The following is a 57,671-nucleotide window of genomic DNA, read 5'->3' as shown; positions in this document are numbered from 1 at the left end:
TGATTGTATTAGATACATAATCACAATTTGAATTTTTTGCTGTCTCGACAACTAAATCAATTATCTCAGCATCAATAAAGGGACAGTCTGCAGTTATTCTTACAACATAATCCTCTTCTTTAGCCCCCGCCCACATAACTGCTTTATAAAACCTATCAAGTACATCATCTTCACTGCCTCTAAAACATTTTATATTATTCTTAATACAACACTGTTCAAGAGAATCATCACTAGAAGTATTACTAGTTGCCAGTATAACCTCATCAACTCTTTTAGCTAGCTGAACACGTTTTACCACATGTACAAGAACTGGCAATCCGCATATATCTAATAACACTTTTCCAGGCAGTCTGCTTGAATTCATTCTAGCCTGTATAATAGCATAAACCAAATATTATCACACCTTTCATATGCTATTTACTCACATCTTAAGCAAAGTTAAAGCTACGTCATTATATTCTCTATTTTATATTGCGTTTAAATACAGGATTAACTTTTCCACCCTTTAAAATTCCTGCAGTTGAATCCTTCTCAATGGCTCTTTGTATATCATCTAATGCTAATTCTGCTGCATTAAGGTATAACTCTATTTCCTTTTCAGAATGAGATAAATTTAAGTTATTTATACCAATCGACATAATCCCTTCTTGAATCATTCTTTGCTGGAAAATAGAATTGATGTCTAAATAGTCCAGACTTCCTTTACCTTCAAATTGAACTCCAGCATGAGGAGCTAGTCCCGAAGTAAACACTACATCAGAAACTTTCTTATCAGAAATAATATTATTTAAGCCATTAAGCATCTTATTTCCAAGCTTCCAAATTCCTTCATATACATTTGGTTTTTCTAATATCTTAATTGTCTCTAAAGCAGCTACAATTGACAACGTTTCTCCACCAAAAGTAGTCGATACAAAAACTCCCTCTTCAATTAATTCCATGATTTCTCTTTTTCCAGCAACTACAGAAATAGGCATTCCATTTCCCATTCCTTTACCCATTGCCACCATATCAGGAACCACATTGTATAACTCAGCTGCTCCCCCCAATGCATATCTAAATCCTGAAACCACCTCATCAAAAATAAGTACTGCACCATTTTTACTAGTTATTTCACGTATAGCTTGGAGATATCCTTCCTCTGGCCCATTGCCTTGAATTGGTTCAAGTATAACTGCAGCTATTTTATCTTTATATTCATCAAACAATTTTTTTAGTGAAGTAATATCATTATAATTAAAAGTCTTGGTTAAATCACAAATAGGTTTAGGTACACCTCTATTATTAGCAGTAGATCCTATTGACCAGTCATGCATACCATGATATCCAGATAAAGCTACTATATCACGTCCAGTATATGCTCGTGCAAGTCTGATTGCAGATGTAGTTGCATCTGAGCCGTTTTTTACAAATCTCACCATCTCAGCACAAGGAATTATTTGATTTAATTTTTCTGCAAGTTCTACTTCTACCTTTGTTGATTGAGAAAATGAAATACCTTTATTTAATTGATTAATAATTGCTTCATTTATTTGCTTATTATTGTAACCAACTGTTACTGGCCCTAATGCACAAATAAAATCTATAAATTCATTTCCATCAACGTCCCAAACCCTACAGCCTTCGCCTTTTTCTATAAATGAAGGAGAAATACCTTCACAAAAATATCGAAAAGATTTACTGTAAGTTTGAGCTCCTAAAGGTGTTACTTTTCTTGCACGTTTTAATAATTCTTCACTTTTAAAATATTTTAAAGTCAATATTATCACCCCATTATTTTAATAATAATTTACCACTTCACTTATTCCATAAAAAAGGCATTACTATTTCATCACTAATCTGCGTAAATTCCTTTGATATTTGTTTTATTGCAGATTTAGCTGCATCCTTAGAGAAAATCTCAATAAACTCCTTTAATTGATTTAAATTATCTATTCCAAAGACTAGATAATCAATTTTATCATTATTTTTAACAAAACTTACTGCGGCCTGTTTACGTGTCATATTATATGATTCACATAACTCCTCAAATCTTTTTACTTTTGGAATGGCTTCGGATAAATATGACGGTATCTCATTAACAGGCATAAGCAACAAGCCTTGTAAAAATGCACTTCTTGCATAGATTTTCTTATTATCTATTATTTCTGATTTAAAAAATCCCTCTTTATCTAGTCTCTGATCAAAAATATTATAGGGAATCTGTATTATATCCATTTCACGATATGAGAAAGTTTTTTTTGCTTCATTAGGCTTATATACTGATGCACCTATTTTTTTAACATAACCTTCTTTTTTTAACCTGTCTAAAACTGCTATAGCCTCTTCATTATCTAAAGCATTTGCATTGTGAAGCATGTAACCATCTAAGCAATCAATATTGAGTTTTCTTAAGCTATTAATAACACACTCTTTAGCTCTAATATACCAATTATTATTGGTTCCTTCTTTAAAAATATCTGGAGATATTTTTGAATTTATCTCAATTTTATATTGATTTATTTTTTTTTGTTTAATGAATTCACCTAAAACATCCTCTGCATCTCCATAAGCGGCTGCAGTATCAAAAGAAGAGATATTATTTTGATATGCATAGTCGAGTATCTCGATACAACTTGCTAAATTGGGCTTATCGTTTCCAGCTATACCGTATCTTAAACCAAACTGTACTGTCCCTAAACATAATTTCATATTAATACTACCCTCTGTCGTTGATTTTTTCCATGTGGATACAATCTATATATTTACCTTCAAAAAAGTACCTTTCTTTATCTACATAAACACTTTCATATCCATTCTTTTTAAAAGCATTTATTGACCCTAAATTATATTCATATGCCCCTGCAATTAACTTGTGCAAATTTAAATGGTTAAAAGCGTAATCGGTAACAAGCCTTATCGCTGATGTACCAATTCCCTTTCCCCAATAATTTTTATTGCCAATTATTATACCTACATCGGCATATCTGTGTATCCAATTAATTGAACCCAGCTTAATATTACCAATATGAATTTTTTCATCATTAGTAAATATACCAAATAAAATGTTATTTGCATTTGTCGAATTTTTAACAAACTGTTTTATAGATTCGGTAGTATGTTGAAAAAAACGGCTTTCCGTGTATTTTACAATTTCGTAGTCATTCATCCATGATACATAGGAGTCACTAACATCTTCTTCAGTTAAAATTTTTAGATATATTTTATCACTACATAAAATACTCATGCTTACACCTCTATTTGTGATAAAAGCCCAATTGTCAAAATTAATACTCTATATTTAATTGTGACAAGCGTTCTCTAATTTCATTTACATCAAGCCACTGACAATTATCTCCAGAACTATACTCAAATCCTTCCTCTATACGTTTCCCACCTTCAGCGAAACATCTGCTTGCACTCCACCAATCAAACTGCGGATAAATAATATAGTGCTTATCATATTCATAAGTTGACCTAGAATCATCCTTAGTTATCATTACCTCATGAAGCTTTTCACCTTCACGAATACCAATTTCCTTAATAGTACAATCCTTACACATGGCTTTAGCTAAATCAGATATTTTAAACGATGGTATTTTTGAAATGTAAGTTTCTCCACCCTTTGATTCTTTTAAAGCTTTTAATACAAGGTTAACACCTTCTTCTAGTGTTATCCAAAATCTTGTCATTCGCATATCTGTAATTGGCAATTCCTTTGAGCCCTGTTCTAAAATATTTTTGAAATATGGTATTACAGAACCTCTGCTGCCTGCAACATTACCATATCTTACTATTGAAAAAACAGTACCATTTTCACCTGAATATGCTCCCGCCGAAATAAATAATTTATCAGAAACAAGCTTTGTTCCCCCATAAAGATTAATAGGATTAACCGCTTTATCAGTTGATAGTGCAACAACCTTTTTTATTCCCCTATCTAGAGCAGCATCAACTATATTCTGGGCACCATGAATGTTTGTTTTTATGGCCTCAAATGGATTGTATTCGCATGCAGGAACCTGCTTCATAGCAGCTGCATGAACTACATAGTCTACACCTTTAAATGCTCTATACAAACGCTCCTTGTCTCTGACATCTCCAATAAAAAATCTTAACTTATCCTGCTGCTCTGGACTAAGTATTTTAGCAAATTTATTTTTCATTTTAAATTGCTTGTACTCATCCCTAGAATAGACTATTACTTTTTTAGGGGAGTATTCTTTAAATATGTTTTCAATAAAACACTTTCCAAAAGAACCTGTTCCCCCAGTAACTAAAATAACTGAATTGTCAAGCATACTGATTGTGTCCTTTCAAATATTGTCATAAAATTCACTAAAATTTATAAACTTTTAGTTATTTAACTTTTCTCTTTCTATAAATAGAAGAGCATCTTCAATAATTGGTTTTATATCGTAATTGAGCGCATCTGCCATTTTTATATAATCTCCTGTTTTCATAACATCAAACAAAAATTGAATAATATCTCTTCCCTGTTGTATTATTTCTTCATAATTCAAGAAATTTTTCTCGAAAAAACTTGAAATCTGCTCACAGATATCTATATACTCATTGTTGAGTTCACTTGGCATTTTAAAATATATATCTGCCATAAAATTTTCAATTTTATTTATTGTCTCCATTAGTTAACACCCTATTCATTATTAAATTTAATCAAATAGCTGTCAAGTATTCTCTTGTATATTTTTAAGGTTTCATTAATCTTTTTACTTACTTTAACTAAAGTATCGTAATACTGCATACTCCTTTGTCGCATCCTTTCTTCATCATCTTTATTTAAATACATTGGAAAGGAATGAATATCACGATTAAAACCTATTACTATTGATTGAATAAAAAATCTACCTGCTAAATTCTTATCTAACTCAGCTTGCATAGAAAATCTTTTTTGTTCCATAAATGGAACCAATCCTACTCCTGTATATGATGAAATCTCGTTATACCTATTTTTTGCTTCTTTTGCAATTTTATTAAAGTATTTTTCCATACTGGTGAAATACTCTTTGCCTTTTTTTGTTATACCTACTTTATCAACATGATATTGGGCAATTAAATCATCATATTTATCATTAATTGCTGCCAATTCTTCTACACAGTATTTTGAAATAACCTCTTTCAGTTTTTTATTTTCTGCACCTTCAATATTAGCTCCACCTTCTGTTGCATTAATAAACTTTATTTCTTCATTAATAGAAATTAAAATTTCAATCCAATTCTTTGCATACATAAAGAATTCAAATGTCTCAAGCATCTCACCATTTTGTCCTTTGACATATACGGTGCTTTCTTTATAGACATTGCTGAGAGAATCCTCAAGATTATCTGCTACTTGAGCTGTATGTGTTCTTCCATTTGTATATGCTAAGTCAAGACCTACAAATATTATTGGGCTACAACCCAGATATTGTGCAAAAGCTATTAGAATATTAGAAACATTCCCTCCAATTTCTAAATTATTAAACCCTATATAGCTATTAAGATCCCTAACAACTGCATCTCCCTTTCTTCCTGTAAAAATAATTCTATTAAATCTTTCCAATACACTTCCAGGAATTATGTTAGGCCCCAAATAGACTATACTATCTGGAATAATATCTCTCTTATAGAACTTAGTTATTAAAGTAGTCCTTTCTATTGAAGCTACAATATCCGGAACTATCCCTTTATCAAGAAGTGAATCCAATGCAGCATCAACACATAATATTAATGCCTTTCCCTTTGCTTCTCTAAGGTATTCAATATTTTTATCTAGCGAAGGTCCTGCTCCCACTACTATCGCAGGCCTATTCTTATACATTCCTTCAAAATAGCTAAAATCTAATCCTCTAAATACATGCTTCCAATTATTTAAATAGTTATCCGTTCCAACTAAAATATCCTCTACTGAATTCCCAAAACTAGTTATTATTGTGTGTAGCCTTTCGAATATAGTAGTTTTAATGCTACTTATTTCATTTGTAAATGTTGACTTTAAATATGGCATTGAAATTATTTCTAAATTTCTTAAATTATATAATTTAAGAGAATCTCCAAGCACACTATCTAACTGACTCACTAACTCAGTTTGCGTACCTATTGTCAAATTAACAGTATTCCTATCAAATAAAAAAGCTAATTTATCTTTATCACAGCTTATATATATATCCTCATTGGGACTACTGCAAATTTCTATTATTATAATTGTGCTAAATGGTGTTTTGCGCTTATATATTTCAGCTAACAAATCAATATTTTTTAACCCAAATATAATAAAGTTCTTATGATAATTAAAATCAATCCTATTTATTACCATTTCAATTTCTTTTTCTTTATCAATTTGACTGTTAAATAGATATCTTGAATTTTTAAAATCTATATTTTCTGTTTCTTCTATCTCCCATACCAAATTACTAACTTTCTTTAATTTGAAGTGCCCCATATATCATTCCGCCTTATCCTTAGTTTTTCTAATAAAAAGAGGCATCGGCTTGAGCCAGTGCCTCTTTTTGTTAGACTAGTTGATTATTGTAATAATTGAAGTACACTCTGTGGCTGTTGATTTGCCTGAGCAAGCATTGCCTGAGCTGCTTGAGTTAAGATGTTATTCTTTGTAAACTCAGTCATTTCTTTAGCCATATCTACATCGCGGATACGTGATTCAGAAGCCTGTAAGTTCTCAGAAGATGTATCCAAGTTGTTGATTGTGTGCTCAAGTCTGTTTTGTACAGCACCAAGTGAAGATCTTTGATGTGATACCTGTGAAATAGCATTGTTTACTGTTTCAATAGCAGTAGCTGCTCCCCACTTAGTTGATATATCAATTGTATCAACACCAATAGCTGTAGCTCTCATATCATCAATTGAGATAAACATTGTTTGTCCAGAGTTTGCACCTATCTGAGCCATGATTGAATCATCCAACTCAGAAGAAGCTGATTTAGCTTCACCAAATACAAGTGTAATACTTTCTCCAACTGCCATAGCAGTAATATTTGCAGCAGAAAGCGTCCTTGCAGCAGTAAATACAGCATTAGCTGTAGTTGTAGCAAAATTAATGCGACCACCAGTAGCAATTGCAACAGATGATATTGCTCTACCATCTTTTCCGATTACTCTGTAATCTGCAGCTGACCAAGCAGTACCTTCTGAAACTCTCACTATTGCAATAGCTCCATTGTAAAGTGAGCCTGTTCTTATAGCAGATAATGTAGCTGCATTTGATCCTGAAACAGCCATATCAATTGAAACCCTTGAAGTATTGTTGTTGATACTTAAAGTTCCATCAACAGCTTCTTTAACTCCCCTTGCACTTCCATCTAACAATTTCTTTGTATTGAACTCAGTAGTGTTACCGATTCTGTCGATTTCAGAAATTAATTGCTTAACCTCAGCTTGAAGTTCTTTTCTATCAGAATCTGTATTAGTATCATTTGCAGACTGAACAGCTAGTTCTCTCATTCTTTGTAGAATTGAGTGAGTCTCTGTTAATGCGCCTTCTGCAGTCTGTACTAAAGAGATTGCATCCTGAGCGTTGCTGGAAGCTTTATTTAAGCCTCTGATCTGGCCTCTCATTTTTTCTGATATTGCCAAACCTGCTGCATCATCTCCAGCTCTGTTGATTCTAAGACCTGATGATAGCTTTTCAAGTGACTTCTGAGTGTTACCTCTGTTTACTCCTAACGCTCTGTTAGTGTTCAAACTTGCGATGTTGTGATTAATTCTCATAATATAATCCTCCTTGATTTTTTTATTTTCCGGGATTCCTTTCCCGAATGGTATGTAGGAATGACATTTACTATATCCGGCCGGTCTAAAGTAATTTACTCTCCTACTTGATAAGTATATCGTAAATTATTTTTAAAAACTTTAGAGTAATTTAAAGGAAAAAAATAAAAAACTTTATAAATTGTATTTAAATATATATTTATTATAATTATAATCTGAATTCTACTTATTTTTTAAAATAGTGTCAAATTTAACAATTCCACTATTTGCAGCCTTCTTATTTTCTTCCTGAATTTCTAAAAACAACTCCTTGCGATATATAGATACATTCTTAGGCGCATTTATGCCAATTCTTACTTGTTCACCCTGAATTTCAACGATAGTAATTTCAATATTATCCGCGAGCATAATAGCCTGATATTTTTTTCTTGAAAGAACTAACATATCTGCACCTCCTAATTGTTAAACCTGTATTGCTTTTTTATCTTAACACAAGTCTTCATATATACCTATAACATTGCAGCCTAAAGTGCATCTAAAATTGCGTCTCTCAATATTTCAGACCTTTACTGCATACTCACTAATTTGAAGATTTTCTAACTAATATTAATCTTTCAAATAAACTCTTGTGTTTTAGTTATTGTGTCCAAATTTAATATTTTTATAATAAAATTACATCCATTAGTCTTTCCAGTAAAAATCAAAATTATCGTTACATAAAAAAAGAGGCATAAACCATGCCTCTTTTTTTAACTAATTATTGTAATAATTGAAGTACACTCTGTGGCTGTTGATTTGCCTGAGCAAGCATTGCCTGAGCTGCCTGAGTTAAGATGTTATTCTTTGTGAACTCAGTCATTTCTTTAGCCATATCTACATCGCGGATACGTGATTCAGAAGCCTGTAAGTTTTCAGAAGATGTATCCAAGTTGTTGATTGTGTGCTCAAGTCTGTTTTGTACAGCACCAAGTGATGATCTCTGATGTGATACCTGTGAAATAGCATTGTTTATTGTTTCAATAGCAGTAGCTGCTCCCCACTTAGTTGATATATCAATTGTATCAACACCAATAGCTGTAGCTCTCATGTCATCAATTGAGATAAACATTGTCTGACCAGAGTTTGCACCTATTTGAGCCATGATTGAATCATCCAACTCAGAAGAAGCTGATTTAGCTTGACCAAATACTAAAGTAATACTTTCACCTACTGCCATAGCACTAATATCTTCAGCAACTAAATCGTCTGCTGTACCTATCATATTTGCTCCTAAAGAAATTTTACCAGCAGTAACTGTAACATCAGCAAGATCTTTACCATCTTTACCTATTATTTTAAAGTCACCAGCATTAATATCATCTTTTGTTCCTGAAACTCTTACTATTGCAACAGCCCCATTGTAAGCACCATCTGTTCTTATAGCAGATAATATATCTGCATTTGTTCCTGTAGTACTCATGTCTATTTTAACTTTAGAAGTATTGTTATTGATGTTTAAAGATCCATCAATAGCTTCCTTAACTCCCTTTGCACTACCATCCAACAATTTCTTTGTATTGAACTCAGTAGTATTACCGATTCTGTCGATTTCAGAAGTTAATTGCTTAACTTCAGCTTGAAGTTCTTTTCTATCAGAATCTGTATTAGTATCATTTGCAGACTGAACAGCTAGTTCTCTCATTCTTTGTAGAATTGAGTGTGTCTCTGTTAATGCACCTTCTGCAGTCTGTACTAATGAAATTGCATCCTGAGCATTGCTGGAAGCTTTATTTAAGCCTCTGATCTGACCTCTCATTTTTTCTGATATTGCCAAACCTGCTGCATCATCTCCAGCTCTATTAATTCTTAGACCTGATGATAACTTTTCAAGTGACTTCTGAGTGTTACCTCTGTTTACTCCTAACGCTCTGTTAGTGTTCAAACTTGCGATGTTGTGATTAATTCTCATAATTAAAATCCTCCTTGATAATTGATTCGTCGGATTTCCATCTCCGAATGGTTTGTGGGTATGTCATTTACTATATACGCAAGTATAAAGTATTTATAATTACCTACTTGATATATATATCGTGATTAATCACGAAAACTTTAGTCTTTTCTGTCGAATTATTAAATTAATTATCGAATTTTGGTTTATGATAACAAAGATTCTATAACAATACATACGTTATTCATTATCTTCAAAATTGTTTCTACCCTTTAGCCAATCTGTTTTCAAAGATATTGAAATCACTAACACTAACATCATATATTCATTTATTTTTCTATTATTAGTGAATGTTACAATTCATACATATCTCAAATTTCTAATCACTGATTTTTAAGAGAAATTTTTATTGAATAAATTAATCATTTTTATTTATGACTTGTGGTCATGGCAAGTGCCTCGATCAGAATAATTTATAACTTCGCTCCCGAAATTGACGCAAAAATAATTAAGGTGAAGAACAAGCACTTTCAGACCGTATAATCAAGGTATAATGTCTTGATTAATACTCACAGCTACTTATTTTCGCTGTGTCTGCAAAATACTTGCTCTTCACCCTCTATTTTTTCGCATAAATTCTAGCCGATATTCACAATTAGATTATATTGATGATACTTACTATTTCTCTCAATAAGACATCGCTATATAGAAAAAGCTGTTTTTACAACCCTTTCAAATACTCAAAATCAAAATTTATTTATTTTTAATAATATTGTCAAATTTAACAATTCCAATGCTTGCAGCCTTCTTGTTTTCTTCCTGAATTTCTATAAATAACTCCTTACGATATATAGGCACATTTTTAGGAGCATTTATGCCAATCCTTACTTGATCACCTTGAATTTCAATTATAGTGATTTCAATATTATCTCCAAGCATAATAGTCTGATCTTTTTTTCTTGAAAGAACTAACACAGCTACACCCCCTGACTATGAAGCTCATCCATAATGAAATGCCTCACAGTGTATTTTTCAGAATTTAGAATTATCTGTGCAGCTTTTTTATTATTTGTATTCACAATAATGGGAGCTTTCAGGTTCATGCTAATCTTACTTATGTCCTCTGGTACAACAACAATGGCGTATACCGCAACTTGTGAAGGCTCTTCTATTCCAAGGGCACTCACATTTTCATCACTTAATTCAAAATCGTAATCTTTTTTTATTGCAAAGGGATCTACAAGCGCAAATGCAAGTTCTGGCTTATCAATTGCTTGAATCCAACAAAATGGTGATTCAGGGTCTTCGTTACTAATTATTCCGTAACGATGAATATCCTCGAATCCAGGAATTCCCTTTTCAAAAATAATTATATTTTCTTCTTGCATTTCTATCTTTCCAAAGTGTTTTGTTTCGACAATCATGTTAACCTCCACATCTTATTTAGACACAAAAATAGTCTCTCCTACATTAATTATTTTTATAAAACTAACGTAGCAAGAGCTATGAATATTTAATATCCTAGATATTAAGTCTCGTTAATTTTATATTTTTGTTTATATCTGAAATAGAAAAACATTATAATATAAATCCTACTCAAATATAAGTATCTACATCGTTTGGTGAATACTTTATATCTATCGAGCCATAAGATACCACCCTAATATCCACCTTAGGAGGTGAATAGTCATGTCTAATTTTACCAGGAATATACCTACCAGATACACCGTTTATCTCACCGACATTATTTATAAACTCTGCTTTTAATTCCAATGTACCACCTGTTGAGCTTATTCTAGGCCTTGACTTAGGTACATAACCTAACCCAAACTCATGTTTTGTAATTGCTTCATTTTTTGCAATATTAATCATGATATTTGCTTTATGTCCGATTTTTGCCATCTCATCCCCATTACGTGCTACTTTACCCGTATAGGAAATAATACTCTTATGACCCTTTTGAGCTTGCTCCTTCATAAAATCGGCATTATTTTTCAGACCTTCTTCTGCAAAACACGGATACTGATCTATCAATACCATAGCCTGCTCTGTCTTTATGTGTATCAAAGGAGGCTTTTGCTTAAGCTCTAATTTAGCATAAGTAGTATGCGCATCGAACCTAGCAGGAATAGTTTTTATTTCTATTTCTGCTGGTGTTGTTCTGATTGATAAACCCATAGCTGTTTCACATCCTTGTTTTAAAACTCAACTCAAGATTATTAAATACTCTAAATTGATAGCTAATAATTAATGTAAAAAGTCAACTAATGATTGCTGAATAATCCTTGCTCCAGCAGCTAAAGATGCTTGGTAAACATTTTCCTCATTTTTCAGATTCATTATAGTTTCAGCTATATCAATATCCTCATTTAAACTCATTGACTCAGTGAAATTAACGAAATCATTATCAATTCTATCCTCAGTTAAGTCCATTCTATTTTGCCTAGCTCCAATATCTGCCCTAACTCTAAGGACATTTTGTATTTCTGCGTCTATTGTATCTAAGGATGCACTAATCTGTTGAAAATCACCAGCTTCCATATGTTTGATAACATCATCAAACATCTGTATCATTGATGCTGTATTTCCTGCAACTGCTAAATCTCTGCTAGACGCATTTGCATCCTGACTATTAAATAAATCTCCGCCGGTAATATTAATATTAATATTATCACCTACACCTACTTCATAGAATATCTTTTCCTTTCTGGTTGCTGTATCAACACTAATTGCAAATTTCCCAAAATCCGGATCTGTCTCATCATCAATCATTACTTTTTGGTCTGTTTTAAAACCTGAAAAAATATATCTGCCAGAGTAAGTTGAATTTGAAAGGTGAATAATTTGTGTTCTAAGCTGTTTTATTTCGTCAGCTATTGCCTTTGTTTCCTCTACAGTATTTGTGCCATTCGCTGCTTGTACCATCTTTTCTCTAGCAGTTTGCAAAACCTTACCTATTGCAGCAAGGGCTTCATCAGTAGCACTTAACCATGACTGTGCATCACTTATATTCTTTTTATATTGCTCAATCTTAGAAACATCTGTTCTTAACTTCAAAGCTCTAGCTGCAACAACTGGATCATCAGAAGGTACAGATATTTTCTTTCCTGTGGCAAGTTGAGTTTGATACTTATTTTCACGTTGTTGATTGTTGCTGATATTCCTTACCATGTTTGCTATAATCATATTGTTAGTTATTCTCATTTTTCGTGTCCTCCATAAGCCAATTTTTTGATTCTATCTTTTAGCCTACGCCTAGTCTATTTATTAAGGTATCATATACTTCATTCATTGTATTAATCATTTTTGCAGATGCCTTATATGATTGTTGAAATCTAACCATATCTGCTAGTTCCTCGTTTAGTTGAACACCTGATACAGACATTCTCCTATTATCTATTTGTTTTACTATTGTTATTTGACTACTAGAAAATGTCTTAGCCTGCTGAGAATCTATACCCAAAGTAGCAACAAGAGATTTCATAAAATCCTCAGGAGCTCCTTCAGTAAAAAGATTTGCATTTGATCTAAGTTTCAGCAATTCATTTAATACATCTATATTGCCATTTTCACCTGGAACATTTGTTGCTGCAATTGCATTTGGATTACTCATAACATCAAGGCCAACTGTAAAGTTTTTTGCTGTAATATTTTGATATTGTGCCTTTATAGCATTCATACCAACTGCTCCGTCAATAAACACATCACTGGATATTGGAATATTACCCTCTCCAAACATTGTAAAAAATCTCAATCCAGATGTAGCAGTTGCTGGACCAGGACCATCGGTATCAACACCAAAACCATCAACATGCCCAACTCCATCAATTAACACACCATTTTCAGTCCTATATCCTTCATTAAAAGCCATTGCAAAAGTTCTTACAAATTCGTTAAGCATACTCTGATAATATGGAACACCCTTGTAAGACGGAGTAGCAGTAGTACCATCCATCCCCTTAATTCCGTCCTTACCATCTCTAACATCAATTAACCCCTTGAGTTCTCCTCCAGTAAGAATTAATTCATTTCCGTTATCCCATCTAACATTATAAAGATTTGGTATATCTTCAGAGTTTAATCTGATATCTCTTTGGTCAAGGACTAGCTTTCTTGAACTATAATGATCTACAAGATTATTTCCGCCTATTGTAATAACAAAGTGTATATCATCCTCACCATTAGGCAGCTTTCCATACTTTACCTCAGAAGCATTTATATTAATAAGCTTTGATAACTCATCCACAAGAACTGTTCTGGCGTCTCTCAAATCATTTGCTGCTTGTCCAGTAAGTTCAAAAGCATATATCTGTTTATTCAGCTTTGCAATCTGATCTCCAAGTGAATTAATCTTCTCTACAGTAACCCTTACCTGATCGTTTATATCTTCTTGTAATCTTTCAAACCTTGTTGCTAATGTATTAAAATAATTTGCTAAGGTTACACCATTCTCACGGACAAGAGCACGTACAGCAGGGCTAGAAGGATCCTTTGATAATTCCTGAAGAGAACTATAGAAACTGTCCATTATTTTCGTAAAACCACTGTTTGAAGGCTCATTGAATGTAGTTTCCATCTCAGAAAGCAATTCTGCTTTTTTACTCCATTCACCATTTGCAATATTTTCACTCCAATACTTAAAATCCAGATAAGTATCTCTTATTCTTTTTACGCCAGTAACTTCAGAGCCTGTACCAATCATACCAGTTCCGTCAAAGGTATTTATTGGTTTAGAAGCAGACTGAATATTTTGTTGTCTGGAATAACCTGTAGTTGATGCATTGGATATATTGTGACTAACTGTGTTCAAATTTTTCTGTGCAGTATATAGTCCACTTACTGCAATATTTAAGCCAAAGAAACTCTGTCTCATTTTCTACCACCTGCTCCTATAATGTCAAATGTTAATACCACTCTCAAAATATGTCTTTCTATTATCTTCCTACAACACCCATAGAATTTACTATTTTATCAATCATTGAATCTATTATATTTAATACTCTTGAGGATGCGTCATATGCAAACTTATACTTCATCATATTTGATAATTCTTCATCCATAGCCACCCCTGATATAGCGGTACGCTGCTCTTCTGCTGATAAAACAAGAACTTTCTGATTATCTCTTGATGTTATCGCTTCTGAACCTCGATTACCTATATCAAGTATAATAGCTCTATAATATTCATCTATGCTAACTTTTCCTGATGAATCTACCAGCAAATCAAAGTCTCTGAGATTTGCTATTTGTCTAGCTATTGTATTATCTCCAACTGCAATAGTTGATGAGGCTACAATATTGTTTAGACCATCATCGCCAGTCAAATCATCACTCAATGTAAAATTACCCATCTCCATAGGATAATCGTCATTAATTGCTTTAAAGAAATTTACACCTGGTTTTCCATCTAAAGTAAATCCAGTACTTGACAGATAATTAACTTCTCTTATAACTGCGTTTAGTAAAGAATTAAGCTTAATTTTTATGTCAGATACTATATTTGTAGATGTAGGAATATTACCCATATTCCCATTGACAGCTATCCTTGTATTGCTATTTATATTAGAAAACAAGTTTATAAAGCTGTCTGCATCTGTTCCCATTTTCAATACTTCTCCACCAGTACCATAAGCTATTGTGCTCCAACCTACTTCTAATGCATCTTCACCCTGTTCCTGATAGCTTTTATCTGTTACAATAGTTGTTTTTACACCTATATTATTCAATCTATTTATATATCCTGCTGCATCTACATTTGTAACAAAACTTCCATTGTTCCCATTAATACTCATGTTTGAAAGAACATAAGCAACATTAGCAGCATCTGACCTGAAGTCACCTGATGCTTTCAAGCTTTCTAATGTACTAATAAAATCATTAAAGTTACCTTCTGTACCTGTTGCAGCAAAAAGAGTATTCAAATCTGCATCATTCAAAAAATCATCTATATTATTAGCAGTATAAACTGTATTCTTGAAAATACTTGAATTAGTCCCCATAGTAACAAATCTTATGTTATAATCAACACCTGATTTATTTAAACCATCTATATAAGAAGCAATTTGATTTCTCAGATCTGCTGACCCTAATGAAGCATCAATAGCAAATGTAATGTCAACCTTTTCATTTGGAGTACCATTTGAATAACTACCCTTAAGACCTGATACCTCTCCTCTTGACTCCAACAGACCTTTTAATTTACCGCTTTTTATTTCTACTTTTATTTCAGTGCCCTCCAACATCGGAGTATAAAAATTGCCATTTATACTGTCGGATTTAACGTATAAATTCCTTGAGTTTCCCTTTGAAACTAAAATATAGCCTCCAAGAGTAATATTTACCTGTCCATCCTGCATCTCATTAACCGTAGCATCACAGATTAAAGAAAGTTCATCTAACAATAAATTTCTCTGGTCTCTGTAATCATTTGCACTATCACCGGCAACTTCCTCGGTAGCAATCTTTTGGTTGAGTACAGCAATCCTGCTTGTAATCCTATTAATTGCATCAATTTGAACCACAATCTCTGAGTTCAAATCGTTCTGAAGTCTGTCGAGTTGTGTTCCGACTTGATTAAAGTAATGGGCTAATGCTTGACCTCTTTCTCTAACCAAAGCCCTTATAGTCAGGCTTTCAGGCGCCTTTGAAAGTTCTTGCCATGCGTCCCAAAACTGATTCATTATTTCCTGAAGTCCATCACCCATAGGATCATTTAAAATAGCCTGTACATCCTCTATTGTGGAACTTCTAGTTTCATAATAACCTAGCGCAGTATTCTCTTGTCTATAAATAATATCCAGAAAAGTATTTCTAATTTGTCTTGTTTCCTGAATATCTGCACCTAACCCATATTGAAGCATATTGCCATTCCTACCATATACGGTTTGATATGGACTAGTCTCGATGATTGCCTGTTGTCTCACATATCCTACTGTATCTGAGTTCGCAATATTATGTCCGGTTACATATAAGCCTCTTTCGCTAACTTTTAATCCAGAACGAGCTATCTGATAACTTGAAAATCCTACAGCCATATGCTGTCCCCCTAATAAATGATCCAATTTATAATTATTTATATATTAATCTCCGCTCTGTCTCTCAGTATAATAACTGGCGAAATACTGGTGGAGATGCGCTTATAATCCAATATTACTCAAATTATAAAAAACTATTTGAAAGTACGTTTCCTTTTGACAGTTTGTTTATATAAAAACCATCATAATCAATTGTTTCTTGAAACGTACTGTGTTCGTACAAAGAATTGCTCAAATCTATAGAAAGCTGATCGCAGCTTTTTGATACGCGAAGTGAACAATGAATATACAAAAGTAAACTTCGCATTTACTAAAGTTTCATGTCAAAGAAACTCCTCTTTTTTGTATCACCAGACAAACCTGAACTTCCGTAACTATTGTTAACATTATCAATGCTAGTCATCATGTTTATTGAGAAATCAATATACTCAAGTGAGTTTTTTATAAGCTTTGCGTTTAAGTCATTTGTATTTCTTAAATTATTTATAGTTTTAACAAGCTTTTCCTGACAAGCCTTTAATTCTTTGGATTCCTCTTGACCTAAGTTCTCTATCAATGCTGAAATAGTAGCTTCTTCAGCCTTCTTTCCAAGCAGAACACATAACTTGTCAACAATCTTTTCTCTTTCGTCTTCAAGCTTAGAAACTTTGATAATTAATGACTGTTCAATCTTAGTAATATTCTCTAATTCACTTACTTTTCCGCCAACAATTAAGTCTGTTTTATTATTGGATACTTTAGAAAGAGTTTCATATATATCATTTTCACGATTTAATACATCCACTAGTTGTTTTGTCAGCGTTGATTCCATCCATACACCTCCAAGCATTAAAGCTCTAAATATATCAAAATGCTTTTATGCTTTTTTATCCAATATTGATTTCCCAAGTTTCTCTACAATTTCTTTTCCGCTTACGTCGTATCCTCCAGATCTATAAAGTTCTGAGAATTCATCAACCTTACTCTGCCTAAAATCTGGAATATCTTTTAATGCTTTTGCTACTGTTTGATAATCCCTAGCATCATTTGATATAGAAACAACATCCTTCTTAGGTATAACTTGACCAGCTTTAGCAATATTTCCAACAGACTTCTGCTTATTGTAAACCTTGGCCACATTATAAATATCTCCTGTAATCTTCATATAAACACCCACTTTCTATAAAACACGATAACTAAAATTCTATATAATAATTATCGTCAGTTTGATAAATTAGTTTAGTATTGCTTTTGATTTGCACAAAAAAAAGCTATCAATGACAATAATATCAACTAATAGCTTTAGCTACAATATTAGTATAAACATAAAGCGAGGGTATTATTTACCTCGCTTAAAATGCAGTATATTATCTAGCGATTTTTATTAAGGAATCTCAATCCTTGTTCTCTTCGTTTTGCTTCTGTAAGTGCCTCCCTTGGCTTCTCAATAACCTTAGGCGCAACTCCTGCGATGTCCTTTGTCACCTCATGCTGACATGCCTCACAGTATCTTCCAGTATTAATTGACTTACCACATCTCTCACATTCTAATATGATATTAGCACCGTCTGTTATCTCAAGTCGACCCTCTTTAAGAAATAATTTTATCTTCTCAACACTAACATCACAATCTAATGATACTTGTGACAATGTTGCTCCTGGATTTTCATATAGGTATTCTTTAACCCTTTTGAATACTTCTTCATCAGCCTTTTTACAATCAAGGCAAATAGGTGGTCCACCTAAATAATTATACATTCTTCCACATCTTCTGCAGTTTCTTATATCTGTCATAATTATACCTCCCCCCACAAACAAATATATATCCAAAGATGTTACATACTATATTTATTACTAGTAATTGCGCGTCGTTGCAATAACTCCTGCGATAATACTTTTTGCCCCAGCTTGCTTTAGAACCTTGCTGCACTGATTAACAGTACTGCCTGTAGTAATAATATCATCTATTAATAAGATATTTTTATTAATTATAGTCTTGGCATTATTTACATAAAACAAACCTTCTAGATTAAAAAATCTTTCATTCCTGCTTAAAATACTCTGACTTTTAGAATCAGATATTTTTACTAGAACATTATCTGCAAATGGTACCTTTAACTGTTTAGAAGCATGCTTTGCAACTAATTCAGCCTGATTATAACCCCTCTGTTTTTGTCTGTTTTTGTGAAGCGGAACAGGAATAATCAAATCAATATCATCTAACTGTATTGTGTTTTGAACCTTCAGCGCTAAAAGCATACCAAAAGCACGGTAATATGACGGTTTATTTTTAAATTTAAATCTTCTCAGTGAATCTTTGAGACTTTCTGAATATCTGCCAACACAAATCATCCCATCACAATAGGTTTCTAATTCTTTCGGAAGATTTAAATAATTTATGCAGTTATTGTAATAACCGATCTTTTCCGCACATTTCTCACATATATATATTGGTGCACCTGCCTCGAGTATTTCATTACAAAAAGCACAACGCGGAGGAAAAATATACTCAATTAAGCTGATAAGACCACTCCTCATTACGTAAGAAACTCTGCTTATATCTATAGTTTACACCAATTTACATTGTTATGCAATAATACTTTAAATCTTCAATAATCCGCACAACATTGAATTTCTCTCATTTATTTTCACATTAGAAACCATTACCTTTATAGCTCTTTTTTGACCAATTATGCACACCATTTTTTTTGCTCTAGTAACTGCTGTATATCCAAGATTTCTATTTAACATAATAAAGTTCCTAGTATGACAAAGAATAATTGCTGCCTCACATTGAGAACCTTGCATCTTATGAACTGTTAAGCTATATGCCAAGTCAATCTCTTCAAGTTCACTGATTTGATATATGATAATGAAATCATCATATTGCACTGCTACGCTCTTTTCAGAAATAGCCTTGTTAACTGCTTCACTGTCCTCCTCATCATCATTTTCAAAATCAATGTGGTCAATTTTAGATATTTCTATTATCTTACCAATATCCCCATTAAATACTCCACAGGTTTCCTCAGCAACGTATCTTCCCAATAAGTCTTTTTTATAATGTTGCGCCTCATAATTATTGCTTAAATGAATAACCTTATCACCTTCTCTAAAAACACTATTCCCTCGCTTAACTTCTGCCTTACCATTCTCTGCTGGATTGACCATATCCTGAATAGCCTTGTTCATCTCATATGTGCCTATTTCTGATGTCTTTTGAGGACATATGACTTGAATGTCATCAATAGAGTAATTATAGGCTGTTCTAAGTCTCTTTATTGCCTCTAGTGTTTTCTTTACAACTCGGTCTTTATCATCCTCTTCAATAATAAAAAAGTCTTTATTTTTATTAATTATTTCTGGCATTTCTCCATTTATAATTTTATTTGCATTTGTAATTATTCCAGAACCATCAGCCTGTCTTTTTATTACATTTAATTTCACTACTTCAATTACTTGGCTTTTTATCATGTCATCAAGCACGTTTCCAGCTCCTACCGATGGCAGCTGTTGTGTATCACCAATTAATACCACTGTGGTGCCAGGAGAAATTGCTGTAAAGAGTGCATGGGCTAAATCTATGCTAAGCATTGAACTTTCATCTACCACTATCAAGTCATATGGAAGTTCATTTCCCTGTCTGTAAAAGAAACCTTTATTCTCATATGAAAACTGAAGCAATCTGTGTATAGTCATAGCTTCAAAGCCTGTAATCTCAGTCAGCCTTTTTGCTGCCTTTCCCGTTGGAGCAGCAAGCATAAAACTCATTTCCTCTTTATTTTGATAATACCTCTTAAGTACATATATCATACACTCAACAGTCGTTGTTTTACCACTTCCTGCCGAGCCAGTCAGAATGAGCATATTTGTCTTAAATACAGCCCTTACAGCCTCTTTTTGCATTTCTTCAAGTTCAAAGCCCTTTGCTTGTTCAAATTCATTTATTAAAATATCTACGTTGCACATTTTTTCATCTGTTTTGCTTCGTACGATATTCTTTATTGCCAAGGCTGCCTCATATTCTAATTTATACATTTCCTTTGTATATACTGCCTCATAATTCTCATTATTCTCAGTATATTTTATGTTTATTAGATTACCTGAATGAATCATTCTTTTGAAAGCTTCCTCCAGTTCATCCTTTTCAATAATATCTGTACCGTCGCTTAGCGCCTTTGCTGTCATTTCTATAAGCTTGTCCTTAAACAAAAAACAATGTCCATCCATTTCAGCGCTTTCTAAAACACTTTTTAGTGCAGATTCTAGTCTGAATATTGAGTGTGTATCTATACCTAATTTCTTTGCAATTTCATCGCAGCTTTTAAATCCAAAGCCCTTTATGTTTGCAAACATATATGGATTTTGTTCAGCAATTGCAATTGAGGTGCCTTTGTAAGCATTATATATTTTCATGGCTTTAGCAGAGGAAACTCCGAAGCGTTGAAAGAAAATCATTACATTCTGATACTCCATATTTTCCATATAGGAGTCATGAATAAGCTGCGCCTTATCGCTATTTATTCCACGAATCTTAACAAGTAATAGCGGATCATTTTTTATAATCTCTAAAGTTTTACTGCCAAAGCCCTCCACATAACCCTTTGCAGACTTATAGCCTTTGACAATATTTCTTGCTGTTTTTTCTCCCACACCTTTTATTATCCCGCAGGACAAAAATGATATAATTCCCTCTTCAGTAGCTGGTTCAATGAACTCAACCGTTTCTGCCTTCAACTGCTTTTCTCCCTTATATACTCCCACCGTTCCAACTATCTTGCAGGGCAGTATTGAGCAGTGCTCATTTACCTCGTAATAGCCTGTTACGCTAATTTGCTCCTGAACCTCGTGTTCAAAATCATCCTCATCAATAATTTTCTCTATCTCAAAAGTATAAATTTTGTATCCGTTTTCAGAATTCTCATATATTTTATAATCAAATCTGCCTATTATTTTTAAATTAGTTCCTACAGCATAGCTTTCAAAAGACCATCTTTGCTGTTGAAATTGACCAATTGCCATAATGTTCTCCTTAAGCAATTCATTTGTGAGTTCACTTATTCATGCATCTACTTTTAACAACCACATTAAAAGTAGTTATTGTCAAATTGATTAAATTTAGGATTAAATACTATCGTAAAAAACATAGCTAAAGCATACTTCCTTTAAATCAAATTACTAAAAATCAATGTTTAAACAACTTTCCCACTTAAAAATCTATCTATATTCAACAAGAAAAGTTGAGGATGTAAATAATAAACTCTAAAATTATAATTTCAAAATCTAAATAAAGCCTTCAATATGAAACGTCTATGAAACGTCTAAAGTAGATATTCTATGAATGGAGGACTTCCTCAAAACTTATATACCACTTGCTTACTCCCGTCACTTTATTTATATACTTATATTAACCTATTTTGTTTATTACAGCAAGAATTCCATTGTATATTGTCTTTACTTACCATAGGGGGTAGAAAAGCAATTGTAGGTAAAAATAGGTCTATAAAACTATAATTCAACTTATACAGTTGAAAATTTAGGTGCAGGAGACATATAAATGGAAATAATGATTAGAAATAATTGCATTAATTCATTAATAAGTTTGAAAATCATGTATTTTTATTTAGAAACTGACACGATATAGTTTATATCCACTATGACCCATGGATTATAAATCCTGAAAGGCGGCTTATAGCACTAATGGACTCAATTCTTTAAAGTTCATTATGTAAACACCAACTATACTTTCAATTTTATTTTTGCAGCAAACCATTGGTAATTCTCCTGCACCTTTAGAATTTTTATGAGCTAAAGTAGAACCATTTATAAAATCACTTAATTAAGCTAGTTGTTACTTCTCAGCTATTAACCACCTTTAACATACTATGTAAACTTTTTAGCACTAAAGTCATCCTTTTCTTTAAAAAAAACGCATTCTCTTTCGTCAAAGGAGCATACCTCCATAAGAGGAAATTGGTTTTCTAGTTTTCTCAATAATTTTAATGTATCATCTTTTGAGTCCATGTCCACAACTATGAAGTTCCCATTAGTAGCAATATTTCGGACAAATCTGCTTTCCATAGCTTCTCTTATCATTCTCTCTATATTTTGCTCTTGATTATTCACCAATAGTACAATATTTGCATTTTCAACAAAGTATTTCTTTCTTCCAATTGCCTTATATATATTTATAAAAAGGCTTATCATTCCGTACATGGCAAATAAAGCTAGAATCGCATAATTTATAGTCATATACTCATCTCCATAAAAATTAATGGTATTTTATCATATGAAATGTGTTGCATTTTTGTTACAAAGCTTAAAATACATACAATTGTCGGTGCTTTTTATACTAGAAGTTTTATTTTGTAAAAGTTAAACACTAGAATAAACATTTAATTATAAACAATTTGTTAAATTATATTAGTATTGTAATTTTTTATTTTTATTGTATAATCTTGTGTATTTGTTTTGAAAGAGAGGAAATCAAATGAAAAATTTAAAAAAATTTTTGGGTTTTTAGTAGTTTTAATGGTGGTGATTACATCACTTTGTTCGATTAGTTTTGCTGAGGATATTGAGTATAGCGAAAATTTAATACCCATAATGTCTAGCAATACAGCACCGAGTGGAATAGCAAGTGCTAGTAATTATACTTCACAAACCCCTCCATATAAGGCTTTTGATAAAAACTATATGTATTTTGAGAATTCAGAATATTATGCTTGGGGTACTACATCGACTACTGGGTGGCTTGCTTATGAATTTGATTCAGCTCAAATAATTAATAAATATACCATAACTAATGACGTTTCAAATTTAAGAACTCCAAAACCTTGCAGTGCAATGTCACCTAGAAATTGGACTTTCGAGGCTTGGGATGTAGATCAGTGGATTGTGTTGGATACTCAAACAAATATCACAACTTGGACTAATGCTGTAAAGAAAGAATTTACTTTCAACAATTCAACACCTTATAAAAAATATAGAATTAATATTAGTGCTAATGGAGGAAATACTGGTAATTCAGTAAACTTAGCTATAGGTGAGCTTGAAATGATGGGGCCTCCTCCTGCTCAAATTCCTGCCCCAACCAACCTTACAGCAACAGCTGAAAGCCAAAAAATCACCCTTTCTTGGAATGAAGTTGAAGGTGCTACAAAATATTATGTGAAGAGAGGTACTATATCAGGTCAATATGATACAATATTTCCTTTTATACCAACTACTACAGATTCAGCAATTATATTTGTGAATGAAGAGTTAAGCAACGGAACTACATACTATTATGTCGTATGTGCAGAAGTAAATGGTATTGAAAGTCCAAATTCAGTTGAAGTAGCTGCAACTCCTATGCAGGTAATACCATTGCCACCTACTAATTTAACAGCAGAAGCAGGTGATAGAAGCGTAAAACTATACTGGAATCCTGTTGAAAATGCTGACGGCTACATAGTAAAATGTGGCTCAACACCAGACGGTGAATTTAATACTATAGCAGATAATGTAACATCAAATTCATTTATACATAAAGAATTAACTAATGGAACAACATATTATTATGTTGTAAGCGTAATTGTCGATGGAGTTGAAAGTCCTGACTCAAACGTAGCATCAGCAACACCTCAGCCTGAAGTTTTAATAAACTACAATGCTATTCTAGAAATTACAATGCATAATGGAACAATTAAGGAATACGACTTAACAGCTAGTGAAATACAAGATTTTCTTGTATGGTATGACAGCAGATCAGATGGAATAGGAAAGGCATATTATACTTTTATAAATAAAGGTATTGTTTCACCTTTCCTAAACAAAACTGAATATATTCCATTTGATAAGATTCTATATTTTGTAGTAAATGAATATTCTGCTTAATCCAAAAATTTATAAAGTCATTTGGATATTTCCAAATGCCTTTTTTATGTTTTAAAGAATAAACATCTCAGCAAATGCTGATATTTAATATTTAATTTAACATTAAACTTCAAATCAGTATTATTAAAATGAACTTTTAATGATTCTATGGCGAAATACTATTGTATTTGGAACAAAAACGGACTCAATCTAATATTCATAAACCGAGTCCGCTTTAAAACTTTTTTTAATTAAATAATCAAAAAATATTAATACTAGTATATTTTTATTCTACATAGCTTGATATCTATAATAGCTGTTCTTGATTATAACCCAGCTTCCTTCCTCAATATATCTGCTACATCTGTCTTTTCCCAAGTAAAATCTGCGTCATTTCTGCCAAAATGTCCATAAGCAGCAGTTTTCTTGTATATTGGTCTTCTCAAATCCAGAGTCTTAATTATTGCAGCTGGTCTTAAATCAAAATGCTTATTTACTAACTCAACTATTTTCTCTTCAGGTATTACAGCTGTTCCAAAAGTATCTACAAGAACAGATACTGGTTTAGCAACACCTATTGCATATGCAATCTGAACCTCGCACTTTTTAGCAATTCCCGCTGCAACTATATTCTTTGCAACATATCTAGCTGCATAAGCTGCTGAACGGTCAACCTTAGTTGGGTCCTTTCCTGAGAAAGCCCCACCACCATGTCTTGCATATCCTCCATACGTATCAACAATTATCTTTCTTCCTGTAAGTCCAGAATCTCCCTGTGGACCACCAACAACAAATCTTCCTGTTGGATTAATAAAGTACTTTGTATTTTCATCTAAAAGTTCTGCTGGAATTACAGGCTTTATTACATACTCCATTATATCCTTTTCAATCTTGTCGTGACTTACATCTGCACTATGCTGAGTAGAAATAACAACCGCATCAACTCTGACTGGTTTATCACCATCATACTCTACTGTAACTTGAGATTTCCCGTCAGGTCTTAGGTAGCTAAGAGTCTTATTCTTTCTAACTTCACTTAGCTTATATGATAGCTTGTGAGCTAAAGTTATAGGCATAGGCATTAACTCTGGAGTCTCATCACAAGCAAATCCAAACATCATACCTTGATCTCCTGCCCCAATTGCCTGTAGCTGTTCCTCATTCATCTCACCTTTTTTTGCTTCGAGTGCCTTGTCAACACCCATTGCAATATCGGCTGACTGTTCATCTATGGATGTAAGAACTGCACATGTATCGCAGTCAAATCCATATTTTGCTCTATCATATCCTATTTCTCGTATAGTATTTCTAACTATCTTAGGAATATCTACATAACAATTAGTAGATATTTCACCCATTATCACAACCATACCTGTAGCTACTGCGGTTTCACATGCAACTCTAGCCTGTGGATCCTTCTCAAAAATTGCATCTAATATTGAATCAGATACTTGGTCACAAATTTTGTCTGGATGACCCTCAGTTACTGACTCTGACGTAAACAATCTTTTTGACATTTTCTATACCTCCAAAATAAAAATTTTTGTTTGGGTTTATGCCGCTTATAAGTCTATATATTTGTCAGTGAAAACAGCACAACTCCGATTAACAGTAATAACTACTGTTAAAGCATTTTTGAGGTAATTTTCATTATTTATGCAATAAAAAAACCTCATTTCGAGGTTTGTCATGTTTATCAATGCAATATACAATGAACACCCCTCATCTTTCAGGCAAAGCCTGTAGGAATTGGCACCATACAAATTAATGCTGGTTGCCAGGTTTCATTGGGCCATTCCCTCCACCTATCTTGATAAGGATAATTATTTATTTTTCATATTAATTTAACCATGAATTTGCATAAAGGTCAATACATATATCGTTATCATTTGTAAATTAATTGCAACATTATAAACTATTTGTATTAATATATATATGTGTAATTTTAACTCATATTATAAATCATAATAAATTGGCGGCTTGATATGTCTTTAATCATATTATAATCAAGCAAAAATCAAGCAAAGAAAGCCAGTTTCAACATTTAATGCTATAATTCTATCACTATAAAAACTAATTACTGAATATATTCATATTTCTCTTTATGCAGTAATTCTTTGAATATTCTCCCTCACAGAAGACCTTTACTTTAAATTGCAAAGCACTACTTTCTATTTGTTTTATCCATAAATCTCTCAACGTTAATTACATATCTCTCATGCTGACCTTCACCTATCTTCTCTCTTTCATCAAATGCCTCAACTGTAAAAATTAATTTTTTCCCATCTACTTCTGTAAGCGTAGCTCGTGCAGATACATTCATTCCTAATGGGGTTGCTGCTATATGTCTAATATTTATCATAGTTCCAACTGTACTATACTCTTTCGATAAACATCCCTGTATAGCAATTGTCGCTGCTTTTTCCATAAGTGAAACCATTGCCGGTGTAGCAAAAACTTCTAGGTCTCCACTGCCCATTTCTTTTGCTGTATTAGTACTATTAACTGTTGTTTGTGCAATTCCTTCCATTCCAATTTTAAAATCCATAAGTATGTCCATGTCCACCATTCTCATAAGAACTCAATGTCAGAAATGACATGGACTTGACACCTCCTTTAAATATATTAGTAATTTATTTCAGCCTTTACTTCAAAAAAATGTTCTTATATAATTGCCTTATCTACTCAACCGCAAACAACTCATTATTATAGAATTATTTTACAATTTCAACTATTCGTATATAAAATAAATTGTACAAAATAAGGGTTTGCTCAGTGTATGAGAGCAAACCCTTTAATTGTAAAAATTATATAACTCTTAAAATAGTATTTTACGTAGTAATTAGCCCTCTAACTGAGGCTTAACTGCTGAATCCAAAGCAACTCCATCAAAAATAGCTTCAAACTCAGCTCCCTCAACCTTTTCTTTTTCAAGGAGAGCCTGCGCTAGTCTATTAAGCTTATCAATATTCTCTTTCAATAGATTTATTGTCTTTTCATAAGCACTATCAATAATTTGTTTAACTTCATTGTCAATAATGCCTGCAATCTCATCACTTATATTACTTGTGTGACCATAATCACGACCAAGGAAAACTTCATCATTCTCATTACCAAAAATCATATTGCCTAGCTTTTCACTCATACCATACTTTGTAACCATATTTCTTGCAATCTGATTAACTTTTTTCAAGTCGCTTGATGCACCTGTACTTACTTCGTCCATAACAATTTCTTCAGCAGCTCTTCCTCCTAAAGCAATTATTATTTCCTCAATAAGCTGGGATTTAGTATGATAGCTTTTATCCTCTTGAGGTCTGCTTGCTGTATAACCACCAGCCATACCAGCAGGGATAATAGATACTCTATCCACCTTTTGAGTCTTAGAAACAAGCTTGATTGCTATTGCATGACCAGCCTCATGAAAGGCAGTAACTTTCTTGTCTATCTCGCTCATAACACGACTCTTCTTTTCAGGGCCCATCATTACCTTAAAGGCAGCTTCTTTTATCTCCTCATTACCTATTTTCTTCTTATTAGCTCTAGCAGCAAGTAAAGCAGCCTCATTCAGCAAATTCTCTAAATCTGCACCGGTAAAACCAGGTGTAATTCTTGCTAAATCATCCAGTTTAACACTCTCATCTAGCGGCTTTCCTCTAGCATGTACATGAAGAATTTGTTCTCTACCTTTGATATCAGGTAACCCAACAACCACGCGCCTGTCAAAACGTCCAGGTCTTAATAATGCAGGATCAAGTATATCTGGTCTATTAGTAGCGGCAAGGATTATAACTCCTTCATTAATTCCAAAACCATCCATTTCAACAAGCAATTGGTTTAAGGTCTGTTCTCTTTCATCATGACCGCCGCCCATTCCTGCTCCTCTATGTCTACCAACCGCGTCAATTTCATCTATAAATACAATACATGGAGCATTCTTTTTGGCCTGCTCAAAAAGATCACGTACACGGGATGCTCCGACACCTACAAACATTTCAACAAAGTCTGAACCACTTATGCTGAAAAACGGAACTCCAGCCTCACCAGAAACAGCCTTTGCTAATAATGTCTTACCAGTTCCAGGAGGTCCTACCAAAAGAACACCTTTTGGTATTCTTGCTCCAAGTTCTACAAATTTCTTCGGTGCTTTCAGAAACTCAACAATTTCAGCAAGTTCTTCTTTTTCTTCATCAGCTCCAGCAACATTTTTAAATGTGACCTTTTTCTTGTCATCAACTGAAAGCTTGGCACGGCTTTTTCCAAAAGACATAACTCTATTGCCGCCGCCTCCACCTTGTGACTGCTGTATAAAGAAGAACCATATCAGAATAAGTATAATAATAAACCCAATTGTCGGCAATATAGAAATCCACCATGGCGCTTGCGGAGGCGTAACAACATTAAATCTTTCGATCAGTTTTTTTTCATAAGCCTCGGTAAATCTATTAGATGCAGAAGTAACATCAGGCGGAACAACAACTACATATTTAGTAATTTTACTATTACTTTCTACTGGTTTTTTTAGTACTACAGTAGCAGTGTCAGTCTGAAGATCTATGCTTTTAACATTACCTGCACTTATTTGTGTCAACAACTCTGAATAAACCATTTTCGATGGATTGTCAGTTGTTTGAAAGAATGTAATTATTACTATAATTACTATAAAAATAATTATATAAAAACTGATACCCTTAATATATTTCAAATAACTCCCTCCTTATAATAGCCAAGGTACCAAATCCTAACTCGCAAGTCATTTACTTAAGAACTAAATTTATTTCAAACCTACGTTTCTAATTTGGTCAAAACTCAATTGTAACTTTAAATATTAAAACTATAAATTATCACTATCAAACTAAGTTTTTTAATTAATACAGTATATATTATATTAGCATATACATCTATAAAACACAATAAAGTGAATTTTATGTTTATATACTAATATTATTTCAAATAAACATCTTTTTTGAGTATACAAACCTCAGGAATGTTTCTATATTTTCCACAATAATCCAATCCATATCCAACTACAAATTCATCTGGTATTTCAATTCCTTTATAATCAACCTGAACATCTACCTTCCTTCTTGAAGGTTTATCTAAGGCAGCACAAATTTTTACACTTAAAGGTCCTCTTGTTTTAAGAAGTTCTACAAGGTGATTCAGTGTAAGCCCAGTATCAACAATATCTTCCACTATTAGTACATGTTTACCATCAATATTTGTATCCACATCTTTTATAATTTTAACAACACCAGATGACTTTGATGAATTCCCATAACTAGATACTGACATAAAATCCAAGTCAACAGGAATTGTTATTTCCCTTGCCAGATCAGCAAGAAATATAAAGCCACCTTTTAAAACTCCGATAATAACTAACTCTTTGCCCTCATAGTCTTTAGATATACGACTTGCCATTTCCTTAACTTGTTTATTAAGTTCTTCTTTTGTAATTAACACACGTTCTATTGCTCCCATCATATATGACTAATCCCCCTTAATTATTGGTACGAATTTGGTATGAATAAATACATTATTTAAATTTTTTAAATTTAATTTATCGTTAAAAATATGATGATAACAGCTTCATAAATATTTCAAACTAAGTATACAAGCCTATCTTTTATTTTCATAAAAAATCATCAACACAGATTTAGTATTATCAGTTACTTTATATTTATCACTCGTTTTATTTCCTATAATCCAAATAATCTCCTTATTTATGGCAATTAAAGGAAATTTATCTCTCTGTTCTCTATCAATTTTATTGTCAATAAAGTATTCTTTCAGCTTCTTTGTGCCATTTGAATTTAACGGTTTAAAAATATCACCATCTCGTCTATTTCTAACCACAATTTCTAAATTTGCTTCTAATTCTAATTTTTTCAAATCGAAAAATTTTGTATAAACGCCTTTATTCTCATTAATATATTGTCGACAATTTTCATTTGAATCAAAATTAATTATTTGTGCGACAACGGCCTCTTTATCATTTAAAACTGTTTTCCCTGGAACCTCTAACTTATATTCGAATCTTTCTTTTTGTTCCTCTCCCTGCTTCTTAATAATTATAGATGAATATGTCTTTACTGCCATCATTCCATGAGGAATATCTATTCGAGAACCCGTTTGTCCATCTCTAACTAATTGCATAAGCTTGTCAACATGATTAAAGCCTATACCTTCAATGCTCCCAAAGCTATTTAATATAGCAATCCTAATGACTCTGCCTAAAATAGCAGGATGCATTTCTATTAATTCGGATAAATTTAACTCAACAGAATTTATATCTTTTTTTATACAAGACTTTTCATATGCTATTTCAGCATTATACCGTAAAAAATCCTCATCTGTCACTACTATTTTCGATAATCTTAATAAATTTTCTGTAATATCTATTTTAGCTGCATTATTAATTTCTGGAATCACATTAAGTCTAATCCTATTTCTAAAGTAATCTGTGTGCAGGTTTGAACTATCTGTAACAGCCTTGAGGCCATTATTATTGACGTAGTTTTCAATTTGTTTTCTATCTATGTCCAATAAGGGTCTTATTATATTATCCCTTTTGTACTCTATACCCTTAAGACCTTCTAAACCTGTACCTCTAAAAATACGCATAAGTATAGTTTCTGCTTGATCATTCTTTGAATGAGCAACAGCTATTTTGTTTGCGGAATTTTCTGCTGCGACTCTGTTAAACTCTTCATATCTTGCATTTCTTCCCGCTTCTTCAATCGAAATCTTTTCATTTTTCGCCTTTTGGGCTATATCAACTCTTTTTATATGTAAACTAAGTCCTAGTGATTGGCAAAACTCATTTACAAAATCCTCATCTCTAGCAGCTTCTAGACCTCTAAGCATGTGATTAATATGGACAGGAAAAAGCTTCAAGTTTAAATCTTTAGATAGACAATACAAAATATGGAGTAGGCATACAGAGTCATATCCTCCTGATATGCCTACAACAATGCCATCTCCATAACTGATTAAGTCATTTTTATTAATTGTATCAAGAACCTGATTTAACATTATCATATCCTTTGCCAACTGATTATTGTCTAAACTTTTCTAAATTTGCAAACTTAGTATATTGCCCAAGCCATACCAATTCAACTGTTCCTGTCGAGCCATTTCTATGCTTTGCAATGATGACCTCAGCTATATTTTTCTTTTCAGTCTCAGGGTTGTAGTAATCATCCCTATATAAAAACATTACAATATCAGCATCCTGCTCAATAGCTCCTGATTCTCTAAGGTCACTAAGTATAGGTCTATGGTCAGTTCTAGTTTCAGGTGCACGGCTTAACTGTGATAAACAAATAACAGGAACATTTATTTCCTTTGCCAATATTTTAAGGGATCGTGATATTTCTGATATTTCCTGCTGCCTATTTTCTCCCTTTTTACCGCTTCCCTGCATAAGCTGCAAGTAATCTATAACGATCAATCCCAAATTATGTTCAAGCTTAAGACGTCTGCATTTCGCCCTTATTTCAGTAATGGACACACCTGGCGTATCATCAATATAAATTGGTGCTTCTGATAACGGAGCTAAAGCCTTAGCTACTTTTTGCCAATCATTATCCTCAAGCTTTCCAGTCTTCATTTTGTTACTATCAACCATTGCTTCACTGCAAAGTATTCTGTTTACCAGTTGATTCTTTGACATTTCAAGGCTGAATATAGCTACAGGTACATGACTATATACAGCTGCATTTTGCGCTAAATTTAAAGCAAAAGCTGTTTTACCCATCGCAGGACGAGCTGCTATTAAAATCAAGTCAGAATTATGAAGACCAGAGGTCTTAAAGTCTAAATCAACAAATCCTGTAGGTATCCCAGTAATATTGCCCTTATTGTTATACATTTCTTCTAAATTGTTAAAAGTATCTACAAGTACATCCTTTATAGGTACAAATCCTTGTGAACTTCTTTTCTGTAAAATGTCAAATACACTTTGTTCAGCCTTATCAAGAATGTAGGACACTTCTTCTGAAGCATTGAAACCCATATCAACTATATCAGAAGAAGCCTTAATAAGTTTTCTAAGAAGAGCTTTCTCTTCTACTATCTTTGAATAATGCCTTACATTTGCCGTTGTAGGTACCTCTGTAGCAATGTTTGATAAGTACTCAAGTCCACCTACCAGTTCCAGCTTTCCATGCAGTTTTAGACGTTCTGATACCGTAATTAAGTCAATGGGTTGAGCTTTGTCAAACAACTCTATAATTACAGTATAAATTTCTCTATGATCAGGTCTATAAAAATCCTCTGGTTTCAAAATTTCCATTACTACAGGAACTACTTCTTTATCAATAAGCATTGACCCTAATACTGATTGCTCTGCCTCTATACTCTGAGGGGGAACTCTGCCTAGAGAACCTATATCCATTGCATTTTCCACCATTTCTATCAATTTTTCATAAATTACTAATTTATAGACTTTCTATTTTAACAGTAAATTTAGAACTTATCTCTGGATAAAGCTTAACCTCTACTTCAAAAGTTCCAACTGACTTAAGTGAATCTGGCATAACTATCTTCTTTTTATCAATTTCAAGCTTTTGTTGTGTCTTCATTGCTTCTGCAATATCCTTACTTGTAATAGAGCCAAAAAGCTTACCATTATCCCCTGCTTTCACCTTCAATGTGAGTGTTATATCTTTAATTTTATTTGCCATTTCCTTAGCCTGAGCTATTTCTCTTTCCTTTTTCTGAGCCTCGGCTTCTTTCTTGGTTTTCATTATATTTAGATTAGCGGCACTAGCCTCTACAGCTAGTCCTCTTGGAAACAGAAAATTTCTAGCATATCCATCGCTGGCTTCAACCATTTGCTCTTTTTTACCCAAGCCTTTAACATCCTGCTTTAATATAACCTTCATTTGTTTACCTCCTGTAGAAATAAATATAAATAACAAATACTATTCCCAATATATAATAAATTCTTGTATCCTTGGAGCATTGTACAATCATTACTTTATTCTTTATTTAAGCTTTCAATATACTCATGAATTGCATTCTTGAGTCTTTCCTTTGCCTCTTCAATGGTTACATTTTCTAGCTGAGCTCCTGCAACTGTCATATGTCCTCCGCCGCCAAGCTTCTCCAAAATCATCTGTACATTTATTTCACCAAGAGACCTTCCGCTTATTATAATTTCGCCTTCTTTAGAACTAAGTACAAACGCTGCTATAAGTCCAGATAGACTTAATAGCTGATCTGCTGCTTGAGCAGCAATTAGCTGGGCATTCTTTATATTAGAAGGGCAAATAGATATTGCAATATTATCATACACTACTTCTGCATCTTTGACTATATTCGAAATTGTAATGTATGTTTTCAAGTCATTTTGGAAAAGCTGCTTTACCGACACTGTATCAACACCCTGACGCCTTAAATATGAAGCCGCCTCAAAGGTTCTGACACCTGTCTTAAAAATAAAGTTTTTGGTATCCACAACTATTCCAGCATATAATGCCTCTGTTTCAATGCTTGTAAGCCTTATTTTTTCCTCTAAATACTGCATTAATTCTGTAACAAGTTCACAGGTTGAAGACGCATAAGTTTCATGATAAGACAGAACAACGTCTTGAATATAATCGGCACCTCTCCTGTGATGATCTATTACAACTATTTGGTCTGTCATCTTGAGTAATTCCGGTGTTTCTGTAAAGCTAGGTCTATGAGTATCAAGAACTATTAGCAAAGTTTTTTTAGTTATTATATCAAGAGCTTCATTTCTTCCAACAAACACATTACTGTATTCTGGTTCCTTACTAAGCTTATTTAGTACAGCATCTATATTTGGATTAGAATGATTTAATACAATATTGACTCTCTTATCTCTGCTCTTTACTATTCTATATATACCCAGTGCCGCACCCAAGCAATCAATATCAGCGTTTTCATGACCCATTATCAAAACAGAAGGTGACTGGTCAATTAATCCTCTTAAAGCATACGCAATTACCCTTGCTTTTACTCTTGTACGTTTCTCCAGTTCTCTAGTACGTCCGCCAAAGAATCTAAAGTTATCTCCATCTTTAATTACAACATGGTCTCCTCCCCTACCTAAAGCTATGTCAATGCTTGCATTTGCATTTTGCATATTTTCAAGTATAGTTGGAGCATTTATACCCATCCCTATGCTAAGAGTAACAGGAATTTTGTTTCCAAAATTAATTTCCTTCACAGTTTCAAGTATTTCAAATTTTTTCTCTTCAAGTTCTTTTAAATATTTAAATGCAAATAAACACAAAAACTTATCTCTCTCAAATTTTTTAAGAATACCTCCAGTATGAGCTAACCAACCAGCAATACTTTTTTCTATCTCTGCCATCATTTGTGGTCTTTTAGAATCTTCTAAACTCTGCATTAAATCATCATAATTATCTATTACAATTAACCCTACTGTGTTTTTATTATCCTCATACCGTTGTCTTTCATTTATCAATTCTGTATTATCAATAAAATATAACATAACAATAATACTATGTTCCGTATTATCATCATCGATTTTTACTAAGCTTCCCAAAATAGTGTAAAAGCGATTATTTATGGTAACATCCTTAGAAATATTTATACAATCTCCTTCTGCTATCTCAGGTTTTATATCAGAAACTATTTCCGCTATGGTTTTTTGAAGATATTTATCATCATCAAACATACCCTTGAAGGAAGAATTGTACCACACAGCAGTTCCGTCTAATTCTGCCAAAACCAACGGCATAGGAAAATTGAGCAACGTGTCCTTCGTTGCACAATCAATATTAAAAGTCAGAGTTTCTATGTATTTCGCTATTTCTCGATTTCTGATATGGGTTGATTTGTAGTTGTAAATAACTAAAAAAACAAACACAACATATCCCGGAATAGACATTAATGGATTTAATATTGTAATTATCACAACAAGAAATAGTATTACCCAAAGATAAAATCCAGCCTTTGGTATAAAAATTCGTGATAGTTTTTTGCTATCCATTTTAATTCTCCCTAATATCAAGCTCCTTGTTTTCTTACACGCGTACCGTTGAGATGCTTTGAAAGCTCAGATAAATCACCATAGTACTTCTCAACATCGTGGTTCTCAACAAGACCAAGCCTAATCTTATTCTCAATTTTTTTTTCTACTGTCCTATAATTAATTCCAAATCTTTTCCCAAGAAGATAACATATTAAAATAATATTAGCCAAAGTATCTGCTAAAGTTTCTGACACTTCTTCTTGAATACCATTTACTAATGCCTTAAATAGATTCGCCACATCAGTAAGCAGTTCACTCTTTAGCCACTCAATGATTTTAATATTCCTTGTAATATCAATCTGGTTGTCAAACAAAGCCATAGTGTCACCCCACGAAGGTAATTTACATTTTTTTGTAATGTAAATTATACCACTTATACAACTAAATAGCTTTATTTCCCATTATTTAATAATTAATATCAATTTATTATTACAATAATCTAATATGCTTGTTATTATACCATAAAGTTAATTACTCTAAAAATTTCCTACTTACAACACTACTTGATTAAATAATTTGTGCCTGAAAATGAATTAATATAATAGATACATTTAGGTTATTGAACAACTTCCCATTAATAAGCCGGAACAGCGTCACGATTCAAATTACGAATTGCGTTACCTTACCTACTTAACCGAAAACTATCTTATGGATTTATTCAACTGCAATATTTGACTTTTAGACATCATATAAATTCCCGAATGCAGGGTAAGAGCCTAAAAATCTGTAAAATGATGTTTTCCTTTTTACCATAGTAAGTGCATCATAAACATCCTGTTCCTCAATATGACCATCTATATCAATAAAGAAAATATACTGTCCAAGTTCATTTTTAGCAGGCCTAGATTCGATTCGTGTCATGTTTATATCCCACAGGCTAAATATGTCCAAAATTTTATATAGGCTTCCTGGTTTATTTTCAGTTGAAAACACTATAGAGGTTTTGTCTCTTCCTGTTTTCTTTTTTAACACTTTAGATATAATAACAAACCTAGTAAAATTGTTTTTTGCATCTTGAATATTACTGTCCAATATATCAAGGCCGTATGTCTTAGCTGCAATACTAGATGTAACAGCCGCATATGTACCATCTGCAGAAGCTACTTTTTGTGCTGCTTTTGAAGTACTGTCTTCCTCCATCTGAATTACATTTTTAAATGTATTTCCAAGATAATTCCTGCACTGCCCGAGTGGCTGAGGGTGTGAAATTATTGTCTTTATATCCTCAATTTTTGTTCCTTTTTTAGCTACAAGATTAAGGTTTATAGGTATTATGTGTTCGTCAACTATATAAAAGCCTTCTTCCTTAGCAAGGACATCTAAAGTCACATTAATTGCACCTTCTAGTGAATTTTCTATTGGTACAATTGCCTCATCAATGTCATCCTTCTTTAGTCCAAGAAGTACATCCTGAATGGTATAAAAAGCTTTTAAAGCATATGTTACATCTGAGCCATTTAACTTTGCTTGTGATTCAATATAAGTCTGAGTAGCCTCATGTGAAAAAGTCCCTTGCGGACCTAGAAAACCTATTCTTTTCTCCATCTAATTCTTGTATCCATCCTTTAAATGTATATTAATAACTGCCCCATAGTAATATATAATATCATTCTTTTCCAAGATTTCCAACTGTATTTGATATAAAAGAAAGTATATATAATTTTAATGATATAAATTTCAGAGAACTATTTATATGCTGAAGGAGGTAAAATACAGAACAATTTCAATCCCTAATATAGTATTTGAATTACGCCTGTACTCAAGTATTTTTATACCTCTCATAAAGTATACAACTTTAAAAGCACAGTGCATTCACAGGCTTTGTTCTGGTAGGATTATGGTCAATTACTATCAGTTAAATACTATTGGGCCATAGTTTGTTTTTGGCGACAAACTCAAAAACAGATTTTCTTTTTTGAATTAAGCTATTTTAGCTTATCAGAAGTTAAAAACACCTTGTTTAATCAGCCGAATTCATAGCTTGTTCTTCAAGTTCTTCATCACTGACTTTTAAATTTATAATCTGCAGCGCTTCTTCATACATTTCACTTGGAACCATAATTTGAATTGGTATACATGGGCCTAGAACAATCTGTAATAATCCACTATCAAGTAAATCATAATCTTTACCCTTTCCAATACAAACAATTCCACTTTGTGTTAGCTTTCCCTTAATGACATTAAATTCGAACTCATTATCTGCCGTAGTTAAATATACCCAATTATCAGCATTTTCACGTTCAAGGTTTAATTTCTCATCTGCGCTCATATTTTCTTTTTTAGTATCCATAACTACCACCTTCCATAAAAAGACTGCCACTTATTGCCTACCTATATATTACCACTAATACTGTAATTTTTACAGTTGTAATATTTAAACTTTTGTTATCAACTAATTTTTCGTTATTATTCAGCCTTTCATAGAATAATACAGGCACATAACTATTTTCTGTTTCGAAACAGTTCCTGACATACTAGGAACCATAGATATGGATTAATCCTTAAACTCTTCATCATCAGTCTCTTTTTTATGGTCGGAAGGTGATATCTCCTTTGAAAATTCAGTTAAAAAAACTGATTTATATAGGCTATTTATCGAAAGTCTGTTTTTAGGGAAAGCACTAAATGCCTTTATGGCTATATATACCAAAAAATATACAAAAGTCATAGCTAATCCAGCAAAAAGGCCAGACGCCTGCCCGTTAATAAAAGGCATACTGAATATTATTACAATTAAGCTTAATAAAACTATCCATGAACTATATGGATAGCCTTTCAATTGACATATGCCGTCTGGGCAGCCATTTATTTTGCGCAGACGAATATGTGCAGCCATAATTACAGCATAGGTAAATAGCAGTGCAAAACCTCCTGAACTTGTTAAGAACATATAAACCTTAGGGGCCAACATTCCAAAACCTAAACCCAAAAGCATAGAAAATCCCGAAAAAAGTATTCCTCGTTTTGGCACCTCTTGCTTGTCTATTAACCACTTAGGCGCAAGGCTTTCATCCGCTAGAGATCTTATCATTCTTCCAAGTCCGAACATCGCTGCCAACATTGTAGAAAGTATCGCGGTAACCATTACAAAATTTATGCCTGTACCTGCCCAACCAATTCCCCATCTGTTGAGTGCTGTTACCATTGGACTTACATTTTCATTTAACTCTGAAGTAGCCACTAACGGCAGCATTACTATAACTGAAACCAGATAAAATCCAACTAGACATATAACTGTATATTTTATTGCTTTTGGAACGTTCTCTTTAGCATTATCACATTCTGATGCTGCAAAACCAATAACCTCAAAGCCTGCATATGCAAACATAACTATAAGCATACTTCCGGCTATACCTTTTATCCCCCCAGGCATAAATTCTTCTTTAGCTAACTCTCCTAATCCAACCTGTGCAATTCCTGGAACCAACCCAATTATCAGTAATAATCCTAAAATTACAAAGGATGCTATTGCAAGAAGCTTAATTACAGCCAATCCACTTTCAAGCTTGCTCAATTTGTCAGCACCCAATAAATTAAGCAGCGTAACACTAATTATAATTACACTTCCTAATAACATTATTGATACATTGGGAATCCATTCTCTTATGAGTATGGATACTGCTGCAGCTTCGCTGGACATAGCAATAACCATTCCTGTCCAATAAACCCACCCTACAATAAAACCTGCCCCCCTTCCAAAGGCCTGAGCCGTAAATGTTCTAAAGGAGCCAGCATCAGGATTTGCAACAGTCATTTCAGATAATGCAGTTAATATAAAATAAACCAGTATTCCTCCAATTATATATGAAATCAATATTGAAGGACCAGCAGCATTAATAGCTATTGATGAACCAACAAAAAACGAACCACCTATTACGGTTCCTAATGCCATCATAGTAAGCTGCCATTCCGACAGTCCGTTATTTTTTGTTTTATCCATAAAAATCCATACCTCCGCACAAACACGTAAAGTAAAATTCCTCAAAAAATGTTTTATTAACCTATTATTCCTTAATAAAATAAATACATTCTGCAAGGATTCCTTCTATTTAATTCCATTGATAAACAGTCATAGAATCATTGATTTAATTCAATATATCTGTCAAAATAGAAAAGAACAAATGTTTTATATTAGATATATCTTTTGAAATTAACTTGTATTTGTTCATAGTTTTCAAGATAAAATTGGGTAAATATTTAATAAATTATGTGATATATATTTTTAATCCAAAATTGGAGGTTAGGGGATATGAGTTTTAATGGGTTTACAGCAGACGCTCTTAAATTTCTATATGAAAATAGGATGCGCAATGAAAAAACTTGGTACGACAATCATAAAGATATTTATAAAGAAAAGGTTTATAATCCTTTCGTTGAGTTAATAATAGAATTGGCGCCAACCATGATGGAAATAGACAGTCAGTTAATAACCGTTCCGTCCAAAATTATTTCACGCGTTCGTAGAGATACTCGCTTTACTAAAGATAAAACCATGTATAGAGATAATGCTTGGTTTGTTTTCTTAAGGGACAAAAGCATTATGTCAACTTCGCCCTGCTACTGGTTTGAGCTGAACCAGCGGGGCTCAAGCTATGGAATTGGTTATTATGGCGCTCAAACAAGTTCTATGGCTAATATGCGTGATATGATAATTAATAATCATCCTTATTTTGTAAAAGCACTAAAATGCTATGAAGCCCAAGATAAATTTATAATAGGCGGAGAAATGTATAAAAGAAGTAAGTTTCCTGAACAACCAGAAAATCTAAGAACATGGCTAGACAGGAAAAATATTTACTTTGAATGTGTTCAAAACAACTTTAATTTAGCCTTTTCTAAGGAATTACCAGATGTGCTGAAAAAGGGATTCCTGCAGCTAAAGCCTATATATAATTTCCTGTGTATGGTTGAGGCTCAGCAGATTAAAAACTCCTGAAAAATAAAGAAATACCGTCAGAATATACTCTAACGGTATCTCCATTGTTGTTAAATAAAATTGTTGTTAAATAAATAAGTTTAGTCTGTAGTAAATGGGAGCAATGCAATATGTCTTGCTCTCTTTATTGCAGTTGTTAACTGACGTTGATGTTTTGCACAGTTTCCTGATATTCTTCTAGGAAGAATCTTTCCTTTTTCAGAAACATACTTTCTGATTTTTGCAACATCTTTATAATCTATATCAGTAGCTTTATCGACACAGAATGAGCAAACTTTTCTTTTAGCTCTTCTCATTCTCATGCCGCCTTTTCCTTCGCCCTTATCATAAGAATCTCTATCATTTCTTTTATTATCTTTCTTAGGTCCTGGCATGTATATTTTCTCCTTTCAAGCACCAATATACTGGCACTTATTTTCATTTATAAACAACTGGTTAATTCATACTTTAATACATAATACAAGTTTGATATACCAAACTTACTTATGTCAATCAAATTACCAAACAATGCTAGTTGGCAAGCCAACATACAATTAAAATGGTAATTCGTCATCCTCATCCATTGGATAAAATCCATCACCTGATACTGCAGGTGTATCTGAATAAGTTTTCTGTGCTGAACCGCCATAGTTCCCAGCAGCATCTCCACTTCTCTTGCTATCAGCAAAATAAGTTTCATCTGCTACTACTTCAGTAACATAGTGGCGCTTTCCTTCATTGTCATCCCATGTTCTAGTCTGAATTCTTCCAACAACAGCAACCTGTTGCCCTTTTGTGAAATACTTTCCACAAAACTCAGCAGTCTTGCTCCATGCGACAATATTAATGAAATCAGCCTGTGGCTGACCTTCTTGTGCAAAGCGTCTGTTTACAGCAATTGTAAAACTTGCAACTGCAGTATTATTACCACTAGTGTACCTAAGTTCAGGGTCTTTTGTGAGTCTACCCATTAAAATAACTTTGTTCATATTTCCACCTATTAATCCTTATTTATTATGATATACTTAAGAATTCCTTCAGTGATTTTATACACTCTTTCTAGTTCAGCAGGAAAATCTGGACTTGATGAAAAATTCACAAGCACGTAGTAACCTTCATTCTTGTCTTTAATCTCATAAGCTAACTTTCTCTTACCCCACTCATCAACACTTTCAACTTGAGCAGAAGCCTCAATCATAGCTTTGAACTTTTCAACAAGAGCTTTTGTGTTTTCTTCTCCAACCTCTGGATTGATAATAAAGATAGTTTCATACTTCTTTAACATTACTGGTCACCTCCCCTCGGACTCAACGGCTCTGTCACATGAGTACAGAGCAAGGATGTAAAATATTATATTTAACATAACAATTAAGTATTTTAACATATAAAATCACAATTAACAAGATTTATTTTTAGCATTTTTCATTATTTTTTCAAGGCTATTTATTAGATATTCATTATCTTCTCGTGCTTTTACTGCGATCCTAAAAAATGAGTCATTTAAACCTATGAAATCATCACAGCAACGAATAAGTATTCCTTGCTTCTCTAAAGTTTTCTGTAAATGCTTATTTCCAGACTTAAAAAGTATATAATTTGCTTCTGAATTAAATACCCCTAATCCAAGCAGTCTTAGCTGTTCAATTAAGTACTCCCTGTTTTCTTTAATTATATTTTTAGTTTTACTAACATACTGGTTTTCTTTAAGTGCCGCCACACCACACTTTTGTGCTATTACAGACACACTCCAAGGTTGTCCAATACTATGAATTTTCTCAATAACATTTTTATTGTAGCATATGCCATAGCCTAAACGTATTCCTGCCATTGCATAAATTTTTGTAAATGCCTTAAGAACAATTACATTACTATAGTCTTTAAGTTCATTAACTATACTAAACTTTTGTGAATTGCCAAGAAAATCTACAAAGCACTCATCAACCACTAAAAAGGTATTATTTAATTTGCACCTATCAGCAATTGATAGCACTAATTCCTTTTCTATGGGAATTCCTGTAGGGTTATTGGGATTACACAAAAACATTAAATCAATATCTGGTGATAGCTTATCTAATATTTCTTCATCAATAATAAACCCTTTATCTTCCCTCAAATAATGATATCTTATTGTACTGTTAACTATCTCTGCTGCTTGCTGGTATTCCGTGAAGGTAGGGGCTGGTAAAAGGGTTAACTTAGGTTTTGTTGCTGCTGTAATCCTGTAAATTATATCTGCAGCACCATTTCCACATATAATAGTCTCCCTAGGTACACTTTCATATCTGGATATTTCATCTGTTAATTCTCTGCAAAAAGGGTCCGGATAATTGCTGAAAGCATCTATGTTATCTATAATTGCATTTTTTACTGAAGGAGGCATTCCTAAAGGGTTAACATTTGCAGAGAAATCTATTATTTTTTTATTTTTTGGTATATCTCTCTTACTGTAAATATCTCCGCCATGGGTTAGCTGCTTCATTTCTGACCTCCACATCTTTTGTTATCCTTATTTTGATAATAAGGATCAATATAATAATACATTAATTTTTTTAGTTAATTAAACTATTTAATAATTTCCAAAATATCCTTCAACAGATAGCAATCTTTAAATATTTCCAACAATACAATTTTGTACAAAACCCTATTTAGGAAACAAGAGGCCTTAAAAGTTAAGCTTTCTGCTATATTATAATTATTAACCGAATTCCGCACATTAAAACTACTGCTGAAATTGCAGTAACATACATTAACCTATTTGTTATCAATATATCTTTCACTTCAATTGCTCTGTTGTTGTCACCTATGGTTTGCTTTTTTACCAATTTCCCAAAATAGTAAGCATCACCTGCAAGAAGTACATTCAATGCTCCTGCACATACAGCCTCAGTTTTGGCGCTATTGGGACTAGAATGATTTCTTTTGTCCCTCCTATATATTTTATATGCATTTTTATAATCTAGTCCTGTTAAAAAACTTGCTCCAATCATTATGTATGCTGAGATTATAGCTGGAATAAAATTAAATACGTCATCAAGTTTAGCAACAAATCTTCCGAAATATAGATACTTTTCGTTTTTATAACCAATCATAGAATCAAGCGTATTAACTGCTTTATATAGGAACCCTAGTGGTGCACCTCCTAAAACAAGGAATATTAAAGGAGCAATAACTCCGTCAGAGGTGTTTTCTGCAATAGTCTCAACTGCAGCCTTCGTAATTCCCTCTTCAGTTAGACTCTCAGTGTCTCTCCCAACTATCCAGGATAAATATTTCCTTGCATTAGTAATATCATTATTTTTAAGCTGATAATATACTCTCATACTTTCTGTTCTAAGGCTCTTTGCTGCTAATATTTGATAGCAAAATATAGTATGTATTGCTATTTTTAAAATAGGGCTTACTTTTCCTGCAAAATATAATATCAGTACTGGAACAATAAAGGCAAATGTTATTATAGTTAAAGTAAGAATTACTCCTCCCACTATTTCTCCATTTTTTGATTCTGGAAACATTTTTCTAATAACTTTTTCACCTTTTGCAATTAAAAACCCTATTAATCTCACAGGATGAGGTAGCCATTGCGGGTCACCAAACACTAAGTCCAATATAAAGCCTATAAAAACTGCAATTAAAATCTCCATAAAGCTATTGCTACTCCTCTTCATTGGTAATAAAAATATAGTATGTCAGTATGAAATATATACTGTAACCATAAAATATACACAACTAAGTTTTTTTAATTCTATTCATAAACTAAGCTAATTTGGGCTGAATATTAACCATTTGCGCATGTTATTGCTAAATCAACATAGCATTTTTTATCCTAATCTGTTCAACTAGCTATTATTTTCGCTACTTAAACTAGTAAAATTGAATAAGTCACCAATTCAATCTATTCCTCTATCGATAACCTCATAAATATATTCCATATCCAGTGAAGTTCTCAAAGCCTCTGCAAGCAAATCATATTGCTTATCCTTGTAAGATTTACTGTCAAAAATTGAATTTCTATCATATTTATATCCTTTTTCTTTCATTAACGCATCTGCAATCTCAAAAAGCACCTCGTCACTGTCAAAAATTCCATGAACATAGCTTCCATAGATGTTTCCGCTGCTTGCTCCATCTTCTTTAGTTCTTCCGTTATTTTCAGTCAAAATAGTAAATCCATTTGTAAAATCCGTTTGTCCCATATGTATTTCATAGCCCTCAAAATGCTTTCCGCTAAGGCCCTTGAAGATTCCATCCACCTTTTGAAACTCGCCCGATACTCTGGTTCTAATCTTTTGCTGCGTAAAAACAGTTGTAGCCTTTATTAATCCTAAGCCCTTCATTTCACCGCCAAACTCTACCTCATAAGGGTCTTTCAATTTTTCACACAGCATTTGGTATCCTCCGCATATACCAAAAACCGGTTTCCCCTTAGCAGTATGCTTTAAAATTGAAGCCTCAATACCTGTCTCCCTTAACCACTTCAAATCACCCATTGTATTTTTAGTGCCAGGAATTATTATTAAATCTGGATTGCACAGTTCACCAACGCTAGAAATATACCGTACACTAGCACAATCTATATGTTCTAATGCATTAAAATCTGTAAAATTAGAAATTCTCGGAAGCCTTATTACTGCAATATCTAATAAGCTTTGAGATTTCACCCTTTTAAATCTTTCAGTCAAGCTGTCTTCATCGTCAATATCCACATTAAGGTATGGTACAACACCCACTACAGGAATATTAATTAAATCACGAAGCATATTAAGTCCAGGTTTCAATATGTCCACATCACCTCTGAACTTATTAATAATAGTACCTTTAACATAGTTTTTTTCACTATCATCAAGCAGCATATATGTCCCATATAATGCAGCAAAAACTCCGCCTCTGTCTATGTCTCCTGCAATGAGCACAGGAGCTTTTGCCAGTTTAGCCATTCCCATATTTACTATGTCATCCTGTTTTAGATTTATTTCAGCTGGACTTCCTGCGCCCTCAATAACAATAATATCATTTTCTTGGGAAAGGCTCTCATACGCCTCCATTATCTGAGGTATAAGCTGATTTCTATACTTAAAATAATCTTCTGCATCCATATTTCCTATGGGCTGTCCATTTACTATTACCTGTGAGCCTTTATCGCTTGTTGGCTTTAGTAAAATTGGATTCATTCTTACATCAGGAGCCCTTTTTGCAGCTTCAGCCTGAGTAACCTGTGACCTGCCCATTTCAAGGCCATCATCAGTTATATATGAATTAAGCGCCATATTTTGAGACTTAAATGGAACTACCCTATAGCCATCCTGTGTAAATATCCTGCATAAGCCTGCTGCAATTAAACTCTTCCCTGCATTAGACATTGTGCCTTGAATCATAATTGACTTCGCCATGCTTTTTATCATATTCCCTAATCCCTTTAAACTATTCTATAATTAACCTTAGTTAACTTAAATTTGGGTTGAAAATTATATGCTCATACTTGTTCTATGAACGCAGCTTGGTTTTGAATTTATTCTTTGACTTTTGGAAGCTAAGCCAATAGTAATTTCCTTTTTTACAAGCTTACCTAGCAGCAGTTAAATCCTTCCTCTTTCTATATCTAGAGGGTATAATAAGGGGCTTACCAGTCTCAGGGTTTTGTAATACCTGTACCGACATATTGTATACTTCTAAAATTACTTCTTTGGAAAGTACTTCCTCGGGTCTCCCGTGCCTTACCAGCTTTCCATCATTTATGAGCATAATATAGTCACTATATTGAGAAGCAATATTCAAATCATGCAGTACAGCGATAATTGTAACTCCCCGAGTTTCCACCATGTTACTAAGTGTATCCATAAGTTCAATTTGGTGGTGTATGTCAAGCTGGGATATTGGTTCGTCTAAAAGTATGATTGGTGTATCCTGAGTTAAAGCCCTTGCTACCACAACTCTTTGCCGCTCTCCTCCACTTATCTCATTTAATTTCTTTTCTCTCAAATACCACGTATTTGTTAATTCCATTGATTTCTGGGCATATTCCATATCCTTTTCCCCTTCATTCTGAAATAGTCCCAAATATGGATAACGTCCCATTAACACATAATCCAGCACATTAAAGTCAACATCACTATTTGTATTTTGAGAGACATAGGCTAGTTTTTTTGCAAGTTCTTTTCCCTTCAATTGTTCTATTGAAGTGTTATCTATTAATAAATCTCCGCTTTTGGGCTCAAGACTAGATACTATTGTTCGCAATAATGTGGTTTTTCCTGATCCATTCGGACCAATAATACTGTAGAATTTACCCTTTTCAACTGTAAAGTCCACACCCGCTATTATCTCTCTCCCGCCAAGAGAACATTTCAGATTTTTAGCTTCAATCAGGTTTTTAACTTCAATAGGATATGTTTTTTTATTCATTGCCTAACCTTCTTCTTAGACTTAATTAGTAAATATATAAAATATGGTGCTCCAAATAATGAGGTAACTGCACCAACTGGTAATTCTGTCGGAGGCATTATACTTCTTGCAAGAGTGTCACAAATTACTAAAAACACAGCTCCCCCCACAGCAGAAAAAGGCAGCATAGACCTATGATCAGACCCAGTAATGAGTCTTGCTGCATGTGGTACAACAAGCCCTACAAAACCAATAATTCCGCTAACCGAAACGCATACTGCAATTAAAAGAGAGCAAATTCCAAGTAAAAGCTTCTTAACAGTTTCTACTTTAACACCAAGACTCTTTGCTGTTTCTTCATTAGATGAAATAACATTTAAATCTCTTGCAAATAAACAAAGAATAATCACACCTATAATAGTTATAGGAACAAGGAATGCCGCTTGCTCCCAGCTTGCAGCATTAACACTTCCCATCATCCACATAAAGATGCCCTCTATTTTATCTCTTTTAAAAATCATTAAAATGGTTATGAGGGAGTATTCAAAAAGACCAACTGCAACTCCAGATAATAAAAGATTTGTAGCTGGCAGCCTGCCTCCTACATTTGCAATTGTATAAACAACAACCGTAGTCACTAAAGCACCCACAAATGCTAATAATGATACCATTCCAATTCCCAACAGAATACTTTCAAGACCAAAAACAATAGCAATAGTAGCACCTAGACCAGCACCATTCGATATTCCTAATACGTATGGGTCAGCCATAGGATTTCTGAATAAGCCTTGAAAGCACCCACCTACAATTGAAAGCAGCGCTCCTATTGCTGCCGCCAAAACTATTCTAGGCATTCTTATATTAAGCACAATCATCTCATGAGTACTATTTATTTGTTCTCCGCTAATTAAGATATTTATACCTGGCATTTTGGAAAGTATTATTTTTAATGCACTTAGCATACTTATATCTGCAATTCCTATTGTGCTTGAAATTAGCATTATAAGAACAAGAGCAGCTAATGATATTATTAACAATAACCTGTACTTTAATTTCTTATTAAAATATGACATTGTTTCTCCTATTTAAAAGCTTCAGGATGGATAATCTTTGCCAGTTCAACCAGACCATCTGCCAGCCTTGCTCCTTGTCTAGTTATTAGATTTTCATCTATTTCATAAAGCCTCTTATTTTTCACAGCATCCAAATCCTTGTAGCCGTTTGTTGTCTCCAATCCTTGCTTGTAGCCTCCTACCGAAGGACAAATCATAATATCCGGATTTTTTTCAATTAACCTCTCAAGACTATATTTCCAGTCTGTAACGTCAGCTGCTGCATTTTCTGCTCCTGCCATTTCAAGAAGCTGTCCAATAAAGGTATTACTGCCTGCGGTATAGTCACCTGACTTACCATATCCTATAACATAATAAACAGAAGGTCTATCCTTCCCTTCTATAGCCTTTTTAACGCCTTCTACCTTTTTCTTCATTTCGGCTACTAATCTTTCTGCTTTTTCATTTGAGTTTAGTATATTACCAACCTTAAAAATAGTTTCATACACGCCTTCGAAGCTTTCCTCACCATATAATACTACAGTAGGTATCCTTAACTCTTCTAGCTTGGTCAAGGTATCCTTGCTGAAATGGGTAGATGCTAGTACCAAATCCGGCTTTAGTTCTACTATTTTTTCAATACTGGGCTCCTGTATTGAACCTACAGATTCTATTTTAGATGTCTCAGGAGGATAATCACAATACTCTGTTCTCCCCACTAACATTGACTCAGCTTCAAGTGCAAATATGGTTTCTGTAATGTTAGGTGCAATGGAAATTACTCTTTGTGGCTGTTTGTCAAGGATTAATTCTCTATCATAGGAATCCTTTATGGTCATTGGAAAAATTGTCTTATGCATTGCTGATTCTATTTCTGCTGTTTTAGAGGCTACGCTTGCCTCAATTGTTGAGCCTTCTGAATTAGCCATCGTGGAATTTTGTTCTGTATCCTTTATATTTCCACAGGCTGTAAGACTAAAAATTATAAGTAATACCGTCAATACCTTTAAAATTCTGTTCATTTTAATTCCCCCTGTAAATTAGCACAAACTCTGTAATTCATTACTATCGGCTAAGCCCTAAAAATCAAACCTAAGCTGCGTTAAAAGTATAGTTAGCAAAAGGGAAAAGCTTTATATCTGCAATTGACTTTATCAGCATTAACAACTAGAAACGTATTTTGTGTACCTGTTGTAAAAGTTACACCATTGCATAATCCATCTGGAAATAGCTTTTTGCCCAGGGTATTAAATATAAATATACGTTGTTACTGATATTACAAATCGAAAAAAACTTACTTTCACTTTGCCAACATACTTGCTAGTATACCTGCAAACTTTACAGTGAAGACTAATGCTAATTTACTTATCTGAATTAAAATAGAATGCTAACCATCTCTCTTGATTTCAATGCTAAAAAAGCATTAACTAAAGTTGACGAGTAAACATAATGTCATAGGTTGAACCGTTAATTTAATTTTACAAAAAAATAATACCTTCATAATTTCATAAAGGTATCATTTGCAAAAGAATAATAGCACATACTATTCCATATAATCTTTAAGCAAACTATACACTCCATACACTGTGAAGTCATAGCACTGTATACTTATGTACACAGCAAATATTGGCAGGTCTTCCGACTAAGACATCAACGTCAGTTCTCACCTTCCCAAGCTATTGCTCAGTGGCTTTAAAGAGTCTGTAGCAAAACACTTTTAAACAAGTATATCAGTGTCTAGGTATTTTAGACTAAAGCATATAACATACGTTAAAAGATGTTTTACAACAGCCGCTTTGAGAACCTCCTCCGTCATCACGGCAGCAGGACTGTTTGGGATTTGCACCCGAATTCCCTCTTAGTACTTAATAAACATGCTTAATTTATCAAGCTTATACTGTCTATCAAATAACCAACATTTTAAATATTAAGTTTTATTTCGTTATTATCATATCATATGTATATAAAAAGTCAATTTATGATTTTATGAGAAATGGCTGAAATTCTTTTCATGGTGATATTTTTTTGCTAAAATTAGGATATAAATCCATTTTGCAAATAATTATATAATAAAACTCAATTAAATGTCTATCAAATCAAAATAGGATTACTACTATGATTCACTATTGTTTGTTAACTTTATTTTTAAGTCTATCTACAATGATATTTCCCACTATTTAACACTATTTTTATTTAGAAATAATATTTTATATTACATAGAGAAAGGAATCAGCTTATGAAAAAATTACTTGAACCAATGAGTGCCTTTTATGGTATGAAGGATATGTTAGGTATTGATGACCCTTTTGGTGATTGTATGTGTATGTCTGATTTAGCTACGTTAAATTACTTTGGCCTAAGCAATTTAGAAATTTTATATAATTTACACTTTGCTTATAAGTTTTTAGAAGTCAACAATGTTGGATATTCAGCATTTGGTTTAGATACTTTTATGTTTGAGGATAGAAAAGACATATTAAAAGGCTTAGGAATAACTATTATAGAAAAGCACCCACAGATGGATTGTTTAGTTGAAAGCATACGTGAATCAATAATGAATAACAGACCCATTTTCCTTTTTGTAGATCTTTTCTATCAGAAAGGGAGATATTTTTATTATAACAATCAGCACGGAGCCCATGCTTGTCTTGTATATGGTTTTGATGACGAGAATCAATTAGTATATACTATTGACAATTATGATGGATACAAAACTTACACAGTCACTTATGATATGATAGTCCAGTATTGTAAAGGTATTTTTCAATATTGCAATTTCAGACCAGACTCACTATATTTTCGTGAATACTGCTTCAATGGCACTAATCTTGAATTTAACGAGGAATATAATACTAAAATTCTTATGAAATATTTTAAAAATTCATTAGATACTGCAGATAAGAGAACTGCTGGCTTAAATTCAATTAAAATTCTTAGTGAGAGGCTAGAAGACTTAATGAATTTAAAGTCCTTTGAAGAAAATCTTTCTAGTGTTATATACAAAAGAGGTTCCGAATGTTTTATGATTAAAAATCTCTATCAATATAATGTTTTTGATAAAAATATTCAACTGGAGATAGACAGTAAACTAAACGCAATTTTAGAAAATTGGGCACGTATAAGAAGTATTGCTATTCATTATAACAGGAGCAGCAGAGGGCTCACTGATAAATGTATAAATATTAGAAAAAGATTAGATAGCATTTATCAGGATGAAATAGCATATAGTGACTTACTGTATAGCCAATTTAGACAGTTTTTGAAATAAAATCTCATTTTATCCAAAACAACTATCAGAAAGCCCTCTAATCTCTCTAGCAGCCTCAAAAATATTATCCTCTGCAAAGATAGCTGAAACAACAGCAATCCCATCCACTCCGCTACCCTTTAGCTGCATTATATTCTGCTTTGTAATGCCTCCAATTGCAACAACAGGAATTGAGACTGCTTGACAAATTGCTTTCACCGTCTCAATACAAACAGCATTTGCATCTAATTTTGTGGTAGTGGAAAATACTGCTCCAACTCCAATATAATCTGCACCCATTTTTTCTGCAAGTACAGCTTGCTCTACAGTCTGAGCCGATACTCCAAGAATCTTATCTCCTATCTTGTTCCTTACATCATCTGCCTGCATATCACGCTGTCCAACATGAACTCCATCGGCTCCGCATGCTATTGCAACATCTACATCGTCATTAATGACAAATGGAATCTTATACTTATCTGTTACTTTTTTAATTTCATTAGCCAAAGCTAAATATTCATCAAAAGTAATATCTTTTTCCCTAAGCTGTATAAAGGTTGCCCCTCCTCTAATGCATTCTTCAACCTGCTCTGCCAGTAAATTGTTTCCCAGCCACATTCTATCGGTAACAGCATATAGTCTCATGGACTCTTTACTTAATTTCAATTTTAGCACCTTCCTTTAGCTTCTCTGCAGTCATTTTACTTATTTCATCAATAATGTATGTACGCAAGGTTGAAGAACCTTTATCCTCTTCCATAATACGCTTGTAAGCCAATTCTCCTGCCAATCCCATTGTACAAACAGCTGCAGTCGCAGCAAGCAAAGGTTCCTCCTGATTAGCACCTACAAAAGCAGCTATCATAGCCGACAACATGCAACCTGTACCAGTGACTTTTGACATGGTAGAATGCCCATTTCTTATAATATAAGCCTTTTCACTGTTTGCAACAATATCAATTGCTCCTGTTATAACAATAATTGCTCCTGTCCTTTTGCTTAATCTTTTTGAAAAAGCAACAACCTCATCCAGATTTAATTCCGTAACCGCATCACTGACATTAGCATCAACTCCCTGAGTTGTTCCGCTGCCTTTATCTACTGTCTTAATCTCAGAAATATTTCCACGAATGACGCTGAATTTTATATTTTCCAGCAAATCAAAGGTTGTATTGGTTCTAAAGCTTGATGCTCCTGCTCCAACAGGGTCTAGCACAATTGTATGAGAAAGTTCATTTGCCTTCTTGCCAGCTTTAAGCATAGAGTTAATAGTTCTGCTGTTGAGTGTTCCAATATTGATGTTCAAAGCCGTGCATAAAGAAGTAATTTCTTCAACCTCCTTCACATCATCAGCCATAATGGGCGAAGCCCCGCAAGCCAAAAGTACATTTGCCACATCATTTACAGTTACATAATTGGTAATGCAATGTACCAGTGGGTGTTTATTATTTATATTATCAAAAATTTTTGTAAACATATATATGTTCATGTCTCACAGCTGCACAAAACTACAAAATGACATGAACCTCGCACCTCCCTTGAGATTTAATTTATCTGTTCAATTTTAATACTCACCAAACAACCAAGGTAGTATTCATGTATGTTTATGGGTGTATTTTTTACAATTATTCAGAAAGCTCTAAATTTTTTGCTATCACACTAAATGAACCATGGATGGTGAATGTGGAAAGCAACTAAAGCATTTATGAACTCAAAAGCACATCATTTATGTAAATAGCACCTACATCAGCAAAAAACGCTTGCGTTTTTTGAGACTCGAAAGTGTACCATGTAAGCACCAACTATACTTTTGAGTTAATTCCAAAGGTATGGTCTAGAGGACCACTTCCCTTGCCTAAATTCAAATTTGCTTTTAGGGCACCTGATATATATTTTTTCCCATTGCTAACGCATTCCGCCATATTGTAGCCCATAGCCATATTGCTTGCTATTGCAGAAGATAACGTACAGCCTGTACCATGCGTATTATCATTATCAATTCGTTCCCCATAAAACCATTGATACTTGCCCTTATGATACAGCAAATCATTTGCATCATTTAGCTGATGCCCACCCTTTATCAAAATTGCACCACTGTATTTCTGTGCTATTTTTTCTGCAGCATAAACCATATGTTCCGCTTTTGTTATATGTATTCCACTCAGCACTTCTGCTTCTGGTATATTGGGCGTAATAATATCTGCAACAGGAATAAGCTTTTCTACTAAAGCAGTTACAGCTTCATCAGCCAAAAGCTTACTGCCGCTCGTAGAAATCATAACAGGGTCCAATACAATTTTTTTTGCATTTTCATTAATTAATTTAGCGGCTATGGTTTCTATTAATCCTTTGCTTGAAACCATTCCAATTTTAATAGCATCGGGGTAAATATCACTGAAAATACTGTCTAATTGTTTTTCTAAAAAATCAGCTGGTACTTCCATAATTCCAAATACACCAGTTGTATTTTGAGCTGTAAGTGCCGTTATAGCACTCATTGCATAAAGCTTATGTGCTGTAATTGTTTTGATGTCCGCCTGAATTCCCGCTCCACCACTACAGTCACTGCCTGCTATTGTTAAAACTGTCTTCATATATGGTTTTCTCCCTTATATTGTGGCAAGGCGACTAATTCAATATTTACCTGTATGTTTTAACTATCTCAACTTTCACAAATTCATTTTTATGATCAAGCTTATCAAGGGATTATTGAAAGAATAAGAACTTTAATTAGAATGGTTCATATTTCTATCATTTATTTAAAAGAAATTAATAATAAACAAAAAGTGCCTATCCTAGAGAATAGGCACCACATTATTTCTAAATAAATGCTCCCTACGACAGTATTAACTGACAGGTTCAAAGGGTCAGACAATGTCTTCTCAACTTAATTAGTTCCCCTGCACAAAATTATTTAATTTAATAGCATTATATTCGTACTATGCTATAATGTCAAGCATATTATTGCGTTATGAGTATATAGTTTACTGATGCTTAATTGAAAAAATTATTTCCATCCTAAAATCATAAGCAGCGGAGTTAACTTTACAAATTTGCATAAGTGGAAGAAGCGGAATCTAAGCTTCTTTTTCCAGATAATCAACCAAAAATTCCGAATTTTTTTCAACACAGCCGACACAAGAGAGCCTTCTACCTTGTCTTATTTCTTTACACTTTAAATCTCCAGCATGCTTTAAAAAGTAATTCTCTAATTCAGATAATTGATTCTCTGCTGAGCAGTTCTGTAAAATGTACCTTGCTGCATAATAGGCACCACACATTCCTTCTGGCGCATTACCACCACCAAAACTCCTAAATACATCAATGGTATTTTCCTTTATTTCAAATTGGTTTTTAAATGCACAAAGTACAGCTTGAGCACAATTCATCTTCTGACAGCCTTCTTTACCAAGATAATAATTTTTGGCACTATTTACTGCTGAATTCAAATAATCAACTGAATTATATAACTCAACCTGCCACTTGCCATTTTCATATTTTATAAGGTTTAAACAAGCATTCTTTATAATTGTAGTCCCAGTATCAATTGTATTGTCTGAAACAAATTTTAGTATGGATTTTATCATTGCTCCATGAGAAACAATAATAATCTTTTTCCCCTCATATTCTTTTACTATGTAATCCAATGCTCTTCTGGTTCTTTCAGCCAATTCATTATCGCCTTCTTTACCGGGAATAATACCATCTGAAAAAATCTGTTTCTGCTGCTCAAGTGTCATCCCTGAACCTTTTCCAAAATCTCTTTCTATAAAATCGTCTATGGTGGTTATTTCATTTATTCCAACACTTTCACCAATAATTTTTGCAGTATTTAATGCCCTTTTAAGAGGACTTGACACTATAGCATCCCATTGAAATTTTTTTAGATGCTTTGCTACTAAATATGCTTGCTCTTCTCCATTTTTGTTTAATTCAATATCTTCTCTTCCTTGAATCATTTTTTTTGTATTCCAATCAGTTTCACCATGACGTACTATACAAATTTCTGTAACCATTGCTAAAATCAATATTCCATACTAGGTACAAACTTAAATAATGTACCATCTGGACTATGAACCTCCCCTTATATAATCAATACCGTAAAATTATAACGTATATTAGTCAGCTGTTTCTAGACCCAAAATTTCTATTATTAACTTAAAAAGTTCATAATCTTGTAATTTCATCAGAGCATCTAAAACCAGTCCTAATTAATCATTCTTTTTTGCAAAAATAAAGTAGCCGATTGGTCCAAATATATTTATAAATAGAATGATGAGCACCCATATAAACTTCTTTCCTAATCTTAATCTTTGAATATCACACTTATATAAATCTACTAATGCAAATATCTTTAGAATAATTTCTACTACTAAATAAGGTATTACTAATTTAATGTCAAAAGGCATAGTTTTCCCTCCAATACATTGTATTTCCAAATATGTAAACATATATGTCTAAATCTATGATAGTATATTACCAAATTGATATAAATAAATCTACTCATTCATAAAAATAATAAAACTCAATATTGATTATTATGATTACATCTCTTGATTTCTAAATGATAGTATACTTAATGCTATAAATACAACAATTAATAATATAGAACAATAAACAGGTGCCAAATTATTTATAGCATACCAACCTTTTCTTACTAATAAAATCTGATTGCCCTTAAGAGTTGCTGGTGTATAATAACCAATTATTTTTTCAATGTAACCAGTAAGGTTAATTATTGTGAAACCAAGAAATGAACATATCCCTGCTACTGTCAAATTTGATGCTATCGTACTAAAAAAAGTAGTCATTGTTATAAACACCATAATATATAGAAAATAATAAGCAACTGCTATTATAAAGCCCGAGAAATTAAACCGATGAAATAAAACTATAGTATAATAAATAAATGCTGCAGACCCCAATGTTAAGGATATGAGAATTAAAAAACTTTGAGATAATAATTTACTAAAAATGTATCCACTCTTAGAAACAGGTTTTGTTGTTAAAAGCATTAAAACGCCATTCATTTTTTCTTCTACAACAATATTCATTGTAGTAAAAATAAGAATAACTACTTGAATTTGATTTAGATTTTTGAAAAATTGATCATATGCATCAAATACAGTAGGTTTTGGTATTACTATGTGCGCAGTACCAGATATACTTTTTATAAGTTCAGGAGCTGCTAATGCAGAAATAGGACTCAATATACCAAATATTATAAATAATAAAGGCATAACAATAATTTTTCGAGTTTTCACCATCTCTTTAAATTCTTTAGCTATTAATACCCTTTGGTTCATTCTTTTTCAGCACCTCCATAAAGATATCTTCTAGTGACGGTTCAACTCGTTTAAATTCCAATAATCCCCAATTGTTATTACTAATAACTTGTGGTATTATCCTTTCAATTTCTTCACCATTTTTGGATAAAAACTCAATCCCACCATCAATACTATCTTTAATATCTAAAAAATATTCATAATTACTTAAACATTTTATTATCTCATCATTTCTAGCTGACGTTTTTAGATTATACTTTAAATGAAAATATTCCTTTTTTAAATTTGTAATTGAATCTTCAACCAGAAGATTCCCCTTATCTAATACGCAAACTTTATCACATACACTTTCAACATCATTTAAAATATGTGTTGAAAAAAAGACAGTTGTCTCACCAGAAAGTTTTTTAATTATATCAAGAATCTCTTTTCTGCCAATAGGGTCTAATGCTGAAGTTGGTTCATCTAATAGAACAACTTTAGGATTATGAATAAGGGTCTGTGCGATACCAAGTCTTTGCTTCATTCCTCTCGAATAGCTTCCAATAGGCTTTGAACTATCCTCTAATCCTACTATGTCAAGTAGTTTTTTAGTTCTTTCCCTAATGACTGATTTCTTTAAATTAAAAATGTTACCACAAAAATATAAGTATTCTTTTGCTGTCATCCATTTATAAAATGAAGGAACATCAGGTACAAAACCAATATCATACTTGTATTTTGTATCATTGAAACATATCTTATTTGATGCAATATATATTTCGCCTGAAGTAGGTTTTGCAAGACCTAATAGCATTCTGATCGTCGTAGTTTTTCCAGCACCATTAGGACCTAAAAAGCCGTACACAGAACCATATGGGACATTTAAATTTAAGTTGTTTACTACTGTAGTATTCTTATATACTTTTTTAAGGTTTATAGTCCTAATTGCAAGCATATTAATATCCTTTCTAACAAGCCTAAAACCATAATCTACTCTGTAGGAATTTTTACATCAACGTTATAATTAGGCAATAACAATTTATCAGGATCATCATATTTGATTTTTATAGGTATAACTGTTTCGCCGTCCTTTTTGCCTCCCATAACAGAAACCTCAATTATTGTGCCTTTAAGGACTTTATTCTTCGCTGAAATTGGAATAATCTCTACTTCAGTTCCTTTAACAATTCCTTCTATTTGGTCTTCTGGAACATCTGCCTCTATGTATAAATTTTCAAGACTAATTATGTTCAATATTTTCTGATTTTTGTTAACATAT

At 32.9% G+C, this 57,671-nt stretch carries 54 protein-coding genes and 3 riboswitches (2 of these 57 running past the window's edge); of the genes, 3 read left to right on the top strand and 51 right to left on the bottom strand.

Annotated features, from left to right (window positions below; all coding sequences use genetic code 11):
• The 22 genes from EHE19_RS00750 to EHE19_RS00645 form a co-directional block, all read right to left on the bottom strand.
• Window positions 1-391 carry the 5' portion of a cytidylyltransferase domain-containing protein gene (locus EHE19_RS00750; protein WP_244648298.1) on the bottom strand. It extends 374 nt beyond the left edge of the window, so only the first 391 of its 765 coding nucleotides appear in the window; it begins with the start codon at window positions 389-391; its stop codon lies off the left edge, out of view.
• 70 nt (window positions 392-461) lie between these two features.
• The gene (locus EHE19_RS00745; protein WP_171003544.1) at window positions 462-1,760 is read right to left on the bottom strand and encodes an aspartate aminotransferase family protein; all 1,299 of its coding nucleotides are present in this window, start codon (window positions 1,758-1,760) and stop codon (window positions 462-464) included.
• A 37-nt stretch (window positions 1,761-1,797) separates the two neighbouring features.
• The gene (locus EHE19_RS00740) at window positions 1,798-2,691 is read right to left on the bottom strand and encodes an aldo/keto reductase (protein ID WP_137697184.1); all 894 of its coding nucleotides are present in this window, start codon (window positions 2,689-2,691) and stop codon (window positions 1,798-1,800) included.
• 7 nt (window positions 2,692-2,698) lie between these two features.
• On the bottom strand, window positions 2,699-3,226 hold the full coding sequence (locus tag EHE19_RS00735; protein WP_137697183.1) for a GNAT family N-acetyltransferase: 528 nt from the start codon (window positions 3,224-3,226) through the stop codon (window positions 2,699-2,701).
• A gap of 40 nt (window positions 3,227-3,266) precedes the next feature.
• Window positions 3,267-4,280, bottom strand: a complete 1,014-nt coding sequence (pseB, locus tag EHE19_RS00730) for a UDP-N-acetylglucosamine 4,6-dehydratase (inverting) (protein WP_137697182.1) — start codon at window positions 4,278-4,280, stop codon at window positions 3,267-3,269.
• Window positions 4,281-4,334: 54 nt separating this feature from the next.
• The gene (locus EHE19_RS00725; protein ID WP_137697181.1) at window positions 4,335-4,625 is read right to left on the bottom strand and encodes a hypothetical protein; all 291 of its coding nucleotides are present in this window, start codon (window positions 4,623-4,625) and stop codon (window positions 4,335-4,337) included.
• Between the two features lie 11 nt (window positions 4,626-4,636).
• Window positions 4,637-6,421, bottom strand: a complete 1,785-nt coding sequence (locus EHE19_RS00720; RefSeq protein WP_137697180.1) for a motility associated factor glycosyltransferase family protein — start codon at window positions 6,419-6,421, stop codon at window positions 4,637-4,639.
• 83 nt (window positions 6,422-6,504) lie between these two features.
• Window positions 6,505-7,707 (bottom strand): flagellin N-terminal helical domain-containing protein, encoded by a 1,203-nt coding sequence (locus tag EHE19_RS00715; protein WP_137697179.1) that lies wholly within the window; start codon window positions 7,705-7,707, stop codon window positions 6,505-6,507.
• Window positions 7,708-7,929: 222 nt separating this feature from the next.
• A complete protein-coding gene (gene csrA / locus EHE19_RS00710) occupies window positions 7,930-8,151 on the bottom strand; it encodes a carbon storage regulator CsrA (protein WP_137697178.1) in 222 nt (73 codons plus the stop codon).
• A 313-nt stretch (window positions 8,152-8,464) separates the two neighbouring features.
• A complete protein-coding gene (locus EHE19_RS00705; RefSeq protein WP_137697177.1) occupies window positions 8,465-9,655 on the bottom strand; it encodes a flagellin N-terminal helical domain-containing protein in 1,191 nt (396 codons plus the stop codon).
• A 732-nt stretch (window positions 9,656-10,387) separates the two neighbouring features.
• The gene (gene csrA / locus EHE19_RS00700; RefSeq protein WP_137697176.1) at window positions 10,388-10,609 is read right to left on the bottom strand and encodes a carbon storage regulator CsrA; all 222 of its coding nucleotides are present in this window, start codon (window positions 10,607-10,609) and stop codon (window positions 10,388-10,390) included.
• Window positions 10,610-10,611: 2 nt separating this feature from the next.
• On the bottom strand, window positions 10,612-11,058 hold the full coding sequence (fliW, locus tag EHE19_RS00695) for a flagellar assembly protein FliW (RefSeq protein WP_137697175.1): 447 nt from the start codon (window positions 11,056-11,058) through the stop codon (window positions 10,612-10,614).
• A gap of 172 nt (window positions 11,059-11,230) precedes the next feature.
• Window positions 11,231-11,812, bottom strand: coding sequence for a DUF6470 family protein (locus EHE19_RS00690; protein ID WP_137697174.1), 582 nt, complete (start codon window positions 11,810-11,812; stop codon window positions 11,231-11,233).
• Window positions 11,813-11,881: 69 nt separating this feature from the next.
• Complete coding sequence (gene flgL, locus EHE19_RS00685; protein WP_137697173.1) at window positions 11,882-12,838, bottom strand: flagellar hook-associated protein FlgL; 957 nt, start codon at window positions 12,836-12,838, stop codon at window positions 11,882-11,884.
• Between the two features lie 40 nt (window positions 12,839-12,878).
• Window positions 12,879-14,507 (bottom strand): flagellar hook-associated protein FlgK, encoded by a 1,629-nt coding sequence (gene flgK / locus EHE19_RS00680; protein WP_137697172.1) that lies wholly within the window; start codon window positions 14,505-14,507, stop codon window positions 12,879-12,881.
• A gap of 61 nt (window positions 14,508-14,568) precedes the next feature.
• On the bottom strand, window positions 14,569-16,668 hold the full coding sequence (gene flgK / locus EHE19_RS00675) for a flagellar hook-associated protein FlgK (RefSeq protein WP_137697171.1): 2,100 nt from the start codon (window positions 16,666-16,668) through the stop codon (window positions 14,569-14,571).
• 310 nt (window positions 16,669-16,978) lie between these two features.
• Window positions 16,979-17,479, bottom strand: coding sequence for a flagellar protein FlgN (locus EHE19_RS00670; protein ID WP_137697170.1), 501 nt, complete (start codon window positions 17,477-17,479; stop codon window positions 16,979-16,981).
• A gap of 45 nt (window positions 17,480-17,524) precedes the next feature.
• Window positions 17,525-17,812: a flagellar biosynthesis anti-sigma factor FlgM gene (locus EHE19_RS00665; protein ID WP_137697169.1), complete on the bottom strand. Its 288-nt coding sequence runs from the start codon at window positions 17,810-17,812 to the stop codon at window positions 17,525-17,527.
• 206 nt (window positions 17,813-18,018) lie between these two features.
• Complete coding sequence (locus EHE19_RS00660; RefSeq protein ID WP_137697168.1) at window positions 18,019-18,441, bottom strand: MerR family transcriptional regulator; 423 nt, start codon at window positions 18,439-18,441, stop codon at window positions 18,019-18,021.
• Between the two features lie 60 nt (window positions 18,442-18,501).
• Entirely contained in the window at window positions 18,502-19,185 is a 684-nt protein-coding gene (locus EHE19_RS00655) for a ComF family protein (protein ID WP_137697167.1), read from the bottom strand.
• Window positions 19,186-19,248: 63 nt separating this feature from the next.
• Window positions 19,249-21,669 carry an SF1B family DNA helicase RecD2 gene (recD2, locus tag EHE19_RS00650; RefSeq protein WP_137697166.1) on the bottom strand — a complete coding sequence of 807 codons (2,421 nt, stop codon included), beginning with the start codon at window positions 21,667-21,669 and terminating at the stop codon, window positions 19,249-19,251.
• A gap of 861 nt (window positions 21,670-22,530) precedes the next feature.
• Window positions 22,531-22,899, bottom strand: coding sequence for a glycosyltransferase family 2 protein (locus EHE19_RS00645; RefSeq protein ID WP_137697165.1), 369 nt, complete (start codon window positions 22,897-22,899; stop codon window positions 22,531-22,533).
• 219 nt (window positions 22,900-23,118) lie between these two features.
• Here EHE19_RS00645 and EHE19_RS00640 point away from each other — a divergent pair, with 219 nt between their 5' ends.
• Window positions 23,119-24,525, top strand: a complete 1,407-nt coding sequence (locus tag EHE19_RS00640) for a fibronectin type III domain-containing protein (RefSeq protein ID WP_137697164.1) — start codon at window positions 23,119-23,121, stop codon at window positions 24,523-24,525.
• A 305-nt stretch (window positions 24,526-24,830) separates the two neighbouring features.
• On the opposite strand, the gene metK is transcribed toward EHE19_RS00640, so the two are convergent.
• From metK to EHE19_RS00580, 12 genes are all read right to left on the bottom strand, one after another.
• Entirely contained in the window at window positions 24,831-26,021 is a 1,191-nt protein-coding gene (gene metK, locus EHE19_RS00635; RefSeq protein WP_137697163.1) for a methionine adenosyltransferase, read from the bottom strand.
• Between the two features lie 202 nt (window positions 26,022-26,223).
• Window positions 26,224-26,324: riboswitch (SAM riboswitch) on the bottom strand.
• A gap of 344 nt (window positions 26,325-26,668) precedes the next feature.
• Window positions 26,669-27,052 carry a thioesterase family protein gene (locus EHE19_RS00630; protein ID WP_137697162.1) on the bottom strand — a complete coding sequence of 128 codons (384 nt, stop codon included), beginning with the start codon at window positions 27,050-27,052 and terminating at the stop codon, window positions 26,669-26,671.
• A 294-nt stretch (window positions 27,053-27,346) separates the two neighbouring features.
• Window positions 27,347-29,209 (bottom strand): ATP-dependent zinc metalloprotease FtsH, encoded by a 1,863-nt coding sequence (ftsH, locus tag EHE19_RS00625; protein WP_137697161.1) that lies wholly within the window; start codon window positions 29,207-29,209, stop codon window positions 27,347-27,349.
• A 239-nt stretch (window positions 29,210-29,448) separates the two neighbouring features.
• Window positions 29,449-29,985 (bottom strand): hypoxanthine phosphoribosyltransferase, encoded by a 537-nt coding sequence (hpt, locus tag EHE19_RS00620; protein ID WP_137697315.1) that lies wholly within the window; start codon window positions 29,983-29,985, stop codon window positions 29,449-29,451.
• Between the two features lie 138 nt (window positions 29,986-30,123).
• On the bottom strand, window positions 30,124-31,539 hold the full coding sequence (gene tilS, locus EHE19_RS00615) for a tRNA lysidine(34) synthetase TilS (protein WP_342343335.1): 1,416 nt from the start codon (window positions 31,537-31,539) through the stop codon (window positions 30,124-30,126).
• Between the two features lie 22 nt (window positions 31,540-31,561).
• Window positions 31,562-32,902 (bottom strand): replicative DNA helicase, encoded by a 1,341-nt coding sequence (gene dnaB / locus EHE19_RS00610; RefSeq protein WP_137697160.1) that lies wholly within the window; start codon window positions 32,900-32,902, stop codon window positions 31,562-31,564.
• Window positions 32,903-32,945: 43 nt separating this feature from the next.
• Window positions 32,946-33,392, bottom strand: a complete 447-nt coding sequence (rplI, locus tag EHE19_RS00605; protein WP_137697159.1) for a 50S ribosomal protein L9 — start codon at window positions 33,390-33,392, stop codon at window positions 32,946-32,948.
• Between the two features lie 95 nt (window positions 33,393-33,487).
• Window positions 33,488-35,491 carry a DHH family phosphoesterase gene (locus EHE19_RS00600; RefSeq protein WP_137697158.1) on the bottom strand — a complete coding sequence of 668 codons (2,004 nt, stop codon included), beginning with the start codon at window positions 35,489-35,491 and terminating at the stop codon, window positions 33,488-33,490.
• A 17-nt stretch (window positions 35,492-35,508) separates the two neighbouring features.
• Window positions 35,509-35,853, bottom strand: coding sequence for a MazG-like family protein (locus tag EHE19_RS00595; RefSeq protein ID WP_137697157.1), 345 nt, complete (start codon window positions 35,851-35,853; stop codon window positions 35,509-35,511).
• A 358-nt stretch (window positions 35,854-36,211) separates the two neighbouring features.
• Window positions 36,212-37,078, bottom strand: coding sequence for a prephenate dehydratase (gene pheA, locus EHE19_RS00590; RefSeq protein WP_137697156.1), 867 nt, complete (start codon window positions 37,076-37,078; stop codon window positions 36,212-36,214).
• A 415-nt stretch (window positions 37,079-37,493) separates the two neighbouring features.
• Window positions 37,494-37,823: a putative signal transducing protein gene (locus tag EHE19_RS00585; protein ID WP_244648297.1), complete on the bottom strand. Its 330-nt coding sequence runs from the start codon at window positions 37,821-37,823 to the stop codon at window positions 37,494-37,496.
• A 204-nt stretch (window positions 37,824-38,027) separates the two neighbouring features.
• Window positions 38,028-39,473, bottom strand: a complete 1,446-nt coding sequence (locus tag EHE19_RS00580) for an amino acid permease (protein ID WP_137697155.1) — start codon at window positions 39,471-39,473, stop codon at window positions 38,028-38,030.
• Between the two features lie 309 nt (window positions 39,474-39,782).
• Between EHE19_RS00580 and EHE19_RS00575 the strand changes: the two genes are divergently transcribed.
• Window positions 39,783-40,469: a DUF2461 domain-containing protein gene (locus tag EHE19_RS00575; RefSeq protein WP_137697154.1), complete on the top strand. Its 687-nt coding sequence runs from the start codon at window positions 39,783-39,785 to the stop codon at window positions 40,467-40,469.
• Window positions 40,470-40,549: 80 nt separating this feature from the next.
• Here EHE19_RS00575 and rpsR read toward each other — a convergent pair whose 3' ends face one another.
• The 9 genes from rpsR to EHE19_RS00530 all read right to left on the bottom strand — a co-directional run bounded on the left by rpsR (window position 40,550) and on the right by EHE19_RS00530 (window position 48,900).
• A complete protein-coding gene (gene rpsR / locus EHE19_RS00570) occupies window positions 40,550-40,843 on the bottom strand; it encodes a 30S ribosomal protein S18 (protein ID WP_137697153.1) in 294 nt (97 codons plus the stop codon).
• Window positions 40,844-41,002: 159 nt separating this feature from the next.
• Window positions 41,003-41,437 carry a single-stranded DNA-binding protein gene (locus tag EHE19_RS00565; protein ID WP_137697152.1) on the bottom strand — a complete coding sequence of 145 codons (435 nt, stop codon included), beginning with the start codon at window positions 41,435-41,437 and terminating at the stop codon, window positions 41,003-41,005.
• 11 nt (window positions 41,438-41,448) lie between these two features.
• Entirely contained in the window at window positions 41,449-41,733 is a 285-nt protein-coding gene (rpsF, locus tag EHE19_RS00560) for a 30S ribosomal protein S6 (protein WP_137697151.1), read from the bottom strand.
• A gap of 111 nt (window positions 41,734-41,844) precedes the next feature.
• Window positions 41,845-42,927 (bottom strand): pyridoxal phosphate-dependent aminotransferase, encoded by a 1,083-nt coding sequence (locus EHE19_RS00555; RefSeq protein ID WP_137697150.1) that lies wholly within the window; start codon window positions 42,925-42,927, stop codon window positions 41,845-41,847.
• Window positions 42,928-43,129: 202 nt separating this feature from the next.
• Window positions 43,130-44,089: an adenosylcobinamide-phosphate synthase CbiB gene (gene cbiB, locus EHE19_RS00550; RefSeq protein ID WP_137697149.1), complete on the bottom strand. Its 960-nt coding sequence runs from the start codon at window positions 44,087-44,089 to the stop codon at window positions 43,130-43,132.
• Between the two features lie 246 nt (window positions 44,090-44,335).
• Window positions 44,336-45,835 carry a cobyric acid synthase gene (locus tag EHE19_RS00545; protein ID WP_137697312.1) on the bottom strand — a complete coding sequence of 500 codons (1,500 nt, stop codon included), beginning with the start codon at window positions 45,833-45,835 and terminating at the stop codon, window positions 44,336-44,338.
• A 172-nt stretch (window positions 45,836-46,007) separates the two neighbouring features.
• Complete coding sequence (locus EHE19_RS00540; protein ID WP_137697148.1) at window positions 46,008-46,847, bottom strand: ABC transporter ATP-binding protein; 840 nt, start codon at window positions 46,845-46,847, stop codon at window positions 46,008-46,010.
• A complete protein-coding gene (locus EHE19_RS00535) occupies window positions 46,844-47,899 on the bottom strand; it encodes a FecCD family ABC transporter permease (protein WP_137697147.1) in 1,056 nt (351 codons plus the stop codon). Before EHE19_RS00535 ends, EHE19_RS00540 begins: the two co-directional genes overlap by 4 nt.
• Window positions 47,900-47,907: 8 nt before the next feature.
• Window positions 47,908-48,900: an ABC transporter substrate-binding protein gene (locus EHE19_RS00530; protein WP_137697146.1), complete on the bottom strand. Its 993-nt coding sequence runs from the start codon at window positions 48,898-48,900 to the stop codon at window positions 47,908-47,910.
• 589 nt (window positions 48,901-49,489) lie between these two features.
• Window positions 49,490-49,810, bottom strand: a riboswitch (cobalamin riboswitch).
• Window positions 49,811-50,114: 304 nt separating this feature from the next.
• Here EHE19_RS00530 and EHE19_RS00525 point away from each other — a divergent pair.
• The gene (locus EHE19_RS00525; protein ID WP_137697145.1) at window positions 50,115-51,146 is read left to right on the top strand and encodes a cysteine peptidase family C39 domain-containing protein; all 1,032 of its coding nucleotides are present in this window, start codon (window positions 50,115-50,117) and stop codon (window positions 51,144-51,146) included.
• Between the two features lie 9 nt (window positions 51,147-51,155).
• Here EHE19_RS00525 and thiE read toward each other — a convergent pair whose 3' ends face one another.
• The 8 genes from thiE to EHE19_RS00485 form a co-directional block, all read right to left on the bottom strand.
• A complete protein-coding gene (thiE, locus tag EHE19_RS00520; RefSeq protein ID WP_425314296.1) occupies window positions 51,156-51,800 on the bottom strand; it encodes a thiamine phosphate synthase in 645 nt (214 codons plus the stop codon).
• Window positions 51,778-52,602: a hydroxyethylthiazole kinase gene (thiM, locus tag EHE19_RS00515; protein ID WP_137697311.1), complete on the bottom strand. Its 825-nt coding sequence runs from the start codon at window positions 52,600-52,602 to the stop codon at window positions 51,778-51,780. The genes thiE and thiM overlap by 23 nt, the downstream gene beginning before the upstream one ends.
• 325 nt (window positions 52,603-52,927) lie before the next feature.
• The gene (gene thiD / locus EHE19_RS00510) at window positions 52,928-53,719 is read right to left on the bottom strand and encodes a bifunctional hydroxymethylpyrimidine kinase/phosphomethylpyrimidine kinase (protein ID WP_137697143.1); all 792 of its coding nucleotides are present in this window, start codon (window positions 53,717-53,719) and stop codon (window positions 52,928-52,930) included.
• A 221-nt stretch (window positions 53,720-53,940) separates the two neighbouring features.
• Window positions 53,941-54,037, bottom strand: a riboswitch (TPP riboswitch).
• Window positions 54,038-54,202: 165 nt separating this feature from the next.
• Window positions 54,203-55,141: a histidine phosphatase family protein gene (locus EHE19_RS00505; RefSeq protein ID WP_137697142.1), complete on the bottom strand. Its 939-nt coding sequence runs from the start codon at window positions 55,139-55,141 to the stop codon at window positions 54,203-54,205.
• Window positions 55,142-55,336: 195 nt separating this feature from the next.
• Window positions 55,337-55,534 carry a PLDc N-terminal domain-containing protein gene (locus EHE19_RS00500; RefSeq protein ID WP_137697141.1) on the bottom strand — a complete coding sequence of 66 codons (198 nt, stop codon included), beginning with the start codon at window positions 55,532-55,534 and terminating at the stop codon, window positions 55,337-55,339.
• 135 nt (window positions 55,535-55,669) lie between these two features.
• Window positions 55,670-56,431, bottom strand: a complete 762-nt coding sequence (locus tag EHE19_RS00495) for an ABC transporter permease (protein WP_137697140.1) — start codon at window positions 56,429-56,431, stop codon at window positions 55,670-55,672.
• The gene (locus EHE19_RS00490) at window positions 56,406-57,347 is read right to left on the bottom strand and encodes an ABC transporter ATP-binding protein (RefSeq protein WP_137697139.1); all 942 of its coding nucleotides are present in this window, start codon (window positions 57,345-57,347) and stop codon (window positions 56,406-56,408) included. Before EHE19_RS00490 ends, EHE19_RS00495 begins: the two co-directional genes overlap by 26 nt.
• A 35-nt stretch (window positions 57,348-57,382) precedes the next feature.
• A protein-coding gene (locus EHE19_RS00485) for an HlyD family secretion protein (protein WP_171003543.1) crosses the window boundary here: on the bottom strand, window positions 57,383-57,671 show its final stretch. 845 nt of this gene lie beyond the right edge of the window; only the last 289 of its 1,134 coding nucleotides appear in the window; its start codon lies beyond the right edge, outside the window; it ends in the stop codon at window positions 57,383-57,385.

Origin of the sequence: Ruminiclostridium herbifermentans (genome assembly GCF_005473905.2) — a bacterium.
Lineage (GTDB): Bacteria > Bacillota > Clostridia > Acetivibrionales > DSM-1351 > Ruminiclostridium > Ruminiclostridium herbifermentans.
The sequence above is the reverse complement of the archived record's forward strand: the minus strand, read 5'-3'. Positions and strand labels throughout refer to the sequence as shown.

What these genes read in the sequence shown, in the direction of transcription:
- EHE19_RS00725 (WP_137697181.1), bottom strand. Translation starts at nt 4,625, where the DNA reads ATGGAGACAATAAATAAAATTGAAAATTTTATGGCAGATATATATTTT.
- hpt (WP_137697315.1), bottom strand. Translation starts at nt 29,985, where the DNA reads ATGGGAGCAATAGAACGTGTGTTAATTACAAAAGAAGAACTTAATAAA.
- EHE19_RS00630 (WP_137697162.1), bottom strand. Translation starts at nt 27,052, where the DNA reads ATGGATTTTAAAATTGGAATGGAAGGAATTGCACAAACAACAGTTAAT.
- thiD (WP_137697143.1), bottom strand. Translation starts at nt 53,719, where the DNA reads ATGAAGACAGTTTTAACAATAGCAGGCAGTGACTGTAGTGGTGGAGCG.
- EHE19_RS00505 (WP_137697142.1), bottom strand. Translation starts at nt 55,141, where the DNA reads ATGGTTACAGAAATTTGTATAGTACGTCATGGTGAAACTGATTGGAAT.
- EHE19_RS00740 (WP_137697184.1), bottom strand. Translation starts at nt 2,691, where the DNA reads ATGAAATTATGTTTAGGGACAGTACAGTTTGGTTTAAGATACGGTATA.
- EHE19_RS00595 (WP_137697157.1), bottom strand. Translation starts at nt 35,853, where the DNA reads ATGGCTTTGTTTGACAACCAGATTGATATTACAAGGAATATTAAAATC.
- cbiB (WP_137697149.1), bottom strand. Translation starts at nt 44,089, where the DNA reads ATGGAGATTTTAATTGCAGTTTTTATAGGCTTTATATTGGACTTAGTG.
- EHE19_RS00500 (WP_137697141.1), bottom strand. Translation starts at nt 55,534, where the DNA reads ATGCCTTTTGACATTAAATTAGTAATACCTTATTTAGTAGTAGAAATT.
- EHE19_RS00600 (WP_137697158.1), bottom strand. Translation starts at nt 35,491, where the DNA reads ATGGATAGCAAAAAACTATCACGAATTTTTATACCAAAGGCTGGATTT.
- EHE19_RS00705 (WP_137697177.1), bottom strand. Translation starts at nt 9,655, where the DNA reads ATGAGAATTAATCACAACATCGCAAGTTTGAACACTAACAGAGCGTTA.
- rplI (WP_137697159.1), bottom strand. Translation starts at nt 33,392, where the DNA reads ATGAAGGTTATATTAAAGCAGGATGTTAAAGGCTTGGGTAAAAAAGAG.
- EHE19_RS00720 (WP_137697180.1), bottom strand. Translation starts at nt 6,421, where the DNA reads ATGGGGCACTTCAAATTAAAGAAAGTTAGTAATTTGGTATGGGAGATA.
- EHE19_RS00565 (WP_137697152.1), bottom strand. Translation starts at nt 41,437, where the DNA reads ATGAACAAAGTTATTTTAATGGGTAGACTCACAAAAGACCCTGAACTT.
- tilS (WP_342343335.1), bottom strand. Translation starts at nt 31,539, where the DNA reads ATGTTAAATCAGGTTCTTGATACAATTAATAAAAATGACTTAATCAGT.
- rpsR (WP_137697153.1), bottom strand. Translation starts at nt 40,843, where the DNA reads ATGCCAGGACCTAAGAAAGATAATAAAAGAAATGATAGAGATTCTTAT.
- metK (WP_137697163.1), bottom strand. Translation starts at nt 26,021, where the DNA reads ATGTCAAAAAGATTGTTTACGTCAGAGTCAGTAACTGAGGGTCATCCA.
- rpsF (WP_137697151.1), bottom strand. Translation starts at nt 41,733, where the DNA reads ATGTTAAAGAAGTATGAAACTATCTTTATTATCAATCCAGAGGTTGGA.
- EHE19_RS00530 (WP_137697146.1), bottom strand. Translation starts at nt 48,900, where the DNA reads ATGAACAGAATTTTAAAGGTATTGACGGTATTACTTATAATTTTTAGT.
- EHE19_RS00525 (WP_137697145.1), top strand. Translation starts at nt 50,115, where the DNA reads ATGAAAAAATTACTTGAACCAATGAGTGCCTTTTATGGTATGAAGGAT.
- fliW (WP_137697175.1), bottom strand. Translation starts at nt 11,058, where the DNA reads ATGATTGTCGAAACAAAACACTTTGGAAAGATAGAAATGCAAGAAGAA.
- EHE19_RS00660 (WP_137697168.1), bottom strand. Translation starts at nt 18,441, where the DNA reads ATGACAGATATAAGAAACTGCAGAAGATGTGGAAGAATGTATAATTAT.
- EHE19_RS00665 (WP_137697169.1), bottom strand. Translation starts at nt 17,812, where the DNA reads ATGAAGATTACAGGAGATATTTATAATGTGGCCAAGGTTTACAATAAG.
- dnaB (WP_137697160.1), bottom strand. Translation starts at nt 32,902, where the DNA reads ATGGATATAGGTTCTCTAGGCAGAGTTCCCCCTCAGAGTATAGAGGCA.
- csrA (WP_137697178.1), bottom strand. Translation starts at nt 8,151, where the DNA reads ATGTTAGTTCTTTCAAGAAAAAAATATCAGGCTATTATGCTCGCGGAT.
- pheA (WP_137697156.1), bottom strand. Translation starts at nt 37,078, where the DNA reads ATGGAGAAAAGAATAGGTTTTCTAGGTCCGCAAGGGACTTTTTCACAT.
- EHE19_RS00535 (WP_137697147.1), bottom strand. Translation starts at nt 47,899, where the DNA reads ATGTCATATTTTAATAAGAAATTAAAGTACAGGTTATTGTTAATAATA.
- EHE19_RS00580 (WP_137697155.1), bottom strand. Translation starts at nt 39,473, where the DNA reads ATGGATAAAACAAAAAATAACGGACTGTCGGAATGGCAGCTTACTATG.
- EHE19_RS00490 (WP_137697139.1), bottom strand. Translation starts at nt 57,347, where the DNA reads ATGCTTGCAATTAGGACTATAAACCTTAAAAAAGTATATAAGAATACT.
- EHE19_RS00735 (WP_137697183.1), bottom strand. Translation starts at nt 3,226, where the DNA reads ATGAGTATTTTATGTAGTGATAAAATATATCTAAAAATTTTAACTGAA.
- EHE19_RS00690 (WP_137697174.1), bottom strand. Translation starts at nt 11,812, where the DNA reads ATGGGTTTATCAATCAGAACAACACCAGCAGAAATAGAAATAAAAACT.
- pseB (WP_137697182.1), bottom strand. Translation starts at nt 4,280, where the DNA reads ATGCTTGACAATTCAGTTATTTTAGTTACTGGGGGAACAGGTTCTTTT.
- flgK (WP_137697171.1), bottom strand. Translation starts at nt 16,668, where the DNA reads ATGGCTGTAGGATTTTCAAGTTATCAGATAGCTCGTTCTGGATTAAAA.
- EHE19_RS00540 (WP_137697148.1), bottom strand. Translation starts at nt 46,847, where the DNA reads ATGAATAAAAAAACATATCCTATTGAAGTTAAAAACCTGATTGAAGCT.
- EHE19_RS00555 (WP_137697150.1), bottom strand. Translation starts at nt 42,927, where the DNA reads ATGAAGCAGCTAACCCATGGCGGAGATATTTACAGTAAGAGAGATATA.
- EHE19_RS00575 (WP_137697154.1), top strand. Translation starts at nt 39,783, where the DNA reads ATGAGTTTTAATGGGTTTACAGCAGACGCTCTTAAATTTCTATATGAA.
- flgL (WP_137697173.1), bottom strand. Translation starts at nt 12,838, where the DNA reads ATGAGAATAACTAACAATATGATTATAGCAAACATGGTAAGGAATATC.
- EHE19_RS00670 (WP_137697170.1), bottom strand. Translation starts at nt 17,479, where the DNA reads ATGGAATCAACGCTGACAAAACAACTAGTGGATGTATTAAATCGTGAA.
- EHE19_RS00715 (WP_137697179.1), bottom strand. Translation starts at nt 7,707, where the DNA reads ATGAGAATTAATCACAACATCGCAAGTTTGAACACTAACAGAGCGTTA.
- flgK (WP_137697172.1), bottom strand. Translation starts at nt 14,507, where the DNA reads ATGAGACAGAGTTTCTTTGGCTTAAATATTGCAGTAAGTGGACTATAT.
- thiM (WP_137697311.1), bottom strand. Translation starts at nt 52,602, where the DNA reads ATGTTTACAAAAATTTTTGATAATATAAATAATAAACACCCACTGGTA.
- EHE19_RS00495 (WP_137697140.1), bottom strand. Translation starts at nt 56,431, where the DNA reads ATGAACCAAAGGGTATTAATAGCTAAAGAATTTAAAGAGATGGTGAAA.
- EHE19_RS00655 (WP_137697167.1), bottom strand. Translation starts at nt 19,185, where the DNA reads ATGAGGAGTGGTCTTATCAGCTTAATTGAGTATATTTTTCCTCCGCGT.
- EHE19_RS00585 (WP_244648297.1), bottom strand. Translation starts at nt 37,823, where the DNA reads ATGGATACTAAAAAAGAAAATATGAGCGCAGATGAGAAATTAAACCTT.
- recD2 (WP_137697166.1), bottom strand. Translation starts at nt 21,669, where the DNA reads ATGGCAATTGGTCAATTTCAACAGCAAAGATGGTCTTTTGAAAGCTAT.
- EHE19_RS00645 (WP_137697165.1), bottom strand. Translation starts at nt 22,899, where the DNA reads ATGACTATAAATTATGCGATTCTAGCTTTATTTGCCATGTACGGAATG.
- EHE19_RS00545 (WP_137697312.1), bottom strand. Translation starts at nt 45,835, where the DNA reads ATGGCGAAGTCAATTATGATTCAAGGCACAATGTCTAATGCAGGGAAG.